This window comes from Lachnoclostridium sp. An131 (genome assembly GCF_002160825.1).
Taxonomy (GTDB): domain Bacteria; phylum Bacillota; class Clostridia; order Lachnospirales; family Lachnospiraceae; genus Laedolimicola.
Genome location: NZ_NFLI01000007.1, coordinates 1 through 57,671, shown reverse-complemented (window position 1 = coordinate 57,671; position 57,671 = coordinate 1). Strand labels below are relative to the sequence as shown.

Annotated in this window: 50 protein-coding genes, 1 tRNA gene, 1 other RNA gene and 1 pseudogene (1 of these 53 running past the window's edge); 10 read left to right on the top strand and 43 right to left on the bottom strand. The window is 52.2% G+C overall.

The window, feature by feature from the left end:
- The 3 genes from plsX to B5E77_RS07095 all read right to left on the bottom strand — a co-directional run.
- On the bottom strand, window positions 1-530 hold the 5' portion of the coding sequence (gene plsX / locus B5E77_RS07105) for a phosphate acyltransferase PlsX (protein ID WP_087164776.1). 484 nt of this gene lie to the left of the window's left edge; 530 of the gene's 1,014 nt are visible here — the first part of the coding sequence; the start codon lies at window positions 528-530; the stop codon falls past the left edge of the window.
- 221 nt (window positions 531-751) lie between these two features.
- On the bottom strand, window positions 752-2,707 hold the full coding sequence (locus B5E77_RS07100; protein WP_087164669.1) for a M56 family metallopeptidase: 1,956 nt from the start codon (window positions 2,705-2,707) through the stop codon (window positions 752-754).
- A gap of 22 nt (window positions 2,708-2,729) precedes the next feature.
- Window positions 2,730-3,101, bottom strand: a complete 372-nt coding sequence (locus B5E77_RS07095) for a BlaI/MecI/CopY family transcriptional regulator (RefSeq protein WP_143468593.1) — start codon at window positions 3,099-3,101, stop codon at window positions 2,730-2,732.
- A 162-nt stretch (window positions 3,102-3,263) separates the two neighbouring features.
- Between B5E77_RS07095 and B5E77_RS07090 the strand changes: the two genes are divergently transcribed.
- From B5E77_RS07090 to B5E77_RS07080, 3 genes are all read left to right on the top strand, one after another.
- Window positions 3,264-4,097 (top strand): hypothetical protein, encoded by an 834-nt coding sequence (locus tag B5E77_RS07090; RefSeq protein WP_087164667.1) that lies wholly within the window; start codon window positions 3,264-3,266, stop codon window positions 4,095-4,097.
- A gap of 153 nt (window positions 4,098-4,250) precedes the next feature.
- Window positions 4,251-4,571, top strand: coding sequence for a rhodanese-like domain-containing protein (locus B5E77_RS07085; RefSeq protein WP_087164666.1), 321 nt, complete (start codon window positions 4,251-4,253; stop codon window positions 4,569-4,571).
- Between the two features lie 3 nt (window positions 4,572-4,574).
- The gene (locus tag B5E77_RS07080) at window positions 4,575-6,266 is read left to right on the top strand and encodes an FAD-dependent oxidoreductase (protein WP_087164665.1); all 1,692 of its coding nucleotides are present in this window, start codon (window positions 4,575-4,577) and stop codon (window positions 6,264-6,266) included.
- Between the two features lie 63 nt (window positions 6,267-6,329).
- Here the strand turns inward: B5E77_RS07080 and B5E77_RS07075 are convergent, their stop codons facing one another.
- The 7 genes from B5E77_RS07075 to B5E77_RS07045 form a co-directional block, all read right to left on the bottom strand.
- Window positions 6,330-6,989 carry a Crp/Fnr family transcriptional regulator gene (locus B5E77_RS07075; protein ID WP_087164664.1) on the bottom strand — a complete coding sequence of 220 codons (660 nt, stop codon included), beginning with the start codon at window positions 6,987-6,989 and terminating at the stop codon, window positions 6,330-6,332.
- Between the two features lie 22 nt (window positions 6,990-7,011).
- A complete protein-coding gene (locus B5E77_RS07070; protein ID WP_087164663.1) occupies window positions 7,012-7,728 on the bottom strand; it encodes an MBL fold metallo-hydrolase in 717 nt (238 codons plus the stop codon).
- A gap of 53 nt (window positions 7,729-7,781) precedes the next feature.
- Window positions 7,782-8,121: a transfer-messenger RNA gene (gene ssrA / locus B5E77_RS07065) on the bottom strand.
- A 356-nt stretch (window positions 8,122-8,477) separates the two neighbouring features.
- Window positions 8,478-9,206, bottom strand: coding sequence for an ABC transporter permease (locus B5E77_RS07060; protein WP_087164662.1), 729 nt, complete (start codon window positions 9,204-9,206; stop codon window positions 8,478-8,480).
- A gap of 3 nt (window positions 9,207-9,209) precedes the next feature.
- The gene (locus B5E77_RS07055; protein ID WP_087164661.1) at window positions 9,210-9,968 is read right to left on the bottom strand and encodes an ABC transporter permease; all 759 of its coding nucleotides are present in this window, start codon (window positions 9,966-9,968) and stop codon (window positions 9,210-9,212) included.
- Window positions 9,968-10,882 carry an ABC transporter ATP-binding protein gene (locus tag B5E77_RS07050; protein ID WP_087164660.1) on the bottom strand — a complete coding sequence of 305 codons (915 nt, stop codon included), beginning with the start codon at window positions 10,880-10,882 and terminating at the stop codon, window positions 9,968-9,970. The genes B5E77_RS07055 and B5E77_RS07050 overlap by 1 nt, the downstream gene beginning before the upstream one ends.
- Before the next feature lie 245 nt (window positions 10,883-11,127).
- Complete coding sequence (locus B5E77_RS07045) at window positions 11,128-11,979, bottom strand: DUF368 domain-containing protein (RefSeq protein WP_087164659.1); 852 nt, start codon at window positions 11,977-11,979, stop codon at window positions 11,128-11,130.
- A gap of 270 nt (window positions 11,980-12,249) precedes the next feature.
- Here B5E77_RS07045 and B5E77_RS07040 point away from each other — a divergent pair, with 270 nt between their 5' ends.
- From B5E77_RS07040 to B5E77_RS07030, 3 genes are read left to right on the top strand one after another with little or no spacing between them, the layout of a single operon-like run.
- Window positions 12,250-14,118 carry an OPT family oligopeptide transporter gene (locus B5E77_RS07040; RefSeq protein WP_087164658.1) on the top strand — a complete coding sequence of 623 codons (1,869 nt, stop codon included), beginning with the start codon at window positions 12,250-12,252 and terminating at the stop codon, window positions 14,116-14,118.
- A 3-nt stretch (window positions 14,119-14,121) separates the two neighbouring features.
- Entirely contained in the window at window positions 14,122-14,469 is a 348-nt protein-coding gene (locus B5E77_RS07035; RefSeq protein WP_087164657.1) for a PqqD family protein, read from the top strand.
- Entirely contained in the window at window positions 14,466-14,822 is a 357-nt protein-coding gene (locus B5E77_RS07030; RefSeq protein ID WP_087164656.1) for a hypothetical protein, read from the top strand. The genes B5E77_RS07035 and B5E77_RS07030 overlap by 4 nt, the downstream gene beginning before the upstream one ends.
- 147 nt (window positions 14,823-14,969) lie before the next feature.
- Here the strand turns inward: B5E77_RS07030 and B5E77_RS07025 are convergent, their stop codons facing one another.
- Window positions 14,970-16,430, bottom strand: a complete 1,461-nt coding sequence (locus B5E77_RS07025) for an aminoacyl-histidine dipeptidase (RefSeq protein WP_242963655.1) — start codon at window positions 16,428-16,430, stop codon at window positions 14,970-14,972.
- A 187-nt stretch (window positions 16,431-16,617) separates the two neighbouring features.
- Between B5E77_RS07025 and B5E77_RS07020 the strand changes: the two genes are divergently transcribed.
- Window positions 16,618-17,337 (top strand): response regulator transcription factor, encoded by a 720-nt coding sequence (locus B5E77_RS07020; RefSeq protein WP_087164655.1) that lies wholly within the window; start codon window positions 16,618-16,620, stop codon window positions 17,335-17,337.
- Window positions 17,334-18,752 carry a sensor histidine kinase gene (locus tag B5E77_RS07015; protein WP_087164654.1) on the top strand — a complete coding sequence of 473 codons (1,419 nt, stop codon included), beginning with the start codon at window positions 17,334-17,336 and terminating at the stop codon, window positions 18,750-18,752. Before B5E77_RS07020 ends, B5E77_RS07015 begins: the two co-directional genes overlap by 4 nt.
- Before the next feature lie 58 nt (window positions 18,753-18,810).
- On the opposite strand, the gene B5E77_RS07010 is transcribed toward B5E77_RS07015, so the two are convergent.
- The 24 genes from B5E77_RS07010 to B5E77_RS06895 all read right to left on the bottom strand — a co-directional run bounded on the left by B5E77_RS07010 (window position 18,811) and on the right by B5E77_RS06895 (window position 49,429).
- Window positions 18,811-19,128: an AzlD domain-containing protein gene (locus B5E77_RS07010; protein WP_087164653.1), complete on the bottom strand. Its 318-nt coding sequence runs from the start codon at window positions 19,126-19,128 to the stop codon at window positions 18,811-18,813.
- A 1-nt stretch (window position 19,129) separates the two neighbouring features.
- A complete protein-coding gene (locus B5E77_RS07005; RefSeq protein ID WP_087164652.1) occupies window positions 19,130-19,837 on the bottom strand; it encodes an AzlC family ABC transporter permease in 708 nt (235 codons plus the stop codon).
- Window position 19,838: 1 nt separating this feature from the next.
- On the bottom strand, window positions 19,839-21,260 hold the full coding sequence (locus B5E77_RS07000; protein WP_087164651.1) for a rhamnulokinase: 1,422 nt from the start codon (window positions 21,258-21,260) through the stop codon (window positions 19,839-19,841).
- A gap of 70 nt (window positions 21,261-21,330) precedes the next feature.
- A complete protein-coding gene (locus B5E77_RS06995) occupies window positions 21,331-22,098 on the bottom strand; it encodes a DeoR/GlpR family DNA-binding transcription regulator (protein ID WP_087164650.1) in 768 nt (255 codons plus the stop codon).
- Window positions 22,099-22,396: 298 nt separating this feature from the next.
- A complete protein-coding gene (locus B5E77_RS06990; protein ID WP_087164649.1) occupies window positions 22,397-23,881 on the bottom strand; it encodes an L-fucose/L-arabinose isomerase family protein in 1,485 nt (494 codons plus the stop codon).
- 21 nt (window positions 23,882-23,902) lie between these two features.
- On the bottom strand, window positions 23,903-24,946 hold the full coding sequence (locus B5E77_RS06985) for an ABC transporter substrate-binding protein (protein ID WP_087164648.1): 1,044 nt from the start codon (window positions 24,944-24,946) through the stop codon (window positions 23,903-23,905).
- A gap of 111 nt (window positions 24,947-25,057) precedes the next feature.
- Window positions 25,058-26,092 carry an ABC transporter permease gene (locus B5E77_RS06980; protein WP_087164647.1) on the bottom strand — a complete coding sequence of 345 codons (1,035 nt, stop codon included), beginning with the start codon at window positions 26,090-26,092 and terminating at the stop codon, window positions 25,058-25,060.
- 1 nt (window position 26,093) lies between these two features.
- Window positions 26,094-27,182 (bottom strand): ABC transporter permease, encoded by a 1,089-nt coding sequence (locus tag B5E77_RS06975; protein WP_087164646.1) that lies wholly within the window; start codon window positions 27,180-27,182, stop codon window positions 26,094-26,096.
- Window positions 27,182-28,672, bottom strand: a complete 1,491-nt coding sequence (locus B5E77_RS06970) for a sugar ABC transporter ATP-binding protein (RefSeq protein WP_087164774.1) — start codon at window positions 28,670-28,672, stop codon at window positions 27,182-27,184. The genes B5E77_RS06975 and B5E77_RS06970 overlap by 1 nt, the downstream gene beginning before the upstream one ends.
- 173 nt (window positions 28,673-28,845) lie before the next feature.
- Window positions 28,846-29,904, bottom strand: coding sequence for an ABC transporter substrate-binding protein (locus tag B5E77_RS06965; RefSeq protein WP_087164645.1), 1,059 nt, complete (start codon window positions 29,902-29,904; stop codon window positions 28,846-28,848).
- 224 nt (window positions 29,905-30,128) lie between these two features.
- Window positions 30,129-31,580, bottom strand: a complete 1,452-nt coding sequence (locus tag B5E77_RS06960; RefSeq protein WP_087164644.1) for a sensor histidine kinase — start codon at window positions 31,578-31,580, stop codon at window positions 30,129-30,131.
- Between the two features lie 68 nt (window positions 31,581-31,648).
- On the bottom strand, window positions 31,649-33,262 hold the full coding sequence (locus B5E77_RS06955) for a response regulator (protein ID WP_087164643.1): 1,614 nt from the start codon (window positions 33,260-33,262) through the stop codon (window positions 31,649-31,651).
- Window positions 33,263-33,440: 178 nt separating this feature from the next.
- The gene (locus B5E77_RS06950) at window positions 33,441-35,036 is read right to left on the bottom strand and encodes a xylulokinase (protein WP_087164642.1); all 1,596 of its coding nucleotides are present in this window, start codon (window positions 35,034-35,036) and stop codon (window positions 33,441-33,443) included.
- Between the two features lie 27 nt (window positions 35,037-35,063).
- The gene (araA, locus tag B5E77_RS06945; RefSeq protein ID WP_087164773.1) at window positions 35,064-36,566 is read right to left on the bottom strand and encodes an L-arabinose isomerase; all 1,503 of its coding nucleotides are present in this window, start codon (window positions 36,564-36,566) and stop codon (window positions 35,064-35,066) included.
- Window positions 36,567-36,570: 4 nt separating this feature from the next.
- A complete protein-coding gene (locus B5E77_RS06940; RefSeq protein ID WP_087164641.1) occupies window positions 36,571-37,656 on the bottom strand; it encodes a GntR family transcriptional regulator in 1,086 nt (361 codons plus the stop codon).
- A gap of 324 nt (window positions 37,657-37,980) precedes the next feature.
- A complete protein-coding gene (locus B5E77_RS06935; RefSeq protein ID WP_087164640.1) occupies window positions 37,981-38,880 on the bottom strand; it encodes a mechanosensitive ion channel family protein in 900 nt (299 codons plus the stop codon).
- Window positions 38,877-41,282, bottom strand: a complete 2,406-nt coding sequence (glgB, locus tag B5E77_RS06930; protein ID WP_087164639.1) for a 1,4-alpha-glucan branching protein GlgB — start codon at window positions 41,280-41,282, stop codon at window positions 38,877-38,879. The genes B5E77_RS06935 and glgB overlap by 4 nt, the downstream gene beginning before the upstream one ends.
- A 93-nt stretch (window positions 41,283-41,375) precedes the next feature.
- Entirely contained in the window at window positions 41,376-42,170 is a 795-nt protein-coding gene (locus tag B5E77_RS06925; protein WP_087164638.1) for an HAD family hydrolase, read from the bottom strand.
- A gap of 46 nt (window positions 42,171-42,216) precedes the next feature.
- Window positions 42,217-44,163 (bottom strand): NAD-dependent DNA ligase LigA, encoded by a 1,947-nt coding sequence (gene ligA, locus B5E77_RS06920; protein WP_087164772.1) that lies wholly within the window; start codon window positions 44,161-44,163, stop codon window positions 42,217-42,219.
- A 17-nt stretch (window positions 44,164-44,180) separates the two neighbouring features.
- Complete coding sequence (locus B5E77_RS06915; RefSeq protein WP_330394635.1) at window positions 44,181-44,942, bottom strand: pseudouridine synthase; 762 nt, start codon at window positions 44,940-44,942, stop codon at window positions 44,181-44,183.
- 186 nt (window positions 44,943-45,128) lie between these two features.
- Window positions 45,129-46,463, bottom strand: coding sequence for an NADP-specific glutamate dehydrogenase (gdhA, locus tag B5E77_RS06910; protein ID WP_087164636.1), 1,335 nt, complete (start codon window positions 46,461-46,463; stop codon window positions 45,129-45,131).
- Window positions 46,464-46,684: 221 nt separating this feature from the next.
- Window positions 46,685-47,125 (bottom strand): hypothetical protein, encoded by a 441-nt coding sequence (locus tag B5E77_RS06905; RefSeq protein ID WP_087164635.1) that lies wholly within the window; start codon window positions 47,123-47,125, stop codon window positions 46,685-46,687.
- Window positions 47,126-47,276: 151 nt separating this feature from the next.
- Entirely contained in the window at window positions 47,277-48,371 is a 1,095-nt protein-coding gene (locus B5E77_RS06900; protein ID WP_087164634.1) for an SH3 domain-containing protein, read from the bottom strand.
- A gap of 167 nt (window positions 48,372-48,538) precedes the next feature.
- Window positions 48,539-49,429 (bottom strand): DUF5688 family protein, encoded by an 891-nt coding sequence (locus B5E77_RS06895; protein WP_087164633.1) that lies wholly within the window; start codon window positions 49,427-49,429, stop codon window positions 48,539-48,541.
- A 295-nt stretch (window positions 49,430-49,724) separates the two neighbouring features.
- On the opposite strand from B5E77_RS06895, the gene B5E77_RS06890 reads away from it, so the two are divergent.
- A tRNA-Arg gene (locus B5E77_RS06890) sits at window positions 49,725-49,797 on the top strand.
- Window positions 49,798-50,197: 400 nt separating this feature from the next.
- Here B5E77_RS06890 and efp read toward each other — a convergent pair.
- From efp to nrdR, 5 genes and pseudogenes are all read right to left on the bottom strand, one after another.
- A complete protein-coding gene (efp, locus tag B5E77_RS06885; protein ID WP_087164632.1) occupies window positions 50,198-50,755 on the bottom strand; it encodes an elongation factor P in 558 nt (185 codons plus the stop codon).
- A gap of 220 nt (window positions 50,756-50,975) precedes the next feature.
- Window positions 50,976-52,085 (bottom strand): M24 family metallopeptidase, encoded by a 1,110-nt coding sequence (locus tag B5E77_RS06880; protein WP_087164771.1) that lies wholly within the window; start codon window positions 52,083-52,085, stop codon window positions 50,976-50,978.
- 108 nt (window positions 52,086-52,193) lie between these two features.
- Window positions 52,194-52,721, bottom strand: a complete 528-nt coding sequence (locus B5E77_RS17625) for a YqeG family HAD IIIA-type phosphatase (RefSeq protein WP_242963667.1) — start codon at window positions 52,719-52,721, stop codon at window positions 52,194-52,196.
- Between the two features lie 9 nt (window positions 52,722-52,730).
- Window positions 52,731-53,582: pseudogene (locus B5E77_RS17620) on the bottom strand (DMT family transporter); the annotation flags it as partial.
- A gap of 16 nt (window positions 53,583-53,598) precedes the next feature.
- Entirely contained in the window at window positions 53,599-54,051 is a 453-nt protein-coding gene (nrdR, locus tag B5E77_RS06870; protein WP_087164631.1) for a transcriptional regulator NrdR, read from the bottom strand.
- Between the two features lie 154 nt (window positions 54,052-54,205).
- Between nrdR and B5E77_RS06865 the strand changes: the two genes are divergently transcribed.
- Complete coding sequence (locus tag B5E77_RS06865; RefSeq protein WP_087164630.1) at window positions 54,206-54,454, top strand: YlmC/YmxH family sporulation protein; 249 nt, start codon at window positions 54,206-54,208, stop codon at window positions 54,452-54,454.
- A 40-nt stretch (window positions 54,455-54,494) separates the two neighbouring features.
- Here B5E77_RS06865 and B5E77_RS06860 read toward each other — a convergent pair whose 3' ends face one another.
- The 3 genes from B5E77_RS06860 to B5E77_RS06850 all read right to left on the bottom strand — a co-directional run bounded on the left by B5E77_RS06860 (window position 54,495) and on the right by B5E77_RS06850 (window position 57,329).
- Window positions 54,495-56,255 carry a M56 family metallopeptidase gene (locus B5E77_RS06860; RefSeq protein WP_087164629.1) on the bottom strand — a complete coding sequence of 587 codons (1,761 nt, stop codon included), beginning with the start codon at window positions 56,253-56,255 and terminating at the stop codon, window positions 54,495-54,497.
- Window positions 56,252-56,632 (bottom strand): BlaI/MecI/CopY family transcriptional regulator, encoded by a 381-nt coding sequence (locus tag B5E77_RS06855; protein WP_087164628.1) that lies wholly within the window; start codon window positions 56,630-56,632, stop codon window positions 56,252-56,254. Before B5E77_RS06855 ends, B5E77_RS06860 begins: the two co-directional genes overlap by 4 nt.
- 181 nt (window positions 56,633-56,813) lie before the next feature.
- Window positions 56,814-57,329 carry a CarD family transcriptional regulator gene (locus tag B5E77_RS06850; RefSeq protein ID WP_087164627.1) on the bottom strand — a complete coding sequence of 172 codons (516 nt, stop codon included), beginning with the start codon at window positions 57,327-57,329 and terminating at the stop codon, window positions 56,814-56,816.
- Between the last annotated feature and the right edge of the window lie 342 nt (window positions 57,330-57,671).

Below are 57,671 nucleotides of genomic sequence, written 5' to 3'. Positions count from 1 at the left end.
GGGTTTTTGACTCCCATGACATGCTCCATATAGATAGAGCCCATCTTCGCGAACTGCACCAGATGCGCCGGCCTTGCGTCCACATTTGCGCCGCAGTCCACCAGAAGGGATACCCCCTTCTCCGTAGGAATCAGCGGGGCGAGAGGCGGTCTCTCGATCCCTTTAATCCGGCCTACCAGAAGCTGTCCGCCGACCAGCACGGCTCCCGAGCTTCCTGCAGATACAAAGGCGTCCGCCTTTCCTTCCTTTACAAGCTTCATTCCCACCACGATAGATGAGTCCTTCTTTTTACGGATCGCCGCCACCGGAGGCTCCGCCATCTCGATGATCTCTGTCGCATTCACAATCTCGACCTGCTCATCCTTATAGGAATACGCTTTTAATTTTTCCCGAATCAGTTCCTCTTTTCCCACAAGAAATACTTTGATGTCTTCCCGTAGACTGACGGCTTCCACCGCTCCCTTGATGATCTCATCAGGAGCATTGTCGCCGCCCATTGCGTCCACCGCAACCTTAATCATTTCCTGCATGATCTCTTCCTCCTGGTCTTCCTTCCGGGTCAGGCAAAATTCCCCACCTGTCAGGTTCTTTATCATAATACTAAATATCAATTGAGAAAGCAACCCGTAATTTCTAAAAAAGGAGCCACAGAAAAAAACAGAAGAAACGGCAGCCCAGGGCATATCCCTCACTGCCGTTCTCTCTGAAATTTTCTCTCTTCCATCGTCAGCGTATCAGAGAATCATGCATATTACTCCTTGTCCCCTGACGCTATGTTCAGGCGTTCATCCAGCCTCTGCCTGGCGCTGCCGCTTAAGAAATATTCTATCTCGCCGTACTGTCTATCAGTCAGCGTATTTCCCATATCCAGATAAAGGTTCAGGCACGTCTCGCAGTTTTCCTCATCCAGATAATACAAAAGCTCTCTCAGAACTTCAAATGTGAACTCCTCCCCGTCAAGCTCCTGCACCAGCTCCAGCACAGTGTCCTCATCCAGCCACTCCAGGTAATACAGGAAGTCCTCCTTATCTGCCGTGCCCTCCCGGATATGCTCCAGCAATAGGGCTGCTTTCTCATCGTTCTCAGTATAAAACACATGGGCCAGCTTACGGGACCCCAGGCCGTCAAAGGATATCTGAAGCTGCTCCAGTCTTGCTTCCCGGCCCACCATCTTAATCACGTTTCTGCCCGTCTCCAGCTGAAGCTTCAGATCGTCCTCCTCTCCGCTTTCTGTCAGCGTCTCCACATTCCCGTCAGGCCCCACGCGGACGAGCTTAAAGCTGCCCGACAGCAGCTGCCAGGAGGAATGAACGGTAATCTCCGCCGGCTCCTCCGCCTGCGCAATCAAAATCGAATCAGAACCGCAGAAGGCAAAGCTTTCCGCCCTGACTCCCTGGCCTCCGCTGTAAAAATAAGCGCGCCATACGCCATCCACATCATCTCCCGCCAGAAGCTCCTCATCCTCATAGACACGCCAGGCATCCTCCGAGTCGCTGATGTGAAAAGGCTCCTTCAGCACACTTTCTCTCCAGCTTCCTCCCATGAGCCCATCCACCAGATCGGCGAAAAAGCCCTGAGAGCCTTCCTCCTTGGAAACAGTGCTGTCTGTCTCTGCATCCTGGCGCACAGCCGGAGCGCAGGCAGCCAGCGCCGCCGCTCCCGCAAAAATCAACGCAGAAAGACCGGCTGCCGCAATTCCCCGTTTCCGAAAGGAAAGGATGCTCTGCAGACGCTGCCGCAGATTTTCTTTTCCCTCTGACAGTGTGGCAGACAAAACGCTTCTGTGAATCCGGCTCTGCTGTTCCGCCGTATCCAGAAGAAGATTCCCGTAGCTTCTGCGTTCTTCCTCCGAAAGCGGAGCGATAACCGCCTCGTCGCAGGAAAGCTCGCAGTCCCTGTCCAGATATTTCCCAAACACATGAAGAAACGGATTAAACCAGTGAACGCAGAGCGCCAGCTGGTACAGCCATTTGTACCACAAATCATGCCTTTTTAAATGAGTAAATTCGTGCCGCAGAACAAGCTCTGCATCCTCCGCTTCCACCGTTCCCTTTGGCAGAACAATAAAGGGTCTGCGTATTCCTATCAGAACAGGGCTGGCCACAAGAGAGCTCTCATATACCCAAAGCCATTTTTTTATATGAAATTTCTGCCCCAGCGTATTGGCTAGCTTCTGAATCTCCTCCGTCTCCACACGGACACAATCTGCCTTTACATGGCACACAAATTTCCGGTAATGATAAATTCTCAGAATCAGAGCCAGAGCTGCTCCAAATATCCAAATCAGGGCAAGCCCATGAAGGACTGTCTGTATTCTGTCTCCCGTCTGGCCGGAAGCCGCCTCATATTCCAAAGCCTGATCCTGACCGGAAGCCGTCTCATATTCCGAAGCCTGATCCTGGCTGGAAGCCGTCTCATATTCCAAAGCCTGATCCTGACCGGAAGCCGCAGCGCTGTCCCCGCTCCGGCTCTGCCCGGCTCCGCTCTCCTGAAGCTGTACCTCACCCCACCGCGGCACCTCCGGAAAAAGGCCGGCGTCTATATGAACCGGAGCCAGCAGCCGCAGAAGCACCACCAGCCAGAGATAATAATGCCACTTCCATGAAAACACTTTCTTTGTAAGAGGACGCAGGAGCAGAAAAAGAAAACCCAGCGCCGTCCCGGAAAGTGACAAAATCAAAAGCTCCTGTATGATCTGACGTTCCATAATTTCCTCCCCTCCCTGCTCTTCAGAACCGGCTGTTAAAAAAATCTCTCAGCTCTTCAATATCTCTTTTTGTCAGACTGTCATCCGACATCAGGGCCGCCGCCATATTGCCCGCATTTCCTTTAAAAAATTTGTTTACGAAATTCCGGGTTTCTTCCTTTACATAATCCTTCCGGTCCACATTGGGCCGGTAATAATAGACCTCCCGCTTCTCCTGAGCCAGCATTCCCTTTTTCACCAGCCGCTGAATCAGCGTCAGTATCGTGGTCCGTTCCCATTTTTTATTCTTTTCCAAAAGGGTTCTGATCTCTGCCGCATTCAGAGCCTTTCCTGCCTCCCAGAGCACTTCAAGAATCTCAAGCTCCGCATCAGAAACCATTGTTTTCTTCTCCACTTTCCTTCACCTCCGCAATGCAGACTACTTTTGTAGACACTTATAGTCTACGTCTGTAGTCTCGTTCTGTCAAGTACCATTTTTTTTCATTCGTTGACATTCTGCAGGCTGCCATGTACACTGAACACAATACCAAACGATGTCAAAGAGGATAAAAACACCATGAGAACCCGTCATAAAACCAGAAAATCCACTATTTTCCTTCTCATTTTCTTTTTTCTGATCCTGGCCTTTTTCGTATATAAATTCTTTTTTTACACCCCGCCTCAGCGCGCAGCTTCTGTTCCTCTTTCTGAACAGGCCAGAACTCTTCCAGAAGAGCAGATACAAAGCTGCCAGGTCTGCTATCTTCTGAATCTGGACGGCATGAAGGGACTCGGTCATTCTGCCCTTCTGCTGATTGATGAGGACGGCGCAGGCCAGATTTTCAGCTATAATGGGATGCAGTACAGTCTGATCCAATGCCTGCTTGGAAAGGAAGGAATCGGAAAAATGAAAGTAATTTCCATGACCCCGGAAGAAACATCCGCGTTTTTAGAGACAGGCGAACCGCCCGCCTCTGCCTTTTCCACGAATGAGTTTGACGAATGCCGCAATTTTGACCGTATTCTTTACCGATATATCACAAGAAATGAATTTGATACCATCCTGTCGGGCACGAAAAGCTATATCAATGCAGGAGACGAATTCGAAAAACTGTATGCCGCACTCCACACTCCCGAAAGCAGCGAAAGCGTCCGCCTTTCTGCCGAGAATTCCATGAAAGCCTTTCTCTCTCAGGAGCAGCTTCCCAGATACCAGATCTACACACATAACTGCGATACAGCCGCCCGCAGGCTGATCGCGCTCATTGACCCGGAAGCGGCCTCCTTCAACGAAACAGAAGCCAGTCTCTTTCCCAAAAGCAATTATAAACGCATGTGCCGCTCTCTCAGCGAATCCTGGGGCTTCGGCCCTTTGGGGAAAGACACCTGGCTGGAGAAGCTGCTGCAATAGCAGCGGCTTCTCCGGCTTTTTCATCACAACGGTGACTTTGTCACAGAAAAAAGAGTTTCCCTGCTGTAGAATACAGATATCCGGCAGGGAAAAGCCTGAAGCTTTGATTTCCCGCCGCCCTGCAAATCATTACACCAAATGGAGGACAAACCTATGGGACTCTTTGATTTTCTGAAAATACCCGATATCAATGAAGAACTGGAAAAATATAAAGCCACGCCTGGCGCCGTTCTGCTGGATGTGCGCACGGACGAGGAATACGCCGAAGGGAGAATCCCCGGAAGCAGAAACATTGCCCTGCATGAACTGAATCAGATAAAATCCGCCGTTCCGAATCCCGGCACTCCGCTGTTCGTCTACTGCTTCAGCGGCGCCAGAAGCCGGCAGGCCGTATCCGGCCTGAAGCACATGGGCTATACCCATGTAACCGATCTGGGAGGCATCAACCACTATCACGGAAGAATGGAGAGGTAAGCTATGAAGGTTGTAATTGTCGGAGGAGTGGCGGGCGGCGCCACTGCGGCCGCCCGCATCCGGCGGCTGGATGAATCCGCGCAGATCCTTGTATTCGAACGGTCCGGCTATGTATCCTACGCAAACTGCGGACTGCCCTATTACATCGGCGGCGTCATCACGGATTCGGAGGAGTTGACGCTCCAGACGCCGGAAAGCTTCTGGGAGCGGTTCCGTGTGGAAATGAAGATACGCCACGAGGTCACTGCCATCCATCCGGAGCAGAAAACCGTCACTGTGCGGAATCTGGAAACCGGAGCTGTGTTTGAAGAAAGCTACGACAAGCTTCTGCTTTCTCCCGGAGCCAGACCCACGCAGCCGGATCTGCCCGGAATCGGACTGGACAGGCTTTTCACCCTGCGCACTGTGGAAGACACCTTCCGCATTCATAATTTCATCAGGCAGCAGAAGCCCCGCTCCGTCGTTTTGGCCGGCGGAGGCTTTATCGGGCTGGAGCTGGCCGAAAATTTCAGAGAGCAGGGCATAGAAGTCACGATCGTACAGCGGCCCCGCCAGCTGATGAGTCCTTTTGATCCGGAAATGGCCGCTTTTCTACATGCCAAAATGCGTAAAAAGGGCATCCGCCTGATGCTTGGATCTTCTGTGGAGGGCTTTCAGGAAAAATCCGGAACTATTCAGGTGCTTTTAAAAGGAGAGGAACCCGTAAGCGCCGACATGGCAATCCTGGCTATCGGCGTTACGCCGGATACGCCGCTTGCCCGGGAGGCCGGACTGGAACTTGGCATAAAAGGAAGTATCCTGGTCAACGACCGCATGGAGACCTCTGCGCCTGATATCTATGCCGTAGGCGACGCCGTACAGGTAAAGCATTTTGTGACCGGAGAGGCTGCGCTCATCTCTCTTGCCGGACCCGCAAACAAGCAGGGCCGCATCGCCGCCGACAATATCTGCGGGGGAGACAGCCGTTTTTCAGGTTCCTTAGGCTCCTCTGTCATCAAGCTTTTTGACATGACAGCCGCCTCCACCGGAATCAACGAGCGCACAGCCAAAGCAGCGGGCATTGACTGCGGCAAGGTATATCTTTCTCCCTCCAGCCATGCCGGCTATTATCCCGGCGCCAGAGTCATGACCATGAAGGTTCTGTTTGAGAAAGAAACCTTCCGTCTTCTGGGCGCGCAGATCGTCGGCTATGACGGTGTAGATAAACGCATCGATGTGCTGGCTGCAGCCATCCATGCCGGTATGTCAGCCCTTCAGCTTAAAGATTTGGATCTTGCCTATGCGCCGCCCTATTCTTCTGCCAAGGATCCCGTCAATATGGCAGGCTTTATGATAGAGAATATTTCCAGGGGCTATTTAAAGCAGTTTTTCTGGGATGAGCTTGATACACTTCCCACGGACGGAAGCGCTCTCCTTCTGGATACACGGACAAAAGAAGAATTTGACGGCGGCCATATCGACGGCTTTCTCAACATTCCTGTGGATGAGCTGCGGGAACGCCTCGGAGAGCTGGAGACAGGAAAGCCGGTCTACGTCATCTGCCAGAGCGGGCTCCGCAGTTATATCGCCTGCCGGATCCTCATGCAGCACGGCTTTGACTGCCGGAATTTCTCAGGCGGCTACCGCCTGTACCAGACTGTGGCGCTGGATCGGGCTGCCTCAGAGCAGGCGCTGCCCTGCGGAAAAGAACCGTAACTCAGGCACGGCAAAATCCCGGGAAGCGGACTTTCGTCCCCTTCCCGGGATTCTCCTATTCTCCTATTCTCCGCACAGCTTCCGCAGACGGGCAGAGTCTGTCACTTCCACAACTCCCCGCGACAGCTTTACCATCTGCTCACTCTGAAAATAGCGCAGCATTCTCGTCACTACCTCCCGGGCCGTGCCGAGATGATTTCCGATGGCCTCATGGGTAATTTTAAGAGAGCTGCTCCCTTCCAGCAGGGTCTCATTCAGCAGAAATTCCGCCAGCCGCCTGTCAAAGCTTTTCCACATAATCTGCTCCAGCAGCCACATCACTTCGGAAAAACGGCCCGCCATCAGCTGGCTCGTATAATTCGCCACCGCCGCCGACTGTTCCTGAAGCGCTTTATAGGTTCTGGCCGGAACCACAAACAGACTGGAATCCTTTTCTGCCTCTATCGTAACCTCAAACTGAATATTCTGCAGGACGCAGGACGCAGAAAGCAGGCAGAGATCCCGCTCAAACAGACGGTAAATCGTAATCTCCCGCCCTTCCTCCGATACAATATAGGCCCGCAGCTGGCCGGAGGCCACCAAGAAAAGCCCCTGGCAGTCTTCCGCGCCGCCATGGAGCAGCGTTCCCTTTTTCACCTGCCGCGGTACGGCGCTGTCCGAAAGTATTTTCTGTTCCTCCGGCGTCAGCTTATTCCATATCGGAAAATATTCCGCAAAATCCATAGGTATCCTCCTACTTATCCTCCTACTGTATAAATATCTCTCCACGCTTGCTGATTTTCACAATCCGCTCTCTGCCCGGACTGTCCGGATGCTCCAGAAGCCAGCGTTCGATAATCCCGTAATCATCCCAGCAGTGCATCGGATAGATTTTCTCCGCTCCGTTTTCCGGCTTCCGGTAATCTGACAGCGTCAGGAAATAATCCAGTCCCAGCGCGTAATTCTTTTCCTGTCTCGGGTCCAGCGGGACAAAAGCCGCATCCATCCGCCGCCCTCTAAGCGGCTCGATATACCTGCGGAATTTTTCCGCCATAGTCCTGTTCCAGTCATCCGGCTCCCCATCCCAGCGCCAGTCATTCAGATCTCCTGCATGATACAGCGTACATCCATCCGTCTCTACCAGAAACGCCACTCCCTCATCTGTGGAACGGAGCGTCTGCACGGTGACTCCCCCCTGCTTCCACTCCTCTCCCGCCTTCAGGTGCACCGTCCGATCCTGCAGACTTTCCGGAACCCTGCTCTTCCAGATATCCCGGGACAAGATAAAGTATACGTTTTCCCTTTCTTCTGCCAGGCGAAAAACCTCCGGGTTAAAATGATCCGGATGGCGGTGGCTTGCAAAGACACAGAGCATCTTCCCATCCGGGAGCTCCGGGAGATCCCCCTGATAATAATCAAACAGCAGCAAGGTATCTTCCAGCTCTGCCAGAAACCCGCTGTGCGCAATATAAGTAATTTTCATTGCTTATTCCCTCATTTAAGAAAAAAACCGCAGCGAATTTCTTCTCTGCGGTTTTATGGACCTGGCGGGAATCGAACCCGCGTCCGAAAGCCTGTTCCCTGTTCTTCTACTATCATAGTCAGTTATTTGACATTCCCTCCGCTGCCCGGGAACGGACACCCTGACAGCTTCAGTAGCTTCATCATACGCCCATGCGCGCAAAGCTTAACGCATGTCGTTTCCTGCATCGTCGATGCCGGACTCTTAAGGTGCAGGTGCCCTAAGGCCGACAGCTGCCATTAGGCAGCGTATGCTAAATTATCTTCAGCGTTTATATTTAGGTTTGCGATTTGACGCATCGCCTGCGGATAGCTTCACCAGCTGCGAGACCCCCGTCGAAACCAGTACAAGCCCTGGTATACTGCCCTGCGGGCATCTGTGAGTAATAGTATACCGCTGATGCAGCCGTTTTGCAAGCTATTTTTCCTATCTCTTTTCCTTCAAACAGTTTTTCATTTTTTCATTTTTTGCCTTTTTCACATTTCCTTTATATAGAAAGATTCATAGAGGTCCATACTGCCACAAATGACAGTCCGCCCCTTTCATGCAAAATCTTCCGTCTTCATCCTGCCCCGGCTTTTGGATTCCCTGAGGAACCCTTGGAGAGCGTCGGCACTTGGCTTCCCGGGCCGCTTTTTGGCCCGGGAAGCCTTAGTACCGTTACGCTTGACAGGAGCGCAAGCGAGTTCCGAAGGGAATCCAAAAGCCGGCTACGCGCGCACATCTTTCCTGCGCAGCCAGTAAATCCCGAACCCGGTAAACACCAGAAAAAACACCAGCGTACTGACTCCAAAGCCCAAGGAACTCGACACCATATCCTCCGTCCTATTCGCATTCATTCCCATCAGCATCAGGGAATAGGGCCAGAACAGCCCGAGCCCGCCGTTGCTGGCCAGGAGGCCGGCTACACTTCCCAGAAGCGCAAGCGCGATGGGAACCGCAAAGCTCCGGATCATCATGGAAAGGACCAGCTGAAGAGCTGTAATCGCAAAAGCGCCCAGGCTCCCCCGGAGAAGCCATCCCAGGATCTGCACATCCGGAAGACCCGGCAGTCCTACCGCCTTGCCTGCAGTCAGAAAGAGCACCCACATCCAAAGCTGAAGGACAATCGTACAGCGCATGGCCAAAAGCAGCTTGGACAGAAAAATATCTGCCGCTGATACAGGCATCGTCATCAGATGGTTCCAGTTATAGTTCAGATGCTCCACTCTCCAGATATAAGAGCAGTAAAGCGCAATCAGCGGCGCATAGAAAAAGTTGGCGTAGAACAGGGAATGCTGGGTCCACAGGGAATACCATTCTGACTTCAGAAGCCCCAGATTATTCATATAATTGGCCGCCCCCATTACCGTCGGAAGCAGCGGAATCAGCAGAAATGCCACCCACAGATTTGAATGATGCAGCTTTTTGCGCTCTGTTTTTACACATGCCAGAAGCATAGCCTAAACCTCCTTCCTTATAAAAAGATATCTGCAGGCCAGATATCCCGAAACCAGCAGAGCTGTCACCAGGCCCAAAGCTGCCCAGTTTGGCCCCACATCATAGTAGGTCACAATTCTGGTCGCCTCATCCCAGGTGTTTCCGATAAAATGCAGAAGCGAATAATGTCCCCACACAAAAATCCAACGGAAGAGGCTGCTGTCCGGAAAGAACCAGGAAAACAGCCCGATAAAGGAGCCAAAAAGCCCGGCTGCCAGCGGAATAATCTGATTTTCAAACCGGAAGGACAGCATAACCTGAAGAAGATAAATCACCAGGCTCACCGGTATATTCTGAAGCAGAAAATAAAGGATGTGCTTTGACTCTATCGGATCCCCGAACCCCATCAGCGTCCCTCCCAGAACCAGCAGCAGAAGCTCTGCTCCGACATAAAAGACCAGATACACGCCTCCTGTCAAGACCTTCATGTCAAACAGGCGCCCCTTCTCTTCCATTGTACAGATCAGCTTCAGCGTATTTCCCTTAATCTCCATATCGCAGAGCCGGCTCGCCAGCATGGCCAGCATCGTCGGCAGCAAAATCGTATTGATAATGGACAGATTAGAGAGTATCCAGCGGTATCCGTCCGCCAAATCCTGCAGATCCGCATCTGACACCACCCAGGCGCACCAGACGAAGGTGAACCCCAGGAACGCTAAAATCAACAGTCCTGCCTTTCGGCGGCGCAGCTTCATCCATTCTGTTTTCCATTCCCTCAGCATCACAGGCTCGCCCTCCTTCCTGTCAGGCTCAGGAAGATGTCCTCCAGACTCTTCTGCCTTTCTTCCATCCGGTAAAGACCGGCTCCTCCTGCTGCCAGTTCAGCCGCCAGGGCCGCCGCATGGTCATCCGGCAGTCCCGGGATCAGGATCCCTTCCTCCGTTGCCCTGCTTTCCACCCCCCTGTTTTCCAGCACCTTAAGGGCTGTCGTCCGGTTCATGACCCGAAGCAGCAGCTTGTTCTTGCTATGCTCATGCAGGGCGTCCAGCTTATCCTGAAAAATCAGCTGTCCGTGATTGATGATTCCCACATAATCTGCCATCTGATCCATTTCGCTTAAAAGATGGCTGGACACAAGAACTGTGATTCCCATGCGTTTTGGAAGCTCACAGATCAGCTCCCGAATCTCCTGAATTCCCGAAGGGTCCAGGCCATTCGTCGGCTCATCGAGAATCAGAAGCTCTGGCCTTCCGATTAGCGCTGCCGCCAGCCCAAGCCTCTGCTTCATGCCAAGGGAATATTCCCTGGCCCTCTTATTCTGCTGCCGCTCCATGCGCACCAGCTTCAGCACCTGATCTACCTCCTTCTCCGGCGCCTGTTTTAAGCTTCTTACAATCTCCAGGTTTTCCCTGCCTGTCAGGTGGCCGTAATAAGACGGTGATTCAATGAGAGAGCCTGTGCACCTTAGAATCTGCAGGCGGTTTTTCCGGTTCATTCTGTTTCCGGCGATGACCGCTTCCCCGCTGTCTGCCCGGATAAGGCCCAGCAGCATTTTCAGGGTCGTGCTCTTTCCGGCTCCATTCGGCCCCATAAAGCCGTAGACACAGCCCTTCGGGACCTTCAGATCCACATCCCTTACGACCTGCTTTCCCTTGTAGCTTTTACTTAAGCCCTTTGTTTCTACGATATATTCCATGTTCTGCTCCTCCTCGTTTTGATAGGAAGAGTATAGCGCGATCCGCTTACAGGCCGATGAAGGCTGCCTTACGATTACCTTAAACTTATTTCTCTGTCCGGCCCCACCAGGCTGAAAGCGCAAAAAAATTTCCCTTACCGAAGCCTGCTGCCCTATGGCAGCCGCTTTCAGCAAGGGAAATTTTCTTCTCAAGCGTTACCTGACACATATCATAACGCTTTTTTTCCATTTGTCAACTCTTTTTCTCAGACCTCAGGCACATCCACCCGGCTGTTGAACTTATCGAGCAGCAGAGCGAACACTACACCCACGACAAGGCAGACCGTGTTAATCAGCGCCTGCTGCGCGGAAGCGGCAAAGCTGGAGAACGGAATAATCATAACCGTAGCCGCAATCACGATTCCGATGATGCCATGGAAGGCGAAGGAATAGTAATTGTTGAACAGGGCATTGATCGCCTTCGCCAGTATAATCACGGTAAGCAGGGCGCCGATTCCGCCCGGAACTAAAACGCCAAAATCCAGATGACCGATTCCATCGATAAACGGCGTATACAGGCCCAGCGGCATCAGCAGGGTAGAAAAGCTCATACCCGGAGCAATGACGCTTAAGGCAAGGCAGAAGCCGCAGAACAGATACCAGAAAAAGTTCGGCTCAATCGTCACAGACGCTACGTTCAGAATATTTAAAATTACAAAAATCACAATCATGCAGACAACCAGGGAAATATAGGAGCCCTTACTTCTTCCCTGCTCTCCGGCCTCCCGGAACAGAGACGGCAGCATTCCTGCGATCAGGCCGATAAACAGGCATACGGACGGATCGGGATATTTCTCCAGGAAAAACGCCAGCAGATTGGCGATGCCCAGGAAACCGATGATTCCTCCGATGAAAACAGGAATCAGCTTCGGCACATGAGTCTTGAAATTGGCAAAGGGATGGGAGATCAGCTCCATAATCGGCTTATATACGCCGAAGATGACGCCCAGCACTCCGCCGGAGATACCGGGAAGCACGGCTCCAAGGCCAATCAGCGCACCCTGAAAAATTCGAAAAATGAACTGTGCCGGACGAAGTCCGGTTGATTTTTGATTCATAAAATCCTCCTTCATAAATACAGCACCTGCCTGACAGTGGGGCGGATGCCTTCGTTATCCAAGATTCGCGTCTTATATTAGCACAATCTTCCTGCAAAGTCCAGACCTGCCTTTCCCTTTCCGGCTGCGGAGCCCGGACGCTGTGTCATTTTGCGATCTTTTGCTATCTTTCTTCATTTTCCACTTCCTTTTATTTTCCAATAATGATATAATCTTCTTTGTCGCGTCAAGAAAATTTTCGGAAAAAACGAAAGAAAGGAAAAAAATTCAATGGACAAGAACTCAGAATTTAAGCCGTATGTTCCGGCCGACAAAATCGTCCCGGAATTTACGGTCACATCAGTTCTCATCGGTCTGATTCTTGCGGTTGTGTTCGGCGCTGCGAATGCATACCTTGGACTGATTGTCGGCATGACAGTCTCCGCCTCCATTCCGGCAGCCGTTATTTCCATGGGAATTATCCGTGTAATCCTTCGCAGGGATTCCATTCTTGAGAACAACATGGTCCAGACCATCGGCTCTGCCGGTGAATCTCTTGCCGCGGGAGCAATCTTTACGCTTCCTGCGTTATTCCTTTGGGCTGAGGAGGGAAAAATCGAGTTTCCGAGCATTCTGACGATTTTCCTCATCGCTTTATTCGGCGGCGTCCTCGGCGTATGCTTCATGGTTCCGCTCCGTCAGGCTCTGATCGTAGAGGAGCACGGAACTCTCCCGTTCCCGGAAGGAACAGCCTGTGCTGAGGTACTTCTGGCCGGCGAAGAAGGGGGCTCAAAAGCAGGAACCGTATTCAAAGGCCTTGGTCTTGCTGCCGCATACAAATTCATAGCAGACGGACTGAAGGTGTTCCCCAGCGAGATCGGCTACGCATTCAAGGGATACGCCGGTTCCCAGATCGGAATCCAGGTCCTGCCGTCTCTGGCAGGAGTAGGCTTCATCTGCGGACCGAAGATCGCCAGCTACATGTTCGCCGGCGGTACCTTAAGCTGGTTCGTACTGATGCCGCTTATCGCCTTGTTCGGCGGCGATGCTGTCATCTTCCCGGGAACCGATCCGATTTCTTCTATGGCGCCCGGCGATCTGTGGGGCAGCTATATTAAATATATTGGCGCCGGAGCTGTGGCAGCCGGAGGAATGATAAGCCTTATCAAGACCTTCCCGCTGATTATCCGCACCTTTAAGCAGGCGATGGCCAGCATGTCCAAAAAGCATGCCAGCAGCTCTCTCCGTACGGAGCAGGATCTGCCGATGCCGCTTCTGCTTGGCACCATTGTGGTAATCGCAATCCTGATCTGGCTCGTTCCGACGTTCCCGGTAAATCCGATCGGCGCGCTGATCGTTGTGATTTTTGGCTTCTTCTTTGCCTCTGTTTCTTCCCGTATGGTAGGATTGATCGGTTCCTCCAATAACCCGGTATCCGGTATGGCTATCGCGACGCTTATCATCGCCACACTGGTGCTGAAGGCTACTGGAACCGTAGGAACCACCGGGATGGTCGGCGCTATCGCAATCGGCGGCATCATCTGTATCGTAGCCGCTATCGCCGGAGATACTTCTCAGGACCTGAAAGCCGGCTTCATCGTAGGCGCCACACCGAAGAAGCAGCAGATCGGTGAGCTCCTCGGAGTAGTCGTATCCGCTCTTTCTGTGGGCTTCGTTCTCTATCTGCTGAATGAAGCATGGGGATATGGTACAGAAGATCTTCCGGCTGCTCAGGCAACCATGATGAAAATGCTTGTAGAAGGTATCATGAACGCTGAGCTTCCGTGGGGCCTGATCCTGACCGGCGTATTTATCGCCATCGCAGTAGAAATTCTGAAGGTTCCGGTTATGCCCTTCGCAGTAGGTATGTACCTGCCCTTCAGTCTGAGCGCAGGCATCATGGCCGGCGGAGCTGTCCGCTTTATTGTAGAGCGTATCAAGGGATCCGATAAGGAAAGAAAAGAACGCACAGACCGCGGAGTTCTGTTTACTTCCGGATTGATTGCAGGTGAGGGTATCATCGGTATTCTGCTGGCAGTCCTGACTGTACTGAACATCAATCCCAGCATCGGCTTTACTCTGCCGCAGCCTGTGAGCCTTATCATCTTCCTGGCGCTCCTGGCGATTCTGTACATGCAGTGCATGAAAAAGGGAAAATAAAGCATGAAAGACAAGAACCAACGGAATTATCTGGATTTTGTACCGATAAAAAACCCGGATATTGAATATCAGACTGGCGATAACGGTAAAGTGACCGTTTTCATTGAATGGAAAGGCTTCTATCACCGTATCGCACAGAAATTTTTTCACCGCCCCAGGGTCAGCGATATTCAGTTAGATGACTATGGCAGCTTTGTCTGGCTGGCCATCGACGACAACAAAGACGTGCACCAGCTTTCCAAAGAGCTGGATGCCAGATTTCCGAACATGGAAAAATCACTCTCCAGGCTTATCAAATTTCTGGAGATTCTTCGCGACAACCATCTGATCCGCTGGAAAGGAGAAAAATGAACCTGATACTTCACTATATCCCGTACGTTCTTCTGTTCGCGGCTGCCACAGCTCTCATCTATGGATGGGGGTTGTGGCGGTCCATGCGGCAGAATCAGGATCTGTCCAACCTGCTCTCCTCCAAAGGAGTGTCAAAGGTCCGCAGGGCCCTACGCAAAAACGGCCCCATGTCCCGCGCCGAGCTGGAGCCTGTGGTACATCATCTCACCGCCAAGCTCCCTTTCACCAGCGAACAGATTGCGGTGACAGATCCAAAAGCATTTCTGGATTCCATTCTTCCTTATATGGTGAAACAAAAGCTCATCACGGAAGAAAAGGAAAACGGGAAAATACTTTACCGGTACCGAAAATAAAAGAGGATGGTCCAATGCATGGGCATCCTCTTTTTTGTGTTTGTATCGCTGAACAAAGGCGGTGTGCCAGGGCAATATGCCTCCGATACACCGCCTTTACATTTTTTGAAAGCTTTGAAAAGTTCTGTGAACAGTATGGGGCAGGAATTACTCTGCCAGCCTTCTCAGAACATCCTTCAGCAGCTTATAGAATCGTTCAAAGGAGTCAAGCGGAAGGTTCTCTTCCGGCGTATGCACATGGTACAGCGTCGGTCCCACCGCGATCGCGTCCAGTCCGGGCATCGCGTCAGAAAAGAGTCCGCACTCCAGTCCGGCATGAATCGCTTCCATCTTCATCTCTGCACCGAACAGCTCGTGATAGCTCTCCTTGAATACTTCCCGTATCCTGGAATCCTCCTGATAGCTCCAGCCCGGATACTCTCCGCTGTAAGAGCAGGCAAAGCCGAAGGTCTCCGCCAGAAGTCCCAGACGCGCTTTCATCTCCTCCTGAAGGGATGCCACGGAGGAACGCGGAGAGAAAATAATTACCAGACGCTCCTCTTCTGCCCGTACCACGCCCATATTGACGGATGTGACTACAAAGCCGTCCATGTGCATGTTCCGGCTCTGAACGCCATTGGGAGCCAGATACATGGCCGTCACGTAGGCCCTGGCGTCCTCTGCCGGGATGGCTGCCGCGCTCTTTCCTTCTTCTTTTTCTACCTTGCACACGAAATTCTTCTCATAAGGAGTAATCTCTGCCGCCAGCGTATCTGCCAGAGCGCATGCCAGCTTCTCTGCCTTTCCCGCCTCTTCCGGATTTGCGTAAATCATGGAAGCATGGCACTCTCTCGGAATGGCGTTATCCTTATTTCCGCCGGTGAAATCCACCAGCCTTCCGTCTGTGTTCTTCATCAGCTGCCAGATCACTCTCGCCATAAGGCGGTTTGCATTCTGCCGCTCCTTGTCGATATCCATGCCGGAGTGGCCGCCCTTCAGTCCGGTGATCTCGATCCGAATCAGCGTTCCCTCTGCCGCTTCTCTTTTCACCGGTCTTGTACACTCAATTCGCAGACCGCCCGCGCAGCTTACCGTTCCGATGCCTTCCTCCTCGGAATCCATGTTGATCATGGTCCGGGCCTTAAGGAGAGACTTGTCCAGCGCCACAGCTCCGTTTAATCCCACCTCTTCCTCTGTGGTAAAGACGCACTCCACCGGAGGATGCACAAGCTCCTCATCGTCCAAAACCATCAGCATCAGCGCCACAGCGACGCCGTTATCAGCTCCGAGCGTCGTTCCGTCCGCAGTGAGCACGCCATCCTTCACAACCAGCTTCAGGCCGTCCTTTGTAAAATCATGCTCTACGCCTGCCAGCTTTTCGCACACCATGTCGAGATGTCCCTGCAGCATCACCGGCTCCCGGTCCTCAGCTCCCGGGCTTCCGGCCTTCTTGATAATCACATTCCATGCCTCATCCTGATGCACCCAGAGGCCTCTTTCTTTTGCAAAGCTCACAAGATAATCGCTGATCCCCTTCTCGCTGCCTGAGCCTCTCGGAATCGCGCTGATCTCCTCAAAAAAATGAAATAATTTTTCAGGCTGATAGCCTGTAATCTGGTACTCCATCATGCTGTCATTCCTTTCTGCATTCATTTTTTCTATTATAACAGATTCAGGGAAAGAATTCACCTGTTTCCTGCTCTTTTCCTTCGCCTTACTTTTTCCTTAATTTTTCGAAAAATCAATGAAATTGCCGGAGATTTCGTTTATACTCAAATCAGGCCCCGCAGAAGGCAGAAAGGCAGGAAATGAAATTATGAACCATATATATGAATGCAGAATTCTGATCATAGATGATAATATACAGCTGCTCGACATGCTTTGTTCCATTCTGAAAAAAGAAGGCTATCAGGCTCTCCGTACAGCTGCAAGCTGCAGGGAAGCTCGAAAAGCGTTTTCATCCGAAGCCCCGGATCTCATCGTTCTGGACGTCATGCTTCCTGACGGAGACGGCTTTTCTCTGTTTCAGGAATTTCGTGCGGATACAGACATCCCTATCCTGTTCCTTTCCGCCAGAGATCAGGACAACGACCGCCTTCTCGGACTTGGCCTCGGCGCAGACGACTATCTGACAAAGCCCTTTCTTCCTAAGGAGCTGACCCTCCGGCTTGCAGCCATCATACGCAGGACCTATCTGAACGGCTCCGGATCCAAAGAACAGGAATCCGGGCTGGTTCTCGGAAACCGGATCGTATACTTCGAGCAGGGAACTGTCCACAGTCCGGAGGGAGAGGTCTCCCTGACTGCCAAAGAGCTTCTGATTCTAAAAAAGCTCTGGGAAAACCGTGGAAAAATCGTCACCTTTGACGCGCTCTGCGACGCAGTCTGGGGTGACGGCTACTATACCTATGAAAATACCCTGATGGTTCACATCCGAAGACTCCGGGAAAAGATCGAGGAAGATCCTTCTCATCCCCGCTGGCTTCTCACTGCCCGGGGCATCGGCTACCGGCTGGCACAGGAGGAGAAATCATGAAGGATTTGCTGAAAATCTGCCGCCGCTACATTGTCACAGCTGTCTTGACCGTATGTCTCGTGCTCGCAGTCAATATCATCTTCTTTTTCGTCTATGTCGTGCGGGAAAACATGCATAAGGCCGATCCCTACTATTACAACTGGCGCACCGAGCGTCTGGCTGAAGCTCTGACTCTGGGCGAGGATGGCTATACGCTGTCCGAAGACGCCGCCCGGAAAATAGACGACAGCTACGCCTTTGCCATGATGATCGACCAGCAGGGAAACGTGGTCTGGAGCCGGAATCTGCCGGAAGACATTCCTCTTTCTTATTCCCTCACTGACATTGCCTCTATGACGCGCTGGTATCTGAAGGACTATCCGGTGAAGGTCTGGACCCGTCCGGATGGCCTTTTTGTTGTGGCAAAGCCTAAGGATTCTATTGCAAAATATGACGTGGAAATCAATCTTTCTACTCTGAAGGCGCTTCCCTCCTACCTGGGAGCCTACCTTCTTTGCAACCTGCTGATGGTCTTTTTTCTTTCTCTTTTCTTTGGCGTCCGCCTTTACAAGGCCCTGAAATCTGTTGCTGGAGGAATTGAAAATCTCCATCTGCAAAAGCCCCTGAATCTGCCGGAACGCGGAATGACCGCGACCCTGGCCCGAAAGCTCAACGACGTCTCGATCCTGCTTTACCGCCAGAAGCTTGCCCTGGATAAGCGGGACAACGCCCGTACAGAATGGATCTCAGGCGTATCGCATGATATCCGCACGCCCCTCTCCCTCATTATGGGGCATGCGGACAGCCTGGAGCAAAATTCCTCTCTGGATGAAACAGGAAAAAAAGAGGCTGCCTCCATCCGGGAGAACAGCCTGCAGATTCGCAACCTGATCGCAGATCTGAACCTTACGTCAAAGCTGGAATACGATTCCTATCCCCTGCGGCTTGCGCCCTGCTCCCCTGCCGCTCTGATCCGAAGTCTGGCTGCCTGGCACATCAATAACGGCCTGCCGGATCAGTTCCAGCTGGAGCTCCATCTCTCTCCTGAGATGGAGGGCGCCGCCGTAAGCGGGGACGCTGATCTTCTCCAGAGAGCCTTCCGCAACCTGACAGGCAACAGTATCCGGCACAACCCGAAAGGGTGCCGGATCCAGATTGACGCCTTCCTTAAGAACGACATGGCCGAGCTTTGCTTTTCCGATACCGGGCGTGGAATTCCGCTGACCGTGATAAAGGCGCTGTACCGGCCGGTCTCCTCTTCCCACAAGGGTTCCGGGCAGATGGAGACCTCCTCTCACCCTGCGCCTCATGTCATGGGACTGCGTATCGTAAAGCAGATCGTGGAGGCCCATCACGGCCAGCTTGAATTCGAACTCCAGGGCGATGCCTGCCGCCGCATAAAAATCTCTCTGCCTCTCTGCTCACAGACGCCATAAATGCCTCCGCAAAAGCTTCTGCAGACATTGCTTTCCCCATGCTCCGGCATAGAAAATATCAAAAGGCAGGGCGAACCAGGAACAGCTCCAGCACAAAAACTGCGGCGCAGGCCGCAGCCGCCACCTTGATCAGGCTCTGCCCGCGGTAAGCCATAAAAACCGCCACTGCAAACGCAGCCGCTCCTGAAATCAGTGAGCCTGTAGCTTCCAAAATCGCAGGAAAGGTCATGACTGCCAGCGTCACATAGGGCACATAGTACAGGAACGATTTCACCCATGTATTTGTAATTTCCTTTTTCAGGAGTGCAAGCGGAATCATCCGGATCAAATAGGTCACCACTGCCATGACCAAAATATAGACGTAAACGCTGTACATATTAACTTTCCTCCTTTACCGGAAACAGGAAAGCCGCGCCTCCCGCGATCAGGACAGTCAGGATAATAATTTTAAACCCGGAGGAAATCTCCCTTAAGACCGGCAGCTTCGCAAAGAAAAGGCTGGCAGCCATCGATACCAGGATAATCCCCATCAGCACCTTGTTTTTGCGGGCCGGCGGCAGAATCACGGCCAGAAACATTCCATAAAGGGCCACGCTCAGGGCGCTTAAGAGTCTCTGGGGAAGCAGGCTTCCGGAGACGGCCCCCAGCAGAGTTCCAATCGTCCAGCCGGGCACCGCTGCGCTCATAAGCCCATAGCTGTACCAGGGGCTTAAATTGCCCTCCCGGCAGACCGAAACGCCAAAAATCTCATCGGTCACGCCATAGGCCATAAAAAACCGGTGGAAAAACGGCATGGTCCGCGGCAGCTTCTGCGACAGGGAGCAGGACATCAGGCAGTACCGCAGATTGATAATCAGCTGCGTCAACGCCATCTCCGCAAGAGAGGCGCCTGCCTGTATCACGCCAAGCCCCGCAAACTGCCCTGCGCTTGTCAGATTCGTCAGAGACAGGAGCACAGCCTGCGCAATTGTAAGCCCTGCGTCTCCAGCCATAATTCCAAACGTAAACGATACAGCCAGATACCCCAGCGCAATCGGGATTCCGTCCACAATTCCAGAACGGAATTCTTTTTTTCTGTCATTCATGCTACGGCTCATAAACCTTTACGTCAAAGGAGTTCCGAATGATTTCACGTCCTGCCTGCACGCTCTCGACCGCCCCCATAGCCACAAGCTGCACAATGCTGTTTCCAAGAACAGAACCCTCCGTGGGACCTGCCATTACCCGCTTTCCGGTAGCCTTTGCGGTCAGCTCACAGAGCAGCTCATCCTGGATGCCGCCGCCCACCATATTGATGCAGGAAACCGTCTTTCCGGTGATCTCTTCCATGTACTGAATCGATTTGCGGTATTCGTCGGTCAGGCCGTTGTAGATCGCCATCGCCATCTCTCCGAGGCCTTCTGGCGTGCCCTGCCCGGTCTCCTGGCAGTATGCCACGATCTCCTTCATCATATTCAGGGGAGCCGTAAATCTCGGATCCTTAACCTTGATCGTGAAATCCTTTCTCTTCGCCGCGCGCGCCTCGCGGATGATATCCGGGAAGGATACCTCTTTTTCGAACTCACACCAGTTGCGGCGCAGATTCTGCATAATCCACAGGCCGTTGATATTTTTCAGGAACTGTATCTTTCCATCGATGCTTCCCTCGTTGGTATAATTGTATTTATAAGAGGCTTCGTTCAGGATCGGCTCGTCCAGCACCATGCCAAGCAGAGACCAGGTGCCGCAGCTTAAGAAGGCTGCGTCGTCCGATTCCAGAGGCGCTCCCGCCACAGCGGAGGCTGTATCGTGGCTTCCCACCGCAATCACCTTGACGCCATGCAGTCCTGTCTCCTCTTCCACCTCCGGAAGCAGATCGCCGATAATCGTGCCCGGCATCACGATGTCTCCGAACATCTCCTTATTCAGCCCCAGCCTTTCAATCAGCTCATAGTCCCATTCCCGCTTTCTGGCGTCCAGAAGCTGGGATGTGCTGGCAAAGGTATATTCTGTATACATGATTCCAGTCAGAAAATACCCGAAAAGCTCTGGCATAAACAGCAGGCGTTTTGCATTGTCCAGAATGACCGGACGCATCTTCTTCTCCGCCCACAGCTGGAAAATCGTATTAAAATACATAAACTCGATTCCAGTCCGGTTGTAAAGCTCCTCCAGCGGAATCACCTCCGCAATCTCATCAATGACGCCGTCCGTCCTGGAATCTCTGTAATTCACCGGGGTTCCAATCAGATTTCCGTCCTTGTCAAACAGGCCATAATCTACTCCCCAGGTATCCACAGCCAGACTTTGAATCGGCACTTTTTTGGCCGCGGCCTTTTTCAGCCCCTGCTTCATCTCATAATAAAGACGGAACAGATCCCAGTAAATGTGTCCCCCAATTCTTACCTCAGGATTCGGAAAACGGTGAAGCTCCTCCAGCTCCAGCTTCCCATCCTCCAGCTTACAGAGCACCATGCGCCCGCTGGACGCGCCAAAATCAAACGCCAGGTTGTAAACAGTCTCTCCCATATTGATTCCTTCCCCTTGCATCATTATTTAGGTTATTCAAGGGATACCTATAAACCCTTAATCATCCTTCCTATTCCTTCGGCGATACCAGACGCACGCCCAGATCCTCAAGGTACATCTGCCAGTCCTCCGACGGCCTTCGATCGGTCACCAGAATATCGCCCTGCTTCAGGCGCATGGTCTTGACAAAGGACACCCTGTCAAATTTGCTGCTGTCCACAGCCAGGATCGCCGTATCCGCGCAGGCGTACATGACATTTTTAATATCGCTGTCCAATTCGTTGGAATCTGTGATTCCTTCCTTTATATCAATTCCTTTGCAGGAAAACACTGCCTTGTCCACGTGATATCCGTTCAGCACCTTCTGCGCCGCGTTCCCCACCAGCGAAAGGGAGGTTTCGTTCAGATTCCCTCCTGTGGAAATGACCTGAATTCCATCGTGTCCGGCCAGCTCTATCAGAACCTCCACCGAATTCGTGATAACGATGAGCTTATCCATGCTTTTCAGCTCCTTCGCGATCATAAGGGAGGTGGAGGACGCGTCCAGCATAATCCGATCGCCTTCCTCTATCAGCTCTCTCACCAGTCCCGCGATAATCTGCTTCTCTCCCCGGTTTGTCCTCTCGCGGATTCGAAGGGGCATGTCAAGATCCTTCCGCTTGTTCAGCACCGCTCCCCCATAGGTCCTCTTTACGAAGCCCTCCTTCTCCAGCTTTTCCAGATCCCTGCGGATTGTCTCGTCCGTCACCTCATACCGCTTGCTCAGCTCAGAAACCAGAACTCTCTGCTCCTTCTGCAGAATTGCCAGAATTTCATTCTTTCTCTCGATAGCCAGCATATTTCTTTCCTCCCGTTCTGTGTTCCCTCTGCTGCCCGTTCCCAGATCCCCGGCTGCTTCCCATCTGTCCAGAATCTGCAGACCGCTTATCTGCCGGAAGCAGTACTCTTTATACTTGATTATATCATGAATTTCTTGGTTTTTATAGTTAATTTTCTTGGTTTTTAGATGAATTTTTTACGAAATCAACACTTTATCTCACGAATACCGAAAAAACTGCCGGAGCCTCCCCCACAAGGGGCCTCTCCGGCAGCTTCTATCAGCATATATGACATAGTGCAGCGGCTGAGAATCCAGCTTACGCGAACGGATTCTCCGTCGGATACAGCATTCCCTTCGGACGGTTGAAGCCGATCTTCTCCGGCTGTACGCCCAGATACTTGAATATCTCGTAAAGCGCTTTTCCATGGTGTCCAAACGCTACGGCGCCGTGGTGCGGGAAGTTTTCCTCAATCAATACATGGCGGTAAAACCGTCCCATCTCCGGAATCGCAAAGACTCCGATGGAGCCGAAGGACCTGGTCGCTACCGGCAGGATCTCTCCCTGAGCCACATAAGCGCGCAGCTTGCAGTCTGCCGTGCTCTGCAGACGGAAGAACGTGATGTCTCCGGGAACGATATCGCCCTCAAGGGTTCCCTGGGTTACCTCCTCCGGCAGGCTTCTCGCCATAATCAGCTGATACTTCATGGAGCAGGAGGTCAGCTTGCTGGAACAGGTGTTGCCGCAGTGGAAGCCCATAAAGGTATCCTTCTGCGTATATGGGAACTTGCCTGCAATATCTTCATTATAAAGATCGGCAGGTACTGTATTATTGATATCAAGAAGCGTTACGGCATCCTGGCTCACGCAGGTTCCGATGAACTCGCTTAAGGCGCCGTAGATATCCACCTCGCAGGATACCGGGATTCCGCGTCCTGCCAGACGGCTGTTTACATAGCAGGGAACAAAGCCAAACTGGGTCTGGAAGGCAGGCCAGCATTTTCCGGCGATGGTCACGTATTTGCGATAGCCTCTGTGCTCCTCGATCCAATCAAGCAGCGTCAGCTCGTACTGCGCCAGCTTTTCCAGGATCTGCGGCTTTTTGTTGCCCTCACCCAGCTCCTTTTCCATATCCTTTATCACATCCGGAATTCTCGGATCTCCCGCATGCTTGTTGAATGCCTCAAAAAGGTCGAGCTCTGAGTTTTCCTCGATCTCCACGCCCAGATTGTAAAGCTGCTGAATCGGCGCGTTGCAGGCCAGGAAGTTTAACGGCCTCGGTCCAAAGCTGATGATCTTAAGATCCGAAAGTCCCACAAGAGCTCTCGCAATCGGAAGGAACTCATGAATCATGTCTGCGCACTCTTCCGCCGTTCCCACAGGATACTCCGGAATGTAGGCCTTTACGCCGCGAAGCTTCAGGTTGTAGCTGGCATTCAGCATGCCGCAGTATGCGTCGCCGCGGCCCTGTACCAGATCCTTTCCGGTTTCCTCTGCCGCAGCCACGAACATCACCGGGCCGTCAAAGTGCTTTGCGAGCAGGGTCTCGGAAATTTCCGGTCCGAAATTTCCAAGGTAAACAACCAGGGCGTTGCAGCCTTCCCTCTTGATGTCTTCCAGAGCCTGAACCATGTGGATCTCGCTCTCTACAATGCAGACCGGACATTCATAGATATCCGCTGCGTCATATTTTTTTGTATAAGCCTCTACAAGAGCCTTTCTGCGGTTTACGGAAAGAGATTCCGGGAAGCAGTCCCGGCTAACCGCTACAATTCCCGCTTTTACTACTGGAATATTGCTCATTTTTGATTCCTCCTGTTATGTTTAATAGCTTCTCTCCTCAATCAGAGCCTGCAGATCCATCGACGGATCAAAATATGTTTCCTTCACATACTGAAGCTTTTCCGCCTCTTCTCCCTGCTCCAGCTTCTGAATGATATCGGAGACAAGCGGCCCCAGATTGGGATTGCACTCAAAATCTGCGTTGATTTTTCCCTCTGCCATAGCCTGAAGCGCCGCCCGGCCCGCATCAAAGGAAATAATAATGATGTCTCCGTCCGGCCCGCAGGTTTTCCCTGCCGCTTCAATGGCCTCGATGGCTCCAAATGTCATATTATCGTTTTCACTGATTACCACATCTATGTCAGGATAGGCCTTCAGGAAGTCTTCCATTACCTCCTGTCCCTTAGTCTGCGTAAAATCTGCATCTCTGCGCTCCAGCATGGTCCAGTTGTCATGCTGCTTCAGAATCTGGCCAAAGCCTCCGGTTCTTCCCAGCTGCGCTGTAGAATCCAGGGTTCCCTGCAGCGTCACGATCCGAATCTCCTCCGAGGACCGTCCCTGTCCTTCCAGATAGTCCGCCAGCCATTCTCCGGCTCTGCGCCCCTGCTCCTCAAAGTCGCTGCCTACCCAGGCCGTATAGAGGCTTTCATCCGACACCTTAACCTGCCGGTCCGCTACAATCACCGGAATTCCCGCATCCTTTGCCTCCTGAAGCACCGCGTCCCATCCGGTCTCCACAATCGGATCCAGGATAATATAATCTACCTCCTGGAGAATAAAGTCTCTCATGGCCTTGAGCTGATTCTCCTGCTTCTGCTGAGCGTCCTCAAAAATCAGATAGTAGCCGTTCTCCTGGGTGAAGGTTCCTTTAAAAGACTCCGTGCTTGCAATACGCCAGTCAGACTCCGAGCCGACCTGAGAAAAGCCCACCACTATGTAATTGTCTCCCTCTGCAGCAAGCTCCTTTTCTTCCTCCAGAAGGTCACTGCCTGGAACCGTTTCAGACTCCTCTATCCTGGTCCCGCAGCTGGAAAACCAGAGCAGCAGACACAGCAGAATGCCGATTCCCACAACCATTTTTTTCATAAGCTTCACCCTAAACCCGAACAAAACGGGCAGACTCCCTGTGTGGTAAAATCAGAGCCGCTTCAAGTCCCTGTATGAACCGGCGGCTCTGCATGATAAATCATATCCGTATTATTTCACAGATCCTTTTTTCCGCACTGCCATCACAACACTTTGTACCACAAGGAACAGGCACAGCATTGCAGCCACAGTGATTCCTGTCCACCAGGCCTGATCCAGTCCGGCGGAGGAAACGATATTCTGAATTGTACTCAAGGAAAGCACTCCAAAAAAGGTTCCTATGATATTTCCTACGCCTCCGGTCAGCATCGTGCCGCCAATGATGGAGGACGCAATGGCGTTCATCTCAGCGCCGCTTGCGTGAGAGGGAGAACCGGAGCCTACGTGCAGGAAATACACAAAGCCGCCGATACCTGCCAGAACGCCGCAGAGCAGATGCGCAATGAATTTTGTGCGTTTTACATTGATGCCAAGCATCAGCGCGCTCTGGCTGTTGCCGCCCACCGCGTAGAAGTTACGGCCGAGCTTTGTCCATTTTAACACACAGAACATGACAATCACAACCAGAATCGCCACAATCACTCCGATTTCCACATAAGCATCCACGTAATTGCCAAGCCGGTTCACGGAACCCATGCCCGGAACGATGATACGCGTATTCTTCAGAGCCACAAACGCCTCATTTGATACGTTAAAGGGCTCGGTATTTACAATCGTCGTCATACCGCGTGCAAAGAACATCCCTGCCAGCGTTACGATGAAGGGCTGAATCTCCAGATATGCTACCAGAAAGCCCTGTACCAGGCCGAAGCCCAGTCCAATCAGAATGGCAATCAGAACAGACACCGCCACGTTTCCGCCTGCCTTATCCAGATAAACTGCGCAGCACATACTGATAAGCGCTGTCACTCCGCCCACGGAAATATCAATGCCGCCTGTAATCATGACAATGCTCATGCCGCAGGACAGAATGATAAGAGCCGCGTTCGCATTCAGGATATTGAACAGAGCCTGAGGCTTTAAGAAGCCCTCTCCCTGGAAGATCATCGCTCCGATATACATCAGGAAGAATACAACGATGGTAATGGTAAGGAGCAGGTTCGTGTCACTGATATTTTTAATCTTGCTTCCAAATCCCTTTGACATATTAAGCAGCCTCCTTTACCTTACGCTTCGCCATAAAGGCATTGAATTTTTCTCTTACTACCGGTGCGCTGACGATTACCAGCACGATAACTACGATGGCCTTGTAAGCCGGAAGCGCGTCGGAACGTACCTGGAACTTGTAAAGGGTCGTTGTCAGGCACTGAATTACGTAAGCTCCAATAATAGAAGCGGTCATGTTGAATTTTCCGCCGCTCAAGGCATTTCCACCGAGAGCCACCGCCAGAATGGCGTCCATCTCTATGTCCTTCGCAATAACAGAATAATTGATAGTGGAAATACGGGCTACCTTAATCAGTCCTACCACTGCCACACAAAGACCCAGAATCACGAAGGAAAGGATCTTGATAAACACCGGATTCAGGCCGTTCAGCTTGGAAGAATTCTCATTGATGCCGACTGCCTGGGTATACAGGCGCAGGTTCGTGAATTTCAGAACCAGGCCGATAACGATCATACAGGCCACCGCGATAAAGAAGGGGGTCGGAATCGGAATTCCCGGTATAAATTCACCAAAGTAGGTAAGAGACTCATCACTGACAACCGGCAGCTCATTGTTGTTAATCCAGGCTGCGATGGAGCGGCCCGCCGTGTACAAAATCAGCGTGGCAATCATGGGCTGTATCTTAAAGACTGCTACCAGCACGCCGTTAAACGCTCCAAAAAGCATTGCTACCACACAGGCTGCCAGAAACGCCACGATAATCGGGGCCTGCAGAGTCTCCGGGCGGGAATTCGTTCCGCAGAGCACACGCAGCAGCACACTGCCGGCGATAGCGGTAGTAGCTCCCACACTGATGTCCTGTCCTCCAGTCGCCGCTGTCACCAGCGTCATACCAATAGCCAGAATCGCCAGCTCAGAGCCACTGTCCAGGATCGTGATCAGGAAGCCTGACAAAACAGGGTTTCCCGCGCTGTTGTAGCCAAGCTCGATCTTGAAAAAGGACGGATCCATAATCAAATTGAACAGAAACAGTAACAGAAGGGCTGCCAGGGGAATCATCACCTGCTTCCGGATCATTCTTCCGAAGAAACCGGAAACGCCCGCATTTTTCGTTTCATTTGTCTGCATTATTTGTCACCTCCGGCAATCGTACTCATAATGCTGGTCTGATTCAGATCGCTGCCGGTCAGCTCTCCCACAACCCTGCGATCCCGCATTACGATCAATCTGGAACAGGTACGAAGCATCTCGTCCATTTCAGAGGAAATAAAGGTCACGCTCATTCCCTCGGACGCCAGCTTCAATACCAGCTTCTGAATGTCCACCTTGGTTCCCACGTCAATACCACGGGTCGGCTCGTCGAGAATCAGGTATTCCGGATGTGTCAGAAGCCAGCGGGCCAGAATTACCTTCTGCTGATTTCCTCCGGACAGAGATTTGATCGGCGTGTCTGCCGAGGCTGTCTTGATATTCAAAAGCTTAATGTATTCGTCCGCGATCTTGTCTGCCTCAGCCCTGGAATAAGGCTTCAGGAAGCCGCGGAGCACCTGCTGCGCCAGAATAATATTATCGCGCACAGACAAATCTCCGACAATGCCGTCCCGCTTTCTATCCTCAGGCAGATAGCCGATCCCCTGGCGCATGGCGTCGATTGGCTTGGAAATCTTGATCGGCTTTCCATTTTTCTTCACCTTTCCGCCAAGGACGCGATCCGCGCCAAAGATAGCGCGCACGCACTCGCTTCGTCCGGAGCCCAGAAGTCCGGTGAAGCCATTGACCTCGCCTTTATCAATATGGAAATCAAAGGGCTTGATTCCGGCATTGCTGTAAAGCTGCTCAACCTCAAAGACCGGAAGCTCTCCTTCCTTTCTTTCATAGGACTTGTATTCTCCCTGAATGTCAGACAGATCGTCCAGCTCCTTGCCCAGCATCTTGGATACCAGCTGTACGCGGGGAAGATCCTTAATCTCATATTCTCCCACCAGACAGCCGTCACGCATAACCGTAATCCGGTCACAGACCTCATACACCTGATCCAGGAAATGGGTTACGAAAATGATGCCTACCCCTCTGCCGCGCAAATCCCGCATAAGCTTAAAGAGCTTTTCTACCTCCTGTTCATCCAGAGAAGAAGTCGGCTCGTCAAGAATCAGAACCTTGCAGTCCGTATCTACGGCTCTTGCGATCGCGATCATCTGCTGCACCGCGAGGGAGCAGGTAGAAAGCTGCTGGGTTGCCTTCGCCGGAATGTCCAGAGATTTCAGAAGCTTGTCAGCATCTTTATTCATCTTTCTCCAGTTCTGAACCGCTCCGGGCGTCCGGCCGATGTACATGTTTTCCGCCACGGAAAGATTCGGACACAGGGTAATCTCCTGATATACCGGGCTGATGCCAAGCTTCTGTGCCTCCTGGGGCGAGCGGACCTGCACTTCCTTCTCATGCCCGTCCAGGTAAATATGTCCCTCATCCTTCGTATATACTCCGGTCAGAACCTTGATCAGCGTGGATTTACCGGCGCCGTTTTCACCCATCAGCGCATGAATTTCGCCCTTGCGGAGGGTGAAGTCCACACCAGACAGAGCCTTAACTCCCGGAAAGCTTTTATGTATATTTCTCATCTGTAATACAGCATTATCTTCCACTCTAATGTTCACCTCCTGAAAATATTTATTTCAGAGACAAAGCGCGGTGCAGGCCAGGCCTGTAACTGCCATCCTTTCTGCGCCGCGCTTTGTTTTCTTTGATTTATGCCATTACGTTTCGTTCAAAACGTTCCGTTTATACAGCGGATTTAGATACCATAAGTATCAATATCTTCCTGAGTAATGGTCTCTGCATCGAAGCCCTTCTCCTCCATGATAATGGTCTTCTCCTCGATGGTGCCACCGCTCTCGATGGTCTTGATTACTTCGTCGATATAGGAAGCCTGGTAAGGATTGCACTGTCCGTCATAGTTCCAGTTTCCTGCCAGCAGCTCCTCAAGAGCCCAGGTGTTGGTATCGAAGCCCATGATGATAACGTCGCCGTCTACACCATGAGAGATGTTTGCCTTGTCAAGAGCTGCTACAGCGCCCTTAGCCATGTCGTCGTTCTCAGCGTAGATTACGTTGAATTCCTGTCCGGAGTCGATAACAGACTGTACAATCTGCTGTGCCTTCTCAGCATTCCACTCAGCGGTCTGCTGGGTTACCAGATTCCAGTTGTCATTTGCTGCTACCATCTCGTCCACGGCTTTGGTACGTCCCTGCTGAGCAGCGGAGCCCATAACACCCTGGATGTGGATGATGTTGTACTCATCCAGTCCCTGGCCTGCCAGCCACTCTACCGCAGTCTGTCCTTCAGCCTCCATGTCAGATACGATGGAAGCCTCGTAAAGGCTCGGGTCTGCATCGATGGTACGGTCAAACAGGATTACGCGTGTTCCGGCTGCCTGAGCGTCCATCAGTACGGAATCCCATCCGGCTGTATCAGCTGCGGAAAGCAGAAGATAGTCAACGCCGTCCTGGATGAACTTCTGAGCTGCGGTAATCTGCTCGTCGTTCTTCAGGCTGTATGCGAAGGAAGCGTCATAGCCGTTCTCCTCGGTGAACATCGCCTTCATATCAGCGTCATTTGCTGTACGGTATCCGGACTCGTTCGGGTCATTGTTGATGATGCCGACCTTGATCAGATCTCCGGAAGCAGCGGTATCCTCTGCTGCTGTATCCTCTGCTGCTGCGTCATCTGTCGCAGTCTCCTCCGTAGCAGCAGCATCTGTGGAAGCAGTGTCACTGCTGCTGTTTCCGCAGCCTGCCAGAACAGTCGCTACCATTGCCGCACATACCAATGCGCTTACAAGTTTTCTCTTCATTTTGAAACCTCCCTTATTCTTGTTGCCATTTCGTTTGGCTATGGTCAAATTCTATAATAAGAAGAGAAAATTTGATACGGACATCCTTTTGAATTAAGTACAATTTTTTACTGACTTTTGAACAAACCGTGAACAAAGTTAGATTTTTTTGGAAAAAAGTTCATTTTTTTACGTTTCATCTCCCGGTACGGAAAAAAACAACCAAAATATTCTCCGAAAAAACGTCAGCAAAGCGGAACCGCAGGAATCACCACCGTCGTCTCCGTCCATTCGCCAAATTCACTTTCCAGGGAAATTCCGTACTGGGGCCCGTAATTCAGCCGCAGCCTCTGCGCTACGTTAAAGAGTCCGAAGCCGGACGGATCGCTTCTGTCCACCTCTTCCTCTCCCCCAATCAGGCGCCGGACCTTTTCCAGCCGTTCCGGCTCCATCCCCCGGCCGTCATCCCATACCCGGAATATCAGCTTATCCTCCCGCTTTTCCCCTGATACCCGGATGTGGCCCAGCCCCCGCTTGTTTTTGATGCCGTGGTACAGGGCGTTCTCCACAAGGGGCTGAAGGGTCAGCTTCAGGATTTGGTACTCATAGAGCTCCTCTGGGACATCAATGGAATATTCCAGAATATCCTGATAGCGGAACTGCTGAATCTGCAGATAGCTGCGGATATGGGCCTCCTCTTCCTTCACCGTTATATAATCCCGGCCTTTGCTTAAGGTAGTCCGGAAGAAATCTGAGAGAGCCGTCACCATCATGACAACCTCATCCTTGCGCCCTGCCTCTGCCAGCCAGACAATCGTATCCAGTGTATTATAGAGAAAGTGAGGATTAATCTGAGCCTGCAGAAGCTTCAGCTCTGTGGCACGCAGGTTCAGCTGCTCAACCCGGATGTCCTCTACCAGGTTCCCAATCTTCTCGATCATCTGGTTGAAGCTGTCTCCCAGCACTGCCATCTCACCGTCTCTCTGTTCCTCTGCCCGTACCGTAAAATCTCCGCTGGCCGCCTGGCGCGTCACCCTGCACAGCCTCTGTATGGGCTCCGTGATCCCCTGCATCATTCTCCGGCTGATGAGATAGGCCCCTGCCAGAATCAGCAGGAATACCAGGCTGCTCATCCGGAGCGTGTTGTCTACGTCATGGCGGATCTGCCCCCTCAGCGTCTCCAGATTCGTCGTCTCATAGTAGATATATTCCTGGATCTGTTCCTGGATCAGCTCCGTCAGAACGCGGATATCCAGATCAAGACGTTCCATGTTCTTGTCATAATAGCCGCTAATCTGAGCGTCAGACTCGATCTCTATCACACGGTCCTCCAGAATATCGAGGCTTTTGAGAATCCGGTTCAGCCTCTGGCGCCCATATTCCGCATCTGCTGATTCATAAAGACCCTGAAACACCTCTCTCGCCTCTTCAATCATCCGCCTCGGCTCCTCGGTATCGATCAGCTCATCCGCGCGCTCCGAATTTGCCACAATAATATACATCAGATAGTCCAAATCGTCCTTAAAATCAATGTTGTAGGCATTCGCCTTTGTAATGTTCTGCACGACCTCGTCGTAGCGCTCTGAAAAGCGCTGCATGATAAGAACCAGGTACAGGATCAGAATCGTCAGCGGCACCAGGCAAATCACCAAAAGCATATTCAGACGGTTTTTAATGGTAGCATCCTTTTTCCACATACCTTCTCCTTCCCTTCGGCCTTCCGGCTGATCCGCTCCCCCCTGCGCGGCCTTTCAGCCTGGCCCGCCTATACCCTGGCCCGGAATTCCCTGGGTGTGCACTCCTGCGTCTTTTTAAACAGATAGCTGAAATAATGAGCATCCTTATATCCCACCGCAAATGCAATCTCCGCCGTTTTCATGGAGGTTGTGCGCAGCAGCTCCTTCGCCTTTTCCATGCGTACGGAGGTCAGGTATTCTATAAAGGTTCTCCCCGTCTCCTGGCTGAAAATCGTACTGAAATGGTTGGGGCTTAGGTTCACAGAAGCCGCCACTGTATTCAGGGAAATCTCCTCATTATCATAATTCTTCTCAATATAGGCCCGGGCGTCCTTCAAAAGGGAGCTGTACTTTTTCTGCGACATGCCCTCCCGCAGCTCCACGGCTGTCTCCAGCACCTTCTTCAGGTAATCCTCGGTCACCTCCAGTGATGAGAAGATCTCCGGCATTTTCTGAAAGTCACCGCAGCGTTCTGCCAGAATTCCCGGCTCGCAGCCCATCTCTTCCAGAATTCCTGAGGCCGCAAAGTAGGTATCCATCGTCACATACTGGCGGAACATCAGAGACTGGATATTTTTTTCACCGAGGCTGGCAAAGTATTCCTCCACAAAATGGGTGACCTCCCCCTTCAGCCCGGTCTTTAAAAAGCTCTCTACCACCCTCCGGTCCAGCTTTCCTGCGCTCAGTGTGCCTAAAGCCATCGTTTCCTGATCAGCTTCCCCGGCCGGCGTCTCAGAGCTTCTCACAATCTGATTGCGTTTTTTCAGATAACGGAAGGCAAAGGCACGGCTGGCTTCCTCAAAGCAGCGGTTCAGTTCGCTTAAGCGCTCTACCTCCTGCCCCACACCGCCAAAATATTTGACTCCCCGGACAGAAAAGATCGCCGCGAAAAGCCGGTCCAGAAGCTCCCGCTCCGCTTCGCCTGCTGATTTTTCTTCGCTTCCCTTCAAAAGAAAGGCCCAGCCTTCCAGCCCCAGCTCCACCATCAGCACCTCCGGCATCTGATCCGTCATCTCTTCGATAGAGCGGGTAAGCGTATTCAGCTCCTCCGAATAGCCGGTTTCCTCTCCTCCTGCAAAGAGCTGAAACAAAATAATATTATAGCTTTTTGCAGCCAGATCAAAGCCGGCGTCCCGTCCCTCCTTCAGAAGCGCTGACACCGGATACTGCCCTGAGACCAGCTTCCGGAAAAATTTCTGGCGGGCCAGCTGGGTATTCTCCATCCGCTCCTTCTCAAAGGTCTCCAGAAACTTCTTCTGCTGCTGCTCTTCCTCTATCTTCTTTCCTACCTTCTTCACAGCCTCCAGAAGCTTTGCTCCCGCAATCGGCTTTACGAGATAATCTGTAATTCCGATGCTGATGGCCTCCTTTGCATATTCAAACTCATCGTAGCCGCTTAAGATCAGAATTTTGATGTCCGGAAGCTCCTGCTTCACCAGCCGTGAGAGCTCCAGCCCATCCATAAAAGGCATCTTGATATCTGTGATCAGGATATCCGGCTTTGTCTTTTGAATCAAAGGGTAGGCCAGCTCCCCGTCACTCGCCTCACCTACAAAGGAAAAGCCCTCCTGCTCCCAGTTGATATTATTCTTGATGCCCTCCCGCATCACGACCTCATCTTCCACCAAAAACACTTTCAGCATATCCCAAACTCCCCGTTTCTTCCGCAGACATCAATGTCCCCTGCCCGCGTCCGATTTTCCTTACGGAAAAAGAAGATGCCGCCACAGCGGCATCCTCTTTCCTCAAGGTTACCATACACAAATATATTCCAACAGGCCGCAAATCCTTTCACGGCAGCAGCCTGTTTTCCATCAGATTTTAATGCAGGTGCTCCACTGCAGCGCGCTCAATCGCAAGTCCCTCTGTATAGCGTACCAGGAACTCGTCAAAGCTTGCCACATCGTCCTTGTCCGGCCATACCTTTTCGCCCTTTTCTCCTGCAAATACGCGGTCTGCAAGGAAATCTCCCAGGCTTTCCCCGTCCTTTCTTTCCTTCATGTAATCCGCCAGAAGGGCGATTCCCCAGGCTCCGCCTTCTCCTGCCGTCTCCATCACGACTACCGGCACATCCATAGCTGCCGCCACGATCTTCTGGCCTACGCCCTTTGTCTTGAACAGACCGCCGTGTCCCAGCACCTCATCCGCTTCGACGCCCTCCTCCTTAAACAGGATATCAAGGCCGGTCTTCAGAGCGCCCAGGCAGGTAAACAGATGCGTGCGCATGAAATTCGCCAGCGTAAATCTGGAATCCGGAGTCCGGACAAACAGGGGTCTTCCTTCCTCAAAGCCCGTCAGATGCTCGCCGGAGAAATAATTGTAAGCCAGCAGGCCGCCGCAGTCGGCGTCTCCCTCCAGGGCCTTGTTATACAGCTTTCCAAACAAATCGTTCATATCGATCTCCATGCCGAAGGTCTCCGCGAATTCCTTAAAGAGCCCCACCCAGGCATTCAGATCGGAGGTACAGTTGTTGCAGTGTACCATCGCCACCGGGCTTCCGTCCGGAGTCATAATCATATCCAGCTCCTCATGCACCTTTTTCAGCTCATGCTCCAGCACGATCATCGCAAACACAGAGGTTCCGGCGGAGATATTTCCGGTACGCGGCCGTACGCTGTTTGTAGCCGCCATGCCCGTTCCGGCGTCGCCCTCCGGCGGGCAGCAGGGGATTCCCGGCTCCAGATCTCCCTCCGGATCCAAAAGCCTTGCTCCGGCCTCTGTCAGCCTTCCGGCAACCTCTCCCGCACTCTGCACCTTCGGCAGGATTTCGCTGATCTTCCAGGAATAATTTTTATCTGCAATCAGAGCCTGGAACTGATCCAGCATCTTTGCGTTAAACTGCTTCGTGGCAGGATCGATCGGGAACATACCGGACGCCTCGCACACTCCGATGGTCTTCTCGCCTGTCAGCTGCCAGTGGATATAGCCTGCCAGAGTCGTCATAAAATCGATGTCAGCCACATGAGCCTCCCCATTCAGAGTCGAATGATACAGGTGGGCAATGCTCCAGCGCTGCGGAATATTGTACTGGAACAGCTCAATCAGCTCAGAGGCTGCCTGGGCCGTCATCGTATTTCTCCAGGTACGGAACGGAGCAAGCAGCTTTCCGTCCTTATCGAATACCAGATAACCATGCATCATGGCGCTGATTCCGATGGCGCCGATCTTTGTCAGCGTAACTCCGTATTTCTCCTTTACATCCTCCTTCAGGGCCTTATAGCTTCCCTGAAGTCCCTCGCGGACCTGCTCCATGGAATAGGTCCACACACCGTTCTCCAGCTGATTCTCCCAGTCCCAGCTTCCTGAAGCAATTACCTTATAGCTGCTGTCAATCAGAACCGCCTTGATTCTGGTAGAGCCAAGCTCGATGCCCAGGGTCGTCTGTCCGTTTACCACTGCTTCTCTGATACCACTCATATCATATCCTCCTTCAATCATGTTTCATTATCTGAACGCTGCCGCATTCCAGCGCAACTCATTCTTCAGTCCCCGGACTGTAGTGTCCTTGTCGATATATACCACCTCTATGCCCATCGCTTCTCCCCAGTCTCCGAGCTGCTCCGCAGTCAGATCGTAGGAGAACGCCGTGTGATGCGCTCCGCCGGCCAGAATCCAGCATTCTGCCCCTGTCGTCAGGCTCGGCTGCGGCGTCCAGAACGCTGTCGCCACCGGAAGCTTCGGCATCGGCTTCTCTGTCTTTTTGCAGTCTACGCTGTTCACAATCAGGCGGAAGCGGGTTCCCAGATCAATCAGGGAAGCTGCGATGGCGGGTCCTTCCTTCGCCGTAAACACCAGGCGGGCCGGATCCTCTCTGTCTCCCATACTCAGAGGCTGTACCTTAATGCCGATGGGGCCGTCTGCAATCGACGGGCATACCTCCAGCATATGAGCCTGCAGGATTCCCTCCTTACCCGGAACCAGATTGTATGTATAATCCTCCATAAAGGAGGTTCCCTTCGCATCCTTTACGCCCTCTGTCATAATCTTCATCAGGCGTACCATCGCGGCAGTCTTCCAGTCGCCCTCTCCGCCGAAGCCATAGCCCTTTTCCATCAGACGCTGGATAGCAAGGCCCGGAAGCTGCTTCAGGGCTCCAAGATCTCCGAAATGGGTGACAACCGCCTGATAATTCTTTTCCTTCAGGAAGCGCTCAAACCCGATCTCAATGCCGGCCTGCACGGCCACATGCTCCCGGAATTCCTTTTCGTCTCTGCCCTCCAGAAGAATCTCATACTTGCTGTAATACTCCTCTACCAGAGCGTCGATGTCTCCTTTGGACACCGCCTGCACATATTCCGCAATCTCATTAACCGGATAGGCGTCGATCTCCCACCCGAATTTGATCTGAGCCTCGACCTTGTCGCCCTCCGTCACGGCTACATTGCGCATATTGTCAGCTACACGGACCACCCGGATATGGCTGCTCTCCATAATGCCCACCGCCGTACGCATCCAGGCAGCAATCCTCTCAATCACCTTCTCATCCGCCCAGTAGCCTGCGATGACCTTCCGCTCGATTCCCATGCGCGTTACGATGTGCCCGTATTCGCGGTCTCCATGAGCAGACTGGTTCTCATTCATGAAATCCATATCGATCGTGTCATAAGGGATCTCCTGGTTGAACTGCGTATGCAGATGAAGCAGCGGCTTCCTGTATTCCTGGAGTCCCAGGATCCAGGACTTCGCCGGAGAGAAGGTGTGCATCCAGGTAATAACGCCCGCGCACTCCTCATCCATGTTCGCTTCGTTGAAGGTCCGGCGGATCAGCTCGTTTGTGATCAGCGTCGGCTTCCATACGACTTCATAGGGAAGCTTTCCCGACTGATTCAGATAATCCACGATCCTTCTGGAATGCTCCGCCACATGTGCAAGGCATTCATCTCCATACAGATCCTGCGACCCTGTCGCAAACCAAAATTTATAGCTTTTCACTTTGCTTACCTCCATGCTTTTATTTATTAAGCCGTCTGACCGAATCCCGCCGGGCCAGCCAGACGCCAAATTCATATCCTGCAACCGGAATGCTTCTCTGCCTTCCTTTTCTCCGAAGCATCGAAAGCATGATTTCCGCAGCCTTTTTCCCAAGCTCCTCCTTGGGATGATGGACTGAGGTCAGACCTACATCGCCATACAGGGCCAGATCCGTATCGTCCACACTCACAATAGAAAGATCCTCCGGAACCCGGATTCCATTCTTTCCGAGAAGCTCCATAAGCTCCACCGCAGCGCTGTCATTATAGCAGAACACTGCAGTGCAGTCTGCCAGCCTCTCCAGAAACCGCCTCTCCATCCGCGCAAAGCTTCCGATATCTCCTGTATCGTACCAGACGAACTGATCGTCCTCTGTCTGAAGTCCTGCGCTGCGGATCTCGCTTAAGAAGCCCTGGTAGCGCAGCCGCCCCTGCCCATCGTCGGATTTGAAGATGCCGCCCAGCTCTGTGTGCCCCATATCCAGAAGGAAACGGGCCGCGCATCTGCCGGCTTCCACATCATCCAACGCCACCACCGGACAGTCCAGCTCCGGATATCCGCTGTTCAGAAAGAGAATCTGTACTCCCTTTTCCAGAAGGCAGCGGTACAGAGGAATATTCGGATTCGGAAGCGCGCTCTTCGTCGCCTCGATAATCATCCCCCTGAGCTCCTGATTCATCAGGTTCTCCAGGATTTCCCCCTCCTTCTGAAGCCGGTTATTCGTAAAAGAAATCTGAACCTGAAATCCTTCGCGGGAAAGAACGCTTTCAACCCCCTGAATGATTCTGGGAAATATATAATTGTCTACATAGGTTGTCACCACAGCAATCTGGCGGCTTTTCGCATTTTCTTCCGCTTCCTGGTCCGCCACAAAGGTTCCGCTTCCCTGGCGTCCATACACGAGTCCTTCGTCCTCCAGAACCTCCAGAGCCCTTCTCACCGTCTGGCGGCTCACGCCGAACTGTTCTCTCAAGGCCTGCTCAGAAGGAAGCTTTTGTCCTGAAAGATACCTTCCATCACAGATCCCCTGCTCCAGCCACCTGGCTATCTCCTGATATTTCGGCATATTCCTTCGTTCCCGCTGAATACTTGTATTGTATTATTTTCACTTGTATTTTTTTGTATCCCGCTATTTTCACGGAATCCTCTCTATTATTTCAAGTCTCTTCCGTTATATTATCTTTTATCAGGACACTACAGTTTACTTATACAACAAACTGCACAAACTGTCAATAGCTCTCCGCAGATTTATCCGGTATTTTTCCAGAATCCGTGAAAATCCGCTGTGAATTTGTATTCTTTACAATTAAATACAAATTTCAGCATCTGCTGCGGAAATGAAAAACGGACAGTCTCCGCCGCTGCCGGCAGGAGCTGTCCGCTCTTCCTTTTAATCTGTCTTTTTTATATTCACGTCCATCTGATTGTACGGAATTTCGATTCCATTTGCGTCAAACAGAAGCTTCACATCCTCTGTGATCTTCCATTTTGTGGTCCAGTAATCCTCCGGGCGCACCCAGAAGCGCAGCTTCAGCATCACAGCGCTGTCCGCCAGGCTGTCCACCACGACCAGATGCTCTTCCTCCTTCAGGATCTTCTCGTTTTCATCTATGAGCCCTTCACAAAGATCCCGGGCCAGCTTCAGATCGGAGGAATATCCGATTCCCACGTCGATATCCAGCCTCCGCTTGTCCTGAGCGCTCACATTGACCAGGCTGTTATTGGACAGCACGCCGTTTGGAATCACGACTCTGCGGTTGTCCACAGTCAGAAGAATCGTATAGAACATCTGAATTTCCGAAACGGTTCCTTCCAGATTATCGTTCACATAGATAATGTAATCTCCCACACGGAAGGGCTTGATCAGAAGAATCAGCACTCCGCCCGCAAAATTGGAAAGACTGCCCTGAAAGGCCAGGCCGACAGTCAGTCCTGCAGAGCCCACCAGCGCCATGACCGACGTGGTATCCACGCCGAAGCCGGAAGCCAGGAGCATAATGAGTATAAAATACAGCATCACCTTCAAAAGGGAATCCAGAAACTGAATCACTCCCACATCGGCTCCCGCCCGTTCCATGGAACGGCGGACAATTTTGCGCAGAATCTTGATAACCCTGCTTCCTATCAGAAATGCAATCACTGCCAGCACGAGCCGGAGCCCGAAGCTGATAACCGACGGCAGATACCTGTCCAGATACTCCTGCGTCCTGCTGATCTGCTCCGTCATCTGTGTAAGCTCCGACTGCAGCTCCTCTGACATTTCCGTTGTCACAGCGGCCAGATATCTCATGCTTTCTTACCGCGTCCTTTCTTTCCCTGTGCCTGGGCGCCTTCTTTTTCTTCCACGCCCTTCTTCGCCGGAGCCTTCTCCTGGACTGCTGCAGCCTTCTTCGCCGGAGTCTTCTCCTGGACTGCTGCAGTCTTCTTCGCCGGAGCCTTCGCTGGCGCCTTCTCCTGCATACAGGAAAATACGGCGATTCCCATAGGCGGCACTGTTATCTCAATGGAGTCCTCCCGTCCGTCGCATTCCGATTTCTTAGAACGCTTCGCACGCTTATTGAGTACGTCCGTTCCACCGAAAACTTCGCTGTCGCTGTTAAAGATCTCTTTATACCGGCCCTCGAAGGGAACTCCGATCTTATGCTTCTCATATACCAGCGGAGAGAAGTTGCAGACCACAAGCAGAGTTTCCTCCGGCTTCCTGGACTGGCGCGTAAACACCAGCATGTTTTCATTTGCAGAAATATTGTTGATCCAGGTGAAGCCGTCCGGATCATGATCCAGCTCATAAAGAGCCGGATGCTCCAGGCAGAAATGATTCAGCGCCTTCACGTATTCCCGCATATTTCCATGATCCTGATACTGGAGCAGCTCCCACTCCAGGCTTTCCTTCTCATTCCACTCGTCAAAGGTCGCAAACTCCTGGCCCATAAACAGAAGCTTCTTTCCCGGATGCATCATCATAAAGCCGTATGCAGCCCGCAGGTTGTCAAGCTTCGAATCCCGGTCGCCCGGCATCTTTCCCACGAGCGTTCCTTTTCCGTGCACCACCTCGTCATGGGACAGGCTCAGGATGAAATTCTCACTGTAAGCATAAATCATACTGAAGGTCAGCTCGCCGTGATGCCAGGAACGGAACACCGGATCATAGTGCATATAGCCCAGGAAGTCATTCATCCATCCCATATTCCACTTGAAATCAAATCCAAGCCCGTCATCCTCCACCGGACCCGTCACCTTCGGCCAGGCTGTAGACTCCTCTGCAATCAGGAGCGCTCCGTCCTTGCGCTTCTTAAAAATGGAATTCAGATGCTTCAAAAACTCTACTGCCTCCAGGTTTTCCTTTCCGCCGTAGATGTTCGGCACCCACTCTCCGTCATTTTTTCCATAATCCAGATACAGCATCGAGGCCACTGCGTCCATGCGGATGCCGTCTGCATGATAAACCTCTGTCCAGTACAGGGCATTGGCAATCAGGAAGTTTTTCACCTGAGGCCGGCCGTAATTGTAGATCAGAGTGCCCCAGTGGGGATGGCTGCCCTTCCGGGGATCCAGATGCTCATACAGGCAGGTGCCGTCAAAGGCTGCCAGTCCAAAGGTGTCTCTCGGGAAATGGGCGGGCACCCAGTCCAGAATCACGCCGATTCCCTGGCTGTGCATATAGTTCATAAAATACATGAAGTCCTGCGGGGAGCCGTACCGGGCCGTAGGCGCATAATATCCCGTCACCTGGTAACCCCAGGATTCATCCAGCGGATGCTCCATGATCGGCATCAGCTCCACATGGGTATATCCCATATCCTTCACGTACCCGGCAAGCATCGGGGCGATCTCCCGGTAATTGTAAAATTCCCGCGTCTCCGCCGGCGTTACCGGTTCATCCTCCGGCTCTTCGGATTCCGGCTTCTTCCAGGAGCCCAGATGCACCTCATAGATCAGGACCGGCTCTTTCCTGTAATCCGTCTTCTTTCTCTTCTCCATCCATCCGCCGTCTGTCCACTCAAAGCCGGACAAATCTGCGACAATGGAAGCCGTATTGGGACGAAGCTCCGCCGCATTTGCATAAGGATCCGCCTTCAGCATCGGAAGGCCGCTCTTCGTCTTGATCTCATATTTATAGCAGGCTCCCGGCCCAATTCCGGGAATAAAAAGCTCAAAAATCCCTGCCTCTTCAATGCGCCGCATAGGATGACGCCGTCCATCCCAGAGATTGAAATCTCCGACCACGCTGACACGGCACGCATTTGGGGCCCATACAGAAAAGTAGGTACCCTCCACGCCCTTTACCGTCATCGGATGCGCGCCCATTTTTTCATACAAGGTATAATGAATGCCCGCCTGAAACTTGTCCAGATCCTTCGCCGAAAATACCTTTGGCTGGAAACGGTAGGCATCCTCCAGCTCCTGAACTGTCCCATTGTCATACTCCACACGGAAAAAATATTCCGGAACCGTCTTACCCGGAAGCAGCGCCGCAAAAAAGCCGCCTTCGTCAGCCAGTTCCATCTCATACTCCTTGCCCGTGCTCCTGATCACGGCCGTCATCCTGACTGCCGTCGGCAGAAAGGCCTGAACCAGAATTCCCGCATCCGTCTTGTGCGGCCCGAGAATTTCCTGAGGCTCGTCCTCCTCCGAGTACACCAGCGCCTCAATCCGAGGCCAGTTCATAAGCTCATACAACCTGTTATCCATACCCTTCTCCTCCTTCTCAGATCTGAAGCTTTCCCGCCATGGGCCGATTCCGGCTGACAGTCACACCTCCAGAGGATTCTGCCGCCAGCTTCGTCAGATCAGTCCGTACCTCTCAAGCGCCCGGGCCACGCCATCCTCCCAGATGCCCTCCGTACTGTACCGGGCAGTCCGCAGAACGCTTTCCTCAGCATTGCCCACCGCTGTTCCGTACTGTACATATTGTAACATTTCCAGGTCGTTTGGTCCATCCCCAAATGCATAAGTATTGTCAAGAGGAATGTCAAGCTCTTCCAGAAGAATACGGATGCCGTCCGCCTTTGACACTCCCTTTGGCATCATTTCGACATAAGGCATGCGCTCATATCTCGCAAGCTCAAAGGCTCTCTCAAGCTCCGGCACCAGCTTTTCAAAAGCCGCCATATCCGAAATCTTCACAGTCAGCTTGCAGGCCCGGTCCGTCAGGGGATCGATCTCCTTCAGACGTTCCGGATATTCCTTTCTCAGCCTGTCTACAATAGAAAATTTCTGAAAGACATCACTGTCCATCCGGCAGCTTAAGTATTCCGGCCCTTCCAGCACGACACAGCAGCCGCTCTTCTCCAGGCGCGGCACCTCCTGCATCAGCACCTCATTGGAGAGCAGCAGGTTTCTCAAAACACGCCCCTCGTATTCAATATAGGTTCCTGCGCCGCAGATCATGCCGGGAAAGTCCAGATCCAGCACCTCCGGAAACATGGAGGCCTTTGGCCTCCCCGTACACAGAATTGGAATATGACCGTTTTTTTTAAGCGTTTTTAAAGCTTCTCTGGTACTTTCCGGCGTTCCCCTTCCCGCCTCGTAAATGGTTCCGTCCACGTCAAAAAACACTATCTTCTGTTCCGTATTCATAATTTCAAAAAACTCCTCATTGATAACCTGCGTCCTGCATTTTTCATTACAGCTTTAAAAACTCTTCCTCGGAAATCACCGGAATGCCAAGCTCTCTGGCCTTCTTATTCTTTGACGAGGCAGAAGCCGTATCGTTGTTGATCAGATAATCCGTCTTTCCCGTCACGCTGCCCGTCACCTTGCCTCCCCGGCGCTCTATCAGCTCTTTTAACTCCGCCCGGTTTGTAAAATGATTCAGGCTTCCTGTCACGACGAACACCTTACCCTTCAGGTCCTGAACCCCGGCCGTCTCTTCCTTTTCCAGCTCAAGCTCCGAAAGAAGCCGGAAAAATCTTTCTCTTCTCTCCTCATCCGCAAAATACCCCGTAAAGCTGGACGCAATCACGGCACCCACGCCGTCGATAGCCGCCAGCTCTTCCTCGTCTGCCGCAAGCAGCTTTTCCACATCGTCGTCAAACTGACGGCAGATAAGCTTCGCGCCGGCAAGGCCGATATTGGGAATTCCCAGACTGTAAACCACCTTTGCCAGCGTCGTCTTTCTTGCCCGCTCGATGCTTGCGCTCAGGTTCTCAAAGGACTTTTCGCCAAGTCCCTCCATCTCCACAATCTCTTCCCGGAAGCGTGCCAGCCGGAAAATATCCGCAAACTCATGGATAAAGCCCCGGGCAATGAATTTCTCTAGCGTCGCCTCAGAAAGGCCCTCGATGTTCAGGGCATCCCGGCTCACAAAGAGGGTAAAAGACTTGATTTTCTTCGCCTGACAGTCCGGATTGGTACAGTACAGCGATTCCACATCATTGACCTTGCGAATCTCTGTGGCTCCCCCACAGACCGGACATTCCTTCGGGATATCCCGCACACCGCTGCGCGTCTTGTTTTCCGCAATCTGCGGGATGATCATGTTGGCTTTGTAGACCTCGATGGTGTCTCCGATTCCCAGCTCCAGCCCGCGCATAATGCTGATGTTGTGGACAGACGCACGGCTCACCGTGGTTCCCTCCAGCTCCACCGGCTCAAAGATAGCCACCGGATTGATAAGCCCCGTCCGGGACGGGCTCCACTCAATCTCCTTCAGCGTCGTCTCCCGGATTTCATCCGCCCATTTAAAGGCCATGGAATCCCGCGGGAACTTGGCCGTCTGCCCCAGAGACCGTCCATAGGCAATATCGTCGTAAAGAGCTACCAGGCCGTCAGACGGGTATTCATTTTTCTCAATGCGGGACGCGAACCACTGGACAGTCTCTTCCAGATTGTCCGCCGTCACCACCTTATATTCCACCACCTCGAAGCCCTGGGCCTTCAGCCACAGGAACTCCTTTTCGTGGGAATTTTCAAAATCCACGCCTTCCGCCCGCACCAGAGAAAACGCAAAGAAATGTACGCTTCTCTTTGCCGTGATCTCATTGTTCAGCTGGCGTACAGAGCCGCTGCACAGGTTGCGCGGATTCTTGTATCTGGCATCCGCCTCGGGAATCTCCCCGTTGATCCGTTCAAACTCCTTATACCCGATTACGGCCTCTCCGCGCAGCACCAGCTCGCCCTGAAAGGGAATCCGTAAGGGAATGTTGCGGAATACGCGGGCGTTGTTCGTGATGACCTCGCCCACCTCGCCGTTTCCTCTTGTGACCGCCTTATAAAGCTCCCCGTTCTGATAGGTCAGCACAATCGTAAGGCCGTCCATCTTCCAGGAAAGAAGCGTCCGGTGAGGGCCGACCCAGTCTTTAAGCGCCTCCACGTCCTTCGTCTTATCCAGAGACAGCATGGGCCGCTCGTGCCGTTCCTTGGGAAGCTCGCTTAAGACCTCATAGCCCACGTGGGCCGTAGGGCTCCCCGCAAGCGTCGTCCCTGTCTCTTTTTCCAGACTTACCAGCTCATCATAGAGGGCATCGTATTCATAATTGCTCATAATCTCGTCGGCTTCCTGATAGTAGGCCCGTCCGGCCCGGTTCAGAAGGTCCACGAGTTCTTTCATTCTTTTTTTCTTTTCTTCCATATTCATATTATGATCCTTCATTTTTTCCCAATCGCAGGCTGCTCCCGGGAATCCCGGATAAGCTCCAGAAGCTCCGCCATCTCCCTTTCCGTCACCTTGCGCCAGGTTCCGGGCTTCATGCCCTTCAGTTCAATATTCAGCACCCGCACCCGCTTCAGGTTCACCACCTGGTAGCCCAGGGCTTCGCACATTCTTCGGATCTGCCGGTTCAGCCCCTGGGTAAGCACGATGCGGAAGCTGGATTTTCCAAGCTTCTCCACCTGGCAGGGCCTTGTGACCGTATCCAGCAGCACCTCCCCCTTTTCCACCTTGCGGATACGCACGCCTTTTTTCATCCGCTCCAGGAATCCATCCGTCACCGGCTTATTTACCGTGACCAGATATTCCTTTTCATGGTGGTTGGAGGCGCGCATCATCCGGTTGACCAGACTTCCGTCGTTGGTCATCAGAATCAGGCCTTCCGAATCCTTGTCAAGCCTTCCGATGGGATAAATCCTGGCCGGATATCCCACATAATCCACAATATTGCGCTTTTCCCTGCGGTCTGTCGTACAGATCACACCGGGCGGCTTGTACACGGCCAGAAGCACACGCTCCTCTCTTGACCCGCCGATCACCTTTTTCCCTACCTGGATCTCCTGATCCGGGCGGACTCTCATTCCCATTACGGCAGGCTGGCCGTCCACCAGCACCTTGCCCGCCTCTATCAGTCTGTCCGCTTCCCGGCGCGAGCATACGCCGGCTTCACTTAAGTATTTATTCAGACGAATTTCTTCCACGTTCGCAATCCCTTCCTTTGTTTTCTTGTCCCGCAGAACTATTATAGAGGATTCCGAATGGGGACGCAAGGAAAAAGCAGAAAACAAAAAACTCTCTTCCGGCAGCCAGGAGGGATTCATGGCCTGAATGCCAGAAGAGAGTTTCCGTCAGTATGATTTCTGTTTTATCGTATTATGATCCTCTGATTAGCAGATGCCCTGTGCAAGCATTGCGTCTACAACCTTCTCGAAGCCTGCGATGTTCGCGCCTACCACGTAGTTCTTCTCATAGCCGTAGCGCTCTGCAGCGTCAGCCATATTGTGGCAGATATTGATCATAATGCCCTGAAGCTTTGCGTCTACCTCTTCGAAGGTCCAGCTCAGACGCTCGCTGTTCTGGGACATTTCCAGAGCGGAGGTTGCCACGCCGCCGGCATTTGCCGCCTTGCCCGGTGCAAACAGAATGCCGTGCTGCTGCAGGTACTCAGTGGCCTCCAGAGTGGTCGGCATGTTTGCGCCCTCTGCAACTGCAATGCAGCCGTTCTCTACCAGCTGCTTTGCGTCCTCCAGAAGCAGCTCATTCTGGGTCGCGCAGGGAAGACCAAGGTCTACCTTTACGCTCCATACACCGCGTCCCTCATGGTACTCGGAGTTCGGACGGTAGTTCTTGTACTCGGTCAGACGCGCTCTCTTCACCTCTTTGATCTCCTTGAGGGCAGCTACGTCGATGCCTTCCGGATCGTATACCCATCCGTTGGAGTCGCTGCAGGTCACTACCTTAACGCCAAGCTGCTGCGCCTTCTCGATTGCGTAAATAGCTACGTTTCCGGAACCGGACACTGCAGCCGTCTTGCCTGCGATGTCGATGCCGTTCATCTTCAGCATCTCCTGTGTCAGGTAGAGAAGACCGTAGCCTGTAGCCTCTGTTCTTGCAAGAGATCCGCCGTAGGACAGTCCCTTTCCGGTCAGCACGCCCTCATAGCGCCCTGTCAGTCTCTTGTACTGGCCATACATATAGCCAATCTCTCTTGCGCCCGTTCCGATATCGCCGGCCGGCACGTCTGTATTCTCTCCGATATGCCGGTACAGCTCTGTCATGAAGCTCTGGCAGAATGCCATGATCTCTCTGTCAGATTTGCCCTTCGGGTCAAAGTCAGAACCTCCCTTGCCGCCGCCGATGGGAAGTCCGGTCAGAGAATTCTTGAAAATCTGCTCGAAGCCCAGGAATTTGATGATACCCAGGTTTACGGACGGATGAAGACGAAGGCCTCCCTTGTACGGTCCGATGGCGCTGTTGAACTGTACACGGTATCCGGTATTTACATGTGCCTGTCCCTTATCATCTACCCACGGAACACGGAATTTGATCTGGCGTTCCGGCTCAACCAGACGCTCCAGAAGCGCTTCCTTGCGGAACTTCTCCTCATTAGCGTCCACGACCGGACGTAAGGACTCCAGAACCTCTTTTACTGCCTGATGAAACTCCGGCTCGCTGGGATTCTTTGCTACTACTGACTCGATTACCTCATCAACGTATGACATGTTTTGTTTCCTCCTCTACCCTTTGCTTTCTGTATTTTCGAATAACATACAAAAAAAGCGTACAAAAATCACGGAAGCGCGCCACTTATATCCCGCGCTCCTTGTTTTGACGCCTTTGTCATTGGCTATTATGGCACGGCTGACATAAATTTGCAAGTATTTTTTTCTAAAATTTGAAAATATTTTTCCTTTATATCCGGATTACAGCGATTTTTTTCGTTTCAGCCCTGCAGGTAGCTCTTCAGGCGCTCAATATTCTTTTCCTCGAAGTCCATAATTTCCTCCGCCAGCTCACAGTACTCTTTCTTGGCTCCCTTGTTTGCCTTAACGGCCTTCATCAGGTCTGTGATTCCTTTGGCATTTCCCTGAATCATCAGATCCGCCAGGTGCTCCGTACTCGTATTCAGAAGCGTATTCGCCTGGATGGAGGTCCAGCGCATGGCCTTTCCCACCGGCGAAGCCTGCTCCGGCCTTCTGCTGCCCTCCCGGATCTTATCTGTCACCTTATCCTCCAGCGTCAGAAAACGCACAGCCTGCCGGTTCAGATCCAGTGCGAGATCCTCGTCGTACACCTTGCTAATCACCGTGTTGATTGCCTCCAGTCCGGCTTTTGTATTTCTGTAGGCTTCATTTAGTACAGCTAAATCTGCGGTTGTAAGCATAAATAAAAACCCTCCTGCCATTGATCCGTCTTTTTTAAACAGTCATAGCATATGGAGATTTTCTTGTTTTATACAAAAAACACCGGCGCGCAGAACCTTTCCACTTCCACGCGCCGGCATATGCCGAGTCCTTCTGTTTATCTTCCGGACCTTACTCCAGATACTGTGTCATGCAGTAGCACTCAGTCCCATTATAATTAATCTTGCTCCATCCATCGTCATAGCTCTCGATCTGCGTAACGCTTTCGCCCTGGTAAGCTGTCCCCAGGTATTCTGCCTCTGTGCTGGGCTCTGCGCGCAGTCTGACGCTCTCTGTGAAACGAGTCTCTCTGTTCTGGGCAGTCGCTGCGGCTTCCTCTGCAGGCGCTTCCTCCACAGGCTCCTCCGTAGTCTCTTCCGCAGGCGCCTCTTCTTCAGGTGTTTCTGTCGTCTCTTCTGCAGGCGCCTCCTCTGTGGTTTCTTCCGCAGCTTCCTCTGTCTCAGATCCGCCCTCTGCTATCCGCAGGTAACGTGCCTCCTGCTCTGCAAGATTTGCATCAGCCGCCTTTGCTTCCTCGTACTTCACCCTTACCTCTTCCCGCAGGGCAAGCACATCATCCTCTTCCGCCATGGCCGCCACGTACTCGTTCAGCTCGTCGCTGGCCTCTCCATTGAAGATGACGAGATTTCCCTCATCATTCGTATATACATACAGCGCGGAAAGTCCCGGAGCCGGCGTGTCAATCTGCACAAACTTCAGTTCATAGTAAGCAAACACCAGATAGGAGCCTTCCTCCAGTCCCTTCTTCGTATAGCAGGAAATATTCTGATATCCTTCCACCAGATCGCTGGAGCGCAGAATCTTGTTCTGCTCCTCCTCTGTCGTCGTATCCTCTACCGTTGCCAGCCCTTCCATATCTCCGGCTGCCATATAATTGTAATAATTCTGAATCAGCTCGTTTACCTCCGGGTAGGCATCCTGTTCCAGAGGATTGACATTCTCCGTGGCCTCTGCTTCTGCAGCCCCTGCCGCAGACACCACGGCGCCCTGCTGCTCTTCTCCTGTATTCTGCGATGCATCTGCTGCCGCCGGCGACGCGCTTTCGCCATTTGCAGACGCTCCCCCGCCTGCCAGGCTGGCGCCGGCAAAGACAACCAGGCAAAACGCCACACAGCCCACTGCCACCTGCCGCTTATACTTCACAATCCAGTCACCGACTTTATCTTTACTCAATTTTTCCTTCAGATTATCTACAGAAAATTTCATACATGCCTCCTGCGCACTTCTATCTCAATACTTCACAACATAATCGCTTAATAAATGTAACATTTTCGTAACAAAACGATTGTAGCAAACTTGCAGGAAAAAGGCAACCTTAAATTGTGACAATTTTGTGAACATTTTTTAACAGGCATTTTCTTATTGTCTTAGTATTAACACGCTATCAGGGTGAGTTTCCCGGAAACAGGAGAATATAGATAGATATTATCAGAAAGTATCTCAGTATCCCGGACCTGCGTTCGATTGATGTCTCGGACCATAGCGGTAAGCTCCTGCTCGTCACTGACTGCCGAAGCCGGAACCATAATTACCTCATGAATACTGCTGGGAAGCATATAAAACTCTCCCCCTATTCTGTCTGCGCAGGATTCCAGAACGCCTTCATAAAGAATGCAGGCTGCTCCCAGAGATTTCTGAGAATTGGTCAACACATACATCGGTACTCCCACCTCCTCTGGTTCTTCCAGGCCGCCTGAAAGCTCACGTATCACATCCGCCATGCTGGAGAGGCGGGCCGGCAGCAGCTTCACCGCATTGGCTTTCGCGTCCCGGTACAGGTCCGAGCATCCGGCCTTCCAAAGCTTCAGATGACTGTTGTGAATCAAAACCGTGGCATTCCCCACCGGTGTATCCTCCAGAAGACAGTAAAATACAATCGCCAGATCGAGAAACGGCAGATGCGGGATTTTCTTCAAAAGCTCCCTGTTCTTTTCTGCGTTTATCAGCTTATAGACTACGGTATGCTGCAGCCTGCTGTAGTCCGAAAAGAAGTCTGCATTGAATTTTTCTTCAAAATCCGTGTTGCTGCAGCACTCTATAATCTGATCGCAGATCCCCTTCAGAGACCGTCCGTCCAGGTATTCCCTGTAATAGGCATCCATATAAATCGTCGGCGCCACCTTCTGCCCCTGTCTTCGAATAGAAAGCCCGTCCAAAATTACTCCGTTATTTTTCTCCAGCGGGAGCATCTCCAGCTTCGTCCCGCTGGGCAGCGACTCCCTCAAAAAGTCTGTGACCGATCCTACAAATTCCTGATAATTCATGCACTCATCCTTTCTTTCTTCTGATTTTATGATTCTTCAACTGGGATCTCTGCAGCGAAATGCCGCGTGAAATTAGAAGATATTTCCATTATATCTGACAAGACTTATTTTTGCAAGTGTTTTTTACATCTTTTTACATTTTACATTTTCACTGTGGGTTCCAGATATTTCCGCAGAAAAGATTGTAGAAGAGATTCCTGTAGAAGAGAATTGACACAGAAGGATTGACACAGAAGAGAATTTTATGCTTGCACAATTTCGCTTTTTGTTGTAGAATATCTCAAGTAGCCGTTATGCATCTGTAGCTCAGTGGATAGAGCACTGGCCTCCGACGCCAGGTGCCGCTAGTTCGAATCTAGTCAGATGCAGACCTGTAAAGAGGCCCCCGGATTCAGCTTTGCATTTGCTGAATCCGGGGGCCTCTTTCGCATTTCATGCACGATTTCTCCAATCTCCTGATATCTTTTCCGCTCTTATCCAAGACTGCTTTTTCTGTTCTTTTCCCGATACTCTTTTGACGCCTTCCATATCAGATAATCAAAAACGGCTGCGGTTACTGCCATAAGGATACCTGTTCACATATCTCCCCACTTCTGCACCTTCTCCTTCTTTCTTCCTCTGTCAGTGCACAGAAAGCCGGCACTGACAAAAAAGACTGCCGCACTCAGCCAGCGGTATTCCATGCTACCGTCAAGCTGGTGAAGCAGTCTTTTCCATACTCTTATGTCATTCTCACAACGCCCTGTCTGATAACCCTGTCAACCCGTCTTATACTCTGGACAGATATTCTCCTGTACGGGTATCAATCTTGATCTTGTCGCCCTGGTCTACGAACAGCGGAACATAAACCACAGCCCCTGTCTCTACAGTCGCCGGCTTGGTCGCTCCGGTAGCCGTATCGCCCTTGAAGCCAGGCTCCGTGTCGGTAATCTCCAGCTCTACAAAGAGAGGCGGCTCAACTGCAAATACGTTTCCGTTGTAGGAGCATACCTTTACCATCTCGTTCTCTTTTACGAACTTCAGGGAATCTCCGATATCCTCTGCGTTCAGCGCGATCTGGTCGTAGTTCTCCGTATTCATGAAATGGAACAGATCTCCGTCAGAATACAGGTACTGCATCTCTACGCGGTCGATTCTCGCCTGCGGGAATTTTTCGGTGGGACGGAAGGTCTTCTCCACCACGCCTCCGTTGATGATATTTTTAAGCTTTGTTCTTACGAAAGCTGCGCCCTTGCCCGGCTTTACATGCTGGAACTCCAGAATCTGATATACGTTTCCCTCAATTTCAAGCGTAACGCCGTTTCTAAAATCTCCTGCTGAAATCATTCTTAACTCTTCCTCCTACTGTCTTAAGCGCAGCTCTTTTCACCTCTGCGCATGGAATTTTAATCTGTAACTGTCATAATCAGCAGTTACCTGAATTTATTCTATAATAAAACTACTGCTTTTTCAAGCCTTTTCTAAGCCAAAGCATTTCCCGGGTTCTCTCACTGCCGCTTTCTCTTTGCCGCAGCCTTACCCGCTCCCATCTGGAATCTCTTCTGCCCTACAGCTCGAGCAGCTCCTTCGGCGACGAAGTCAGGTTCCGGATGCCTGCTTCTGTCAGCACAACCATATCCTCGATCCGCACACCCCCGAAGCCCGGAATATAGATGCCGGGCTCTACCGTCTCAATCATCCCGGGACACAGCACCGTCTCATCCCGCATGGACAAAGCCGGCCTCTCATGAATTTCCAGGCCCACCGAATGGCCCAGCCCATGGCCGAAATATTCTCCGTATCCCGCCTTTTCAATCACCTCTCTGGCAAGCCGGTCGCCTTCCGCCCCGGTTATGCCTGGGCGAAGGCCCGCAAGGGCCGCTGCCTGCGCCTCAAGGACGACTCTGTAAACCTCCTTCTGGCGTTCGCTGGCCTTCCCAATGACGACTGTCCGCGTCATATCAGAACAATAGCCCTTGTATCTGCAGCCAAAATCCATGGTCACAAGGTCTCCTGTCTCCAACGGCTTTTCTGTAGGCACCGCATGAGGCATCGCAGAATGGTATCCGGAAGCCACGATAGTATCAAAGCTGGTGCCTTCTGCTCCCAGGCTTTTCATAAAATACTCCAGCTTTGCCGCAATCTCAAGCTCCGTGACGCCGGGCTTCAGCTCCTTTAAGATACGGGAGAAGGCCTTGTCCCCAATCCGCTCCGCTTCCTCCATTCTCCGGATTTCCTCTTCGCTCTTGACCGCCCGCAGCAGGGAAAGCGCGCCCTCCAGCGGCCTCCAGCCCTCCGGCAAAAGCCCCGCTCCCTCCTGGAGCTCTCTCACAGTCCCATACAGCATCGCGTCTTCTTCAAACCCAAGCCTTCCGACTCCGTCCTCTCTGACCAGCCGCGCCAGAAGCGCCCCGTAGCCTATGCCTTTTCCAATCGTCTGTACCTCGCAGCCCTCTCCTTCCTCCTCCGCCTGAAGCGTATAACGGCTGTCCGTCAGAATTACACTGCGCTCCGCCGACGCGTAGAGATAGCTCTCCGTCCCCACAAAGCCGCTCAAATACCGGATATTGGCCGGGCGCGCTACAAGCACCGCGTCGAGCCTCTGCTCTTCGAGAAGTGCTTTTATTTTTTCCTGCCCTGCGCTCTGTCCAGCGCACTGCCCACTCTTCTGCCCCATCGCTAATCCCATCCTTTCCTGATACAGGCTTATTTCTCTTGTCAAATAGGGAAACCCTAAATTAACAAGGATATACACACTTCCAGCGGCTCCTGCACATCCACGGAGCTATCTTCCCTGTTCCCTCAGATAGAAAAACAATACAACTTTTTCCAGATACCGTTTCAGTACAATCTGAATCTCCTCCTTTGGATCCATCGGCTTTACGAGAATCGAATAGAGGCCGCTCCGATTGGCGCCCCATACATCCGTAAAAAGCTGATCCCCTACAAAGAGCGTATTGGAAAGATCGGTCCCCATCCGCTTCATTCCTTCCTGATAGCCCTTCCGGGACGGCTTGTCTGCCTTATATACATACGGGGTCTTCATGGCCTCCGCAAAGGGCGTCACCCGGGGCTCCTTGTTGTTGGAAATCAGGCAGGTCGCAAAGCCCATGGCATGAAGCCGCCCAAAAAGCTCCACGCTCTGCTGCGTGGCAGGGGCGTCATGGGGCACCAGCGTATTGTCGATATCGAAGAGGATTCCCCGGTATCCCTTCCGGTATAACTCCTCAAAATCGATTTCATAAGTGGAATTTCTATATTCCTTTGGATAAAAGGCGCCAAGAAGCGGACCTCTGCCTCTATACTCCGACACAATGATTCCTCCTACGATAAGCACCGCTCCGGCAAAGCCTGCCCCAGTGATCTTTTCATCCAGCACAATGGCAGCCGCCACCATGGTGACAAAGGGATTCAGATAGATATAATTATTTGTATTCACAAGCCCGATGCGCTGAATCGCCTTGTTCCATGCCACATAACACAGGGCGCTCCCTAGAATTCCCAAAAACAGCAGACAGAACAGATTTTCTCCCTTCGCAAGGGGTTCAAGAGGCGGCAGACCCTTTCCCCATACTGCAAAGGGGGCCGTCACAATCACGGCGTAAAACGCCATCCTTCTGGTCAGGAACAGGCTGTCATACCGGCCCACATATTTCTTCAGAAGCACAGAATAGATTCCCCATGACAGCGCTGCCAGAATGGAGAGCGCGTCTCCCAGAGGATTCAGCTTTAAGACATAGGTCCCATTGAACACCACGAGAACGACGCCTGCAATCGCAATCACAAATCCAGCCCAGATTTGCCTCGTCAGCTTCTCGTCCTTTGTAAAAATATGCGCGAGCACTGCCGTAAAAATCGGAGCAGCCGCTAGAATAATGCTGACATTGGACGCCAGCGTGTAGGTAAGAGCCGTATTTTCAAAAAAATAATACAGAGACACGCCGGACAGGGAAAGGGCAAAAATCCCCGCCTCCCCCTTCAGGCCCGCAGGCCTTTCAATCCGCCGCGTCAGCAGGAGGAGAACCACCCAGGCAAGAAAGAAGCGCATCAGCATAATCTGAAGCGCGTCATAATCCCGGAGAAGAGTCTTTGTCGCCACAAAGGTCGTTCCCCAGATAGTAATAGTAATCAGGGCAAGCAGATGACCTGCCACCCTGTCGTTTTTCACCGTCATCTCTTCGCGTTCCCCTTTACTTGTCCAGCATCTTTTTCAGCTCGCTTAAGAATGTGTTCACATCCTTAAACTCCCTGTACACGGACGCAAAGCGGACATAAGCTACCGAATCCAGCCCTTTCAGCTTATCCATGACCATCTCTCCGATATCGCTGCTCGGGATCTCCCGCTCCTCCCGGTTGAAAATCTCGCTCTCAATGGTATCAATCATCGCGTTGATATCCTTCAGCGGTACCGGCCTCTTATGGCAGGCGCGGAGAACGCCGTCCTCGATCTTGCTGCGGTCGTAGGGCTCCCGGTTGTTGTCCTTCTTTATCACAATCACGGGAATGGTTTCTATCTTCTCATAGGTCGTAAATCTTTTTCCGCAGGCGTCACAGAGGCGGCGCCGCCGAATGGAGCAATTGTCGTCCGCCGGCCGGGAATCGATAACCCGTGTATTTTCCTGGCTGCAAAATGGGCACTTCATAACATACCTCCCGTGTTTCTCTTACGCATTTTGCGGGCCGTCTGCGTCGGCCCGCCGATAGAAGTAGTATAGTACAGGTTCCTCTTTTCTGTCAATTAAATTTCTTTTCCCGGAAGCCCCTGCATAAGATATAAAAACACATTGGGAGATCCTTATGACATTCTGTGAACTGCGCGAAAAGGATGTGATCAATATCCGCGACTGCCGGAGAATGGGCCATGTATGCGATCTGATCTTTGACCCGAAAAACGGCTGTATCCTGGCTCTCGTCACCTCTTCCAGCGAGAAAATCTGGGGAATTCTCGGCAAGGACAGCGAATGTGAGATTCCCTGGTGCAAAATCAAGCAGATTGGGCCTGACATCATCCTGGTAGACCTGGATCACGACAAGCATCCAAAGTAAGCCGGATCCTCTCCAGTATGAGCCCGCCCGCAGCCTCTTTTTACATCAGCTCCGGAAGCCAAACGTCACTTCCCTGGGAAAGCCCTGGCTGTATCATCCGTACCTCAATCTCCCCGTCCTGGAATCGATAGGTTACCAGGGCCTTTCCCTCCTCCTCCATCTGCGTCTGCGCTTCTCCTCCTTCCAGATGAAGCGTCCATTCCAGCGCAGCCTCTGGCGTATAGTAATGCTCTTCATAATATTCCGGATCCTGGCCCGCGAGATCCCGCAGCACCAGTTCCTCTGCAAAGCTGTGATCCTCAAAGGAGCTGCTCATATAATCGGGTGTCCAGTCCTCATATGCCTCCTGAAATGCTTCGCAGGAGCTGATTTCAAAAAATTCTCTTCTTTCCCATCCCGTGATCTGCCAGGAGTCTCCCTCCGGCTCCAGCGTGATATTGTCCTTCCACACCCACCAGATCATATCGCTCGTCAGGCCAGGATAGGTGATCTCCGCCTCTGCGGGCATGCCCTCAGAGAGCTTTATCACCGGCGTCCCAGCCAGAAACGGGCTGGACCAGCCCATCGAGAGAACAGGCTTCCCGTCTTCATCTACGGCTGCTGTACGTTCAATCCCAAGCTCATCTGCCCTGGCCTGGAGCTCCGGCGACAGGCTTTCATAGACATATTCCGCATTCCTGTTTCCGGCTGCCGCGGCCCACAGCTGTACAAAGGCTGCCAGCCTGTCCTCCTCTGTAAGATCCTCTGCGTCCCCTGCCAGCCATATGCTGGTGGGCCCGTCTGCTCCACCGATCATAGATACCGCTTCCTGTCCGGATGGATTGGAAAGGCAGAACCAGATTCCCACGATCACCAGAATCAGGGCTGCCGCTGCCGCAATCCTCCCTTTCTTTTTGTATTTGAGAATATTTCGGATTCTGGCCTTCACAGAGCTCTCTCCGAAAGCCAGGGGACCGCCCGCCGGAAATCCCGCAGGAGCCGCCAGAGACAAAAGAGCCTCCCCATAGCTCTCCCTCTGGCCTTCTCCCACATCATCCAGAACCTGCTCGTCGCAGCTCATCTCCATATCCCGCGTCAGCAGCGCAAGGGCAAACCAGAGCAGCGGATTAAACCAGTGGACTGCGGCGGCCACCCAGGCCAGAAGCTTCAGCTGGTGATCATGACGGCGGAGGTGGACCCTTTCATGCCGGATCACAAAATCACGCTCCTTAGCCGAAAGGCCTGTAGGAAGATAAATCCGCGGACGGAAAAAGCCAAGCACAAAGGCTGTGGAAATCTGATCGGTCTCATAAATCCCTTCCTCTGCCCTCACAGCCAATGAGACCTTTCTTCCAAGCCGCAGGCGGGAGACCAGTCCCCAGCCAAGAAGCAGCAGTACTCCCGCCGCCCAGACAGCCGTCAGAACTGCCGGAAGCAGATGACCCGCTGACGCAAGCGCCGCGGCCTGGCCTGCTTCCGCCCCTGTCTGCGCTGCAGCCGACGTTGCAAGCTCCGCCGATTCTCCCGCCTGGGACAAGGCCCCCTCCAGCCCCAAAGCAGAGGACAGCCATGCAGCCTGAGCAGGCGCAAGCGCAGCTGTAAGCTGCCCGCCCTCCGTCCTCATAAAAGAAAACAGGCGGAATACGCTGAAAGGGGACGAGTAAGAAAAGGGGCAGACGGCCCGGATAAAAACTGCAAGCCACAAAAGGTAGAGGTATTTTTTCGATACAGGACGTAAAAACAGGCGCAAAAGCAAGACTGCTAAAACCGTGATAGACGCAGCCAGGCTCAGATCAAAAAGCAGTGACACCCATTCTCTCATTTTCCTTCCTCCTCTCCCCGTCTCCGGCTGGCATCTATCAGCTGCTTCAGCTCCTCCGCCTCCTCTTCACTCAGCCTTTTCTCATCCAGAAATGCAGCCACAAACCGCGGAAGCGAACGATCGAACCACTTATCCACCACCGCCTGGCTTTCGTAGCGCTGTACATCCTCCCGCTTCACCAGAGAAACAACGATCGAATTTTCATTTTTCAAAATTCTTCTCTCACAGAGCTTGCGAAGCACCGTATAGGTTGTAGATTTCTTCCAGCCAAGCCGTGGAAGGCAGGCTTTGTACAGCTCTGTAGAGCTCAAAGGCTCCAGCTCCCATACAATCTCCATCAGACGGTATTCTGCGTCATAAAGCTTCAGTTCCTCCATAGTTTCTTCCTTTCTCCATGCAGACGGTCTATTGCAATAAATCGGTTTATCTAAATAAACCTTATCACAGACGGCCAGCTCTGTCAATCAAAAACACAAGCGTTTTTCTGCATGCTTTTCCTGAGCATACTAAAAACCGGAAAATCAGTTTCCTGATCCTCCGGTCCTCTCCGCTCTCCTGTCAGTCAGCCGCCGTCCCGCTGCCGGCCCGGCTCCCGATATATTCTCTCATATTCTCCTTCGGAACCCCAAGCGCGATGGAAAGCTCCTCATAAAGCTGCTCCTCCGCCGCATGGAAATACCGCTCATCTATCGTTGTCGCCTTTTTCCCCTGGGCTATCCGCTCCTGCCCGCGCAGATAGGAGGTCTTGATGATCCGTATCCACTGTCTTGGATCGCCGCTGCGGATAGCTTCCTTATATCTTTTTTCCCGTTCCTTATCATTTTTCTCCAGCAGCGCCTCGATTCCCGAAATTCCTTCTACCAGAGCGGACGCCTCTTCCTCAGACATCACAGCGCGCATGGCCGTCTTATCGCTATCCACCGGAGTAAAGACCGTGCTTCCCTTCTGAAAGCAGGGACGTAGCACATAGTACAGCCTGCCCTCTGCCGTTCCCTTCATATCCAGCTCCGTAATCTCCTCTACCTGACATACCCCCTTCGTGCCGTAGACCACATAGTCTCCTTTTTCAAACATGAATCGTCCTCCTTTCTTCCATTCTTGTTCTATCTTTATTGTTCCCATAATCTGCACGCGCAGACATTTCACATGCATGACTGCGTAAAAAAACCGTACGCCTGCAAAGCGAAACGGTTTTTAGCTGCCTCTCACCTGCGGCCGGCAAAGCTGCCTGCTTCCTGCCGCCTGTACTTTTATAATAACAGAAAATTCTAATGATTTCTAACTGTTTTTCGTCTGCTTTTCTTTTTGTTACTGTCAAGTAATCGTTGGCAACTTTCTTGATTTATCTTTCCTATAAAATAGCATGTTTTCCCAGGTTTAATATCCAGCCATGTACAACAATCGTTTTCTCTCTCC

What these genes read in the sequence shown, in the direction of transcription:
- B5E77_RS07100 (WP_087164669.1), bottom strand. Translation starts at nt 2,707, where the DNA reads ATGGAACGTCAGATCATACAGGAGCTTTTGATTTTGTCACTTTCCGGG.
- B5E77_RS07090 (WP_087164667.1), top strand. Translation starts at nt 3,264, where the DNA reads ATGAGAACCCGTCATAAAACCAGAAAATCCACTATTTTCCTTCTCATT.
- B5E77_RS07085 (WP_087164666.1), top strand. Translation starts at nt 4,251, where the DNA reads ATGGGACTCTTTGATTTTCTGAAAATACCCGATATCAATGAAGAACTG.
- B5E77_RS07080 (WP_087164665.1), top strand. Translation starts at nt 4,575, where the DNA reads ATGAAGGTTGTAATTGTCGGAGGAGTGGCGGGCGGCGCCACTGCGGCC.
- B5E77_RS07075 (WP_087164664.1), bottom strand. Translation starts at nt 6,989, where the DNA reads ATGGATTTTGCGGAATATTTTCCGATATGGAATAAGCTGACGCCGGAG.
- B5E77_RS07070 (WP_087164663.1), bottom strand. Translation starts at nt 7,728, where the DNA reads ATGAAAATTACTTATATTGCGCACAGCGGGTTTCTGGCAGAGCTGGAA.
- B5E77_RS07060 (WP_087164662.1), bottom strand. Translation starts at nt 9,206, where the DNA reads ATGCTTCTGGCATGTGTAAAAACAGAGCGCAAAAAGCTGCATCATTCA.
- B5E77_RS07055 (WP_087164661.1), bottom strand. Translation starts at nt 9,968, where the DNA reads ATGCTGAGGGAATGGAAAACAGAATGGATGAAGCTGCGCCGCCGAAAG.
- B5E77_RS07050 (WP_087164660.1), bottom strand. Translation starts at nt 10,882, where the DNA reads ATGGAATATATCGTAGAAACAAAGGGCTTAAGTAAAAGCTACAAGGGA.
- B5E77_RS07045 (WP_087164659.1), bottom strand. Translation starts at nt 11,979, where the DNA reads ATGAATCAAAAATCAACCGGACTTCGTCCGGCACAGTTCATTTTTCGA.
- B5E77_RS07040 (WP_087164658.1), top strand. Translation starts at nt 12,250, where the DNA reads ATGGACAAGAACTCAGAATTTAAGCCGTATGTTCCGGCCGACAAAATC.
- B5E77_RS07035 (WP_087164657.1), top strand. Translation starts at nt 14,122, where the DNA reads ATGAAAGACAAGAACCAACGGAATTATCTGGATTTTGTACCGATAAAA.
- B5E77_RS07030 (WP_087164656.1), top strand. Translation starts at nt 14,466, where the DNA reads ATGAACCTGATACTTCACTATATCCCGTACGTTCTTCTGTTCGCGGCT.
- B5E77_RS07025 (WP_242963655.1), bottom strand. Translation starts at nt 16,430, where the DNA reads ATGATGGAGTACCAGATTACAGGCTATCAGCCTGAAAAATTATTTCAT.
- B5E77_RS07020 (WP_087164655.1), top strand. Translation starts at nt 16,618, where the DNA reads ATGAACCATATATATGAATGCAGAATTCTGATCATAGATGATAATATA.
- B5E77_RS07015 (WP_087164654.1), top strand. Translation starts at nt 17,334, where the DNA reads ATGAAGGATTTGCTGAAAATCTGCCGCCGCTACATTGTCACAGCTGTC.
- B5E77_RS07010 (WP_087164653.1), bottom strand. Translation starts at nt 19,128, where the DNA reads ATGTACAGCGTTTACGTCTATATTTTGGTCATGGCAGTGGTGACCTAT.
- B5E77_RS07005 (WP_087164652.1), bottom strand. Translation starts at nt 19,837, where the DNA reads ATGAATGACAGAAAAAAAGAATTCCGTTCTGGAATTGTGGACGGAATC.
- B5E77_RS07000 (WP_087164651.1), bottom strand. Translation starts at nt 21,260, where the DNA reads ATGGGAGAGACTGTTTACAACCTGGCGTTTGATTTTGGCGCGTCCAGC.
- B5E77_RS06995 (WP_087164650.1), bottom strand. Translation starts at nt 22,098, where the DNA reads ATGCTGGCTATCGAGAGAAAGAATGAAATTCTGGCAATTCTGCAGAAG.
- B5E77_RS06990 (WP_087164649.1), bottom strand. Translation starts at nt 23,881, where the DNA reads ATGAGCAATATTCCAGTAGTAAAAGCGGGAATTGTAGCGGTTAGCCGG.
- B5E77_RS06985 (WP_087164648.1), bottom strand. Translation starts at nt 24,946, where the DNA reads ATGAAAAAAATGGTTGTGGGAATCGGCATTCTGCTGTGTCTGCTGCTC.
- B5E77_RS06980 (WP_087164647.1), bottom strand. Translation starts at nt 26,092, where the DNA reads ATGTCAAAGGGATTTGGAAGCAAGATTAAAAATATCAGTGACACGAAC.
- B5E77_RS06975 (WP_087164646.1), bottom strand. Translation starts at nt 27,182, where the DNA reads ATGCAGACAAATGAAACGAAAAATGCGGGCGTTTCCGGTTTCTTCGGA.
- B5E77_RS06970 (WP_087164774.1), bottom strand. Translation starts at nt 28,672, where the DNA reads ATGAGAAATATACATAAAAGCTTTCCGGGAGTTAAGGCTCTGTCTGGT.
- B5E77_RS06965 (WP_087164645.1), bottom strand. Translation starts at nt 29,904, where the DNA reads ATGAAGAGAAAACTTGTAAGCGCATTGGTATGTGCGGCAATGGTAGCG.
- B5E77_RS06960 (WP_087164644.1), bottom strand. Translation starts at nt 31,580, where the DNA reads ATGTGGAAAAAGGATGCTACCATTAAAAACCGTCTGAATATGCTTTTG.
- B5E77_RS06955 (WP_087164643.1), bottom strand. Translation starts at nt 33,262, where the DNA reads ATGCTGAAAGTGTTTTTGGTGGAAGATGAGGTCGTGATGCGGGAGGGC.
- B5E77_RS06950 (WP_087164642.1), bottom strand. Translation starts at nt 35,036, where the DNA reads ATGAGTGGTATCAGAGAAGCAGTGGTAAACGGACAGACGACCCTGGGC.
- araA (WP_087164773.1), bottom strand. Translation starts at nt 36,566, where the DNA reads ATGGAGGTAAGCAAAGTGAAAAGCTATAAATTTTGGTTTGCGACAGGG.
- B5E77_RS06940 (WP_087164641.1), bottom strand. Translation starts at nt 37,656, where the DNA reads ATGCCGAAATATCAGGAGATAGCCAGGTGGCTGGAGCAGGGGATCTGT.
- B5E77_RS06935 (WP_087164640.1), bottom strand. Translation starts at nt 38,880, where the DNA reads ATGAGATATCTGGCCGCTGTGACAACGGAAATGTCAGAGGAGCTGCAG.
- glgB (WP_087164639.1), bottom strand. Translation starts at nt 41,282, where the DNA reads ATGGATAACAGGTTGTATGAGCTTATGAACTGGCCTCGGATTGAGGCG.
- B5E77_RS06925 (WP_087164638.1), bottom strand. Translation starts at nt 42,170, where the DNA reads ATGAATACGGAACAGAAGATAGTGTTTTTTGACGTGGACGGAACCATT.
- ligA (WP_087164772.1), bottom strand. Translation starts at nt 44,163, where the DNA reads ATGGAAGAAAAGAAAAAAAGAATGAAAGAACTCGTGGACCTTCTGAAC.
- gdhA (WP_087164636.1), bottom strand. Translation starts at nt 46,463, where the DNA reads ATGTCATACGTTGATGAGGTAATCGAGTCAGTAGTAGCAAAGAATCCC.
- B5E77_RS06905 (WP_087164635.1), bottom strand. Translation starts at nt 47,125, where the DNA reads ATGCTTACAACCGCAGATTTAGCTGTACTAAATGAAGCCTACAGAAAT.
- B5E77_RS06900 (WP_087164634.1), bottom strand. Translation starts at nt 48,371, where the DNA reads ATGAAATTTTCTGTAGATAATCTGAAGGAAAAATTGAGTAAAGATAAA.
- B5E77_RS06895 (WP_087164633.1), bottom strand. Translation starts at nt 49,429, where the DNA reads ATGAATTATCAGGAATTTGTAGGATCGGTCACAGACTTTTTGAGGGAG.
- efp (WP_087164632.1), bottom strand. Translation starts at nt 50,755, where the DNA reads ATGATTTCAGCAGGAGATTTTAGAAACGGCGTTACGCTTGAAATTGAG.
- B5E77_RS06880 (WP_087164771.1), bottom strand. Translation starts at nt 52,085, where the DNA reads ATGGGGCAGAAGAGTGGGCAGTGCGCTGGACAGAGCGCAGGGCAGGAA.
- nrdR (WP_087164631.1), bottom strand. Translation starts at nt 54,051, where the DNA reads ATGAAGTGCCCATTTTGCAGCCAGGAAAATACACGGGTTATCGATTCC.
- B5E77_RS06865 (WP_087164630.1), top strand. Translation starts at nt 54,206, where the DNA reads ATGACATTCTGTGAACTGCGCGAAAAGGATGTGATCAATATCCGCGAC.
- B5E77_RS06860 (WP_087164629.1), bottom strand. Translation starts at nt 56,255, where the DNA reads ATGAGAGAATGGGTGTCACTGCTTTTTGATCTGAGCCTGGCTGCGTCT.
- B5E77_RS06855 (WP_087164628.1), bottom strand. Translation starts at nt 56,632, where the DNA reads ATGGAGGAACTGAAGCTTTATGACGCAGAATACCGTCTGATGGAGATT.
- B5E77_RS06850 (WP_087164627.1), bottom strand. Translation starts at nt 57,329, where the DNA reads ATGTTTGAAAAAGGAGACTATGTGGTCTACGGCACGAAGGGGGTATGT.